Source organism: Nonomuraea monospora, from assembly GCF_039531895.1.
In the GTDB taxonomy this organism is placed as follows: domain Bacteria; phylum Actinomycetota; class Actinomycetes; order Streptosporangiales; family Streptosporangiaceae; genus Nonomuraea; species Nonomuraea monospora.
Genome location: NZ_BAAAQX010000031.1, coordinates 56084 through 113754 on the forward strand (window position 1 = coordinate 56084; position 57671 = coordinate 113754).

Consider the following 57671-nt stretch of genomic DNA (forward strand, 5'->3'; position numbering starts at 1 on the left):
GGCGCCGTCGCGGGCGAGGACGGTTTCGCGCGTGTCGCAGGAGCGGCCCTGCGACGACCAGTGGGGGAAGCGGGCGCGGCTGTAGCCGGTCATGGCGCGGGGGTCCGCGACGGTGAGCCGCTGGAGCTGGGCGTGGGCGGCGGGGGCGGAGAGGGTGGGCGGGAGTTCGGTGGGAGAGGCTGCGCCCGAGGGGGACGCCGGGGCCAGGACCAGGAGGGTCATGGTCGTGGCGGCCGCCGCGCGGGCAGGCCATGATCGCAAAGTGAACATGGCCCACGTCTACAGCGGCGATTACGTTAAGCAATCAAAGACCCGCAGCGCTTGTCACTTAGAGTGACAATCTTGGGGTTGGCTTGGGGTTGTCAGGTGGTTCCGGACAGGCGTTCGACGCCGCGCAGCAGCGCCGAGTGGTCGAGGTCGCCGTCGCCGACCGCGTTCGCCGACGCGACGAGCTGGGCCACCAGCGCGCCGAGCGGCAGCACGACCCCGGCCTCGCGGGCGGCCGTGGTGACGATGCCCAGGTCCTTGTGGTGCAGGGCGAGGCGGAAGCCCGGCTCGAAGGAGTGTCCGACCAGGTTGGCGCGCTTCTGCGCGAGCACGGCCGAGCCCGCTAGGCCGCCGCCGAGCACGTCCAGCGCCGCCTCCAGATCCACCCCGTACGCCCGCAGGAACACCACCGCCTCCGCCAGCGCCTCGATGTTGGCCGCCACGATGAGCTGGTTGGCGGCCTTGACCGTCTGGCCGGAGCCGCTCGGGCCGACGTGCACGACGGTCCTGCCGACCGCCTCGAAGACCGGCCCCGCCGCCTCGAACGCGTCGGCCTCGCCGCCGACCATGATCGACAGGGTCGCGTTCTTCGCGCCCGCCTCACCGCCCGAGACGGGCGCGTCCAGGTAGCGCAGGCCGCGGCGGGCCGCCTCCTCGGCCAGGTCGCGCGTGACGTCCGGGCGGATCGAGGAGAAGTCGATGATCAGGGTGCCGGGGGCGGCATGCTCGAAGACACCGTCCCGGCCGGTCAGCACGTCCTGGACGTCGGGCGAGTCGGGCACCATCAGCGCGACCACCTCCGCGCCCGTCACGGCGTCGGCGATCGACTCCGCCACCCGGCCGCCCGCCTCCGCCAGCGGCCGGGCCTTCTCTGGGGTGCGGTTGTAGCCGGACACGGCGTGTCCCGCCTTGACCAGGTGGACGGCCATGGGGCTGCCCATGATGCCGAGGCCGATGAAGGCGATGGCGGTCACGTCGAGGTTCCTTCCAGGTGGTGATGGTCGAGGGTCGATGGCCGGGGCCGGTTGGCGGGGGTCATGCGGGCGTGCGGTGTTCTCTGGGGAGCCAGGCGAACGCGTCCTCGCCCTTCGCCTGGTACTCCAGGCCTACGTGGCCGTCGTACCCGGCGGCGTGCAGGTCGTCGAGCCACTGCCGCAGCGGCAGGTCGCCGCTCCCCGGCGCGCCTCTGCCTGGCGCGTCAGCTATCTGTACGTGTGCGATGCGGGAGCCGTACCGTTCGATGACATTCGGCACGTCGTCCCCGTTGACGGACAGGTGGTAGAGGTCGGCGAGCAGCCCCGCGCCGGGCACCCGATCGAGCACCGCCACCGCGTCGGCGGCCGTCAGCAGCGGGTAGCGGGGCGCGCCGCTGACCGGTTCGAGCAGGACGGTGCCCTGCACTCCCGCCACGCAGGCCGCCAGCATCTCGACGGCCAGCTCGTCCTGCTCCCGGGCGTCGGAGTCCGGGACGCGGTTGCCGTACAGGGCGTTGAAGGCGCGGCAGCCCAGGCGCTCGCCGATCGCCGCCACCACGGGGATGTTGTCGAGCAGCTCGCGCGAGCGGCCCGGCCACGACACCACGCCGCGGTCGCCGCCGGGCATGTCGCCGGCGAAGAAGTTGAGGCCGGTGAGGCGGACGCCCGCGTCCTCCACTGCCTGGACGAACGTGTCCACCTCGCGGTCACCCGGCACCGCCACCGGCCACGGCCACCAGAACTCCACGGCCGCGAACCCGTCGGCCGCCGCCGCGGCGGGGCGTTCGAGGAGGGGGAGGTCCGTATAGAGGATGGAGCAGTTGACGGTCCACTTGGTCACGCGCGGGCACCTTCCGATGGTTGGCGAGGTCGGGGCCGATCAGGGTCCGGGCCGATCATGGTCCGGCGGGGTCACGGACCAGCCCTTCACGATCCGATCCCTTGCGGTCCGGCCGGTCGCGGCGGAGTCCGTGCGTCCGACCGGCACGGCGAGCTCGACGCTATCGCGCGCCCGCTCCAGACCACCGCCACCGACGCCTCGGATGAGGCGCGAAATATTGTCATACACGCCTACAAGGCCGACAAGAGGCGGGTGTGTCGCAAGGGCAACATGAAGCCGCAGCGGGTCTATGATGTTGGAAAGTAAAGCGGCGGGAGGTCGGGCATGCGGATGTCCCAGTGGGCCCAGGACACGTTCGGGCAGCGCGTTCCCCTGATCAGACAGGGCGTGGCCGAGGCGCTGTCGGTGGCGCTGGAGAACGCGCTCGACGCGCAGAAGGTGGCGCAGACCGATCACCTGCACCCGTTCGGGTTCACGCTCATGTCGCGCAAGTTCGAGGCGCTGGCCGAGGCCTTCGAGGACCTGGGCGACGTGCACGTCGTCAAGCCCGGCGGCTCCCAGCACGAGCTGGTGGTGCTCGACGGCAAGCTGCTGTTCCCGTTCCGCTACGCCAAAGACCGTTCGATCAACGTGATGAGCGCTCGCATCGGCGACGGGCGGCCGTCCGCGCTGGTGCAGGCGCTGTTCAACCGGTTCGGGCCCGAGCCGCGGATGCGGCAGCTCGCGCTGCAGGACGTCGCGCCGCACGCCGTCCCGGTCGCCGAGGCGCTGGGCGACCTGCCGGAGGACACCCGGCTGGTGCTCATCGCGTACGCCTGCAACGCGCACGCCGGGCTGCTCGACGCCTGGTGGGGCGAGGCTGAGCTGCTCGACCGGACCGGCAGCCTGCGCTGGCACCACTGCGAGGAGATCCCGCTGGTCCAGGAGAGCGCGGCGCCGGTCCGGCGTGTGGGCGAGGCGGCGGCGTTCGACCAGGGCGTGCCGCCCGCGCCCGCGCTCAACCCGCGCACGGGCGCCGGCCGGCTCGCGGTGCCGGTCAGCGAGCAGCTCCCGTTCGGGCCAGAAGCCGCCAGCGGTGCGTGACTCCGGCACGGGCCACCAGCCGCCAACAGCTCACGACCACGGCACCGGCCCGCAGCCGCCGACGGTGCACGACTCCAGCACGGGCCATGAGCCACCAGCAGGTTCCAGCACCAGCGCCGGCACTGGCACCGGCATCGGCCCGCAGTCGCCGACGGTGCACGACGTCGGCACGGGTCAGAAGCCGCCGGCGAGCCCCAGCACCGGCATGGAGCAGCAGCCGGCGGCGGGGCGGGGGTCCGGCGTGGGGGTGCGGTCGTCGCGGGAGGCGAGCGGGATGGGTGCGAGGGCGGGTGGGCCGAGCCCGCAGGCGGTCGCCGACGCGTTCGACGCCACCCGCCTCACCCAGGCACGCCACTTGGCCGCGCTCACCAAGAAGGAGGTCGCCGAGCACCTCGGCGTCTCCCCCGCCGCCGTCGGCCAGTACGAGTCCGGCGTCACCCGGCCGCGCCCCGACCTGATCCCCAGGCTGGCCGAGGTGCTGGCGGTGCCGATGGCGTTCTTCCTGCCGGGGCGGCCCCACGGCAAGCTCGACGGGTCCATGGCGCACTTCCGCAGCCTCCGCTCCACGCGTGCCTACCAGCGGGCCAAGGCCGTGGCGTTCGTGGAGCAGGTGTGGGAGCTCACGTACGCGCTGGAGAAGCGCGTCCAGCTGCCCCTCGTCGACCTGCCGGGGTTCGCGGGCGGCGAGATGCACTCCGACCTGCCGCGCGACCCGGCGGGCGCGGCCCGGGCGCTACGCGCCCACTGGGGGCTGGGCACCGGCCCGATCGGGCACCTCGTACGGCGCATGGAGTCGCACGGCATCGTCGTGGCCTTCCCGCGCCACGACCCCGACGCGGTCACCGTCGACGCCTTCTCCACCTCCAGCCTGCCGCGGCCGATCGTGGTGCTGACGCCCAACCGGTTCGACGACATCTACCGGCACCGCTTCACCGCCGCCCACGAGCTGGGACATCTGGTGCTGCACGGCGACACGGCGGCGGGTGACACGCAGCAGGAGCGGGAGGCGGACGCGTTCGCGGCCGAGTTCCTGACGCCGCGCGACAGCATCCTGCCTCAGCTTCCGCTTCGGGCGGATCTGCGGCGGTTGGCGGAGTTGCGGCTGACGTGGGGGGTTTCGGTGGACTCGCTGCTTTATCGGTGCAGGGAGACGGGGCTGCTGTCCGACTCCGCCGCCGGGCGGGCCTATCAGCGGCTGGCTGCGTTGCGGGAGCAGCCTGGGTTCACGAATGAGCCGGTGTCCGGGTATCCGGGGGAGCAGCCTGTGTTGCTGGCTCAGGCGTTTGAGCTGGCTGGGCGGGAGAGTGGGTTGAGCGCCGCGATGTTGGCGCAGGAGTTGGCTTGGCCCATCGCGCGGGTACGTGAGTTGATCGGGCTGCCGGATCGACGGCCTTCGCTCAAGCTCGTTCCCTGACCCGGGGGCACGCCTGGGACGGCGGGAACGCGACGAAGGGCGGGGTGGCGGGGGTCAGTGCGGTTGAGGGCGTGGGCTGGCGGTCAGGGTGAGGCTGCCTGGTAGGGCGGCGACGGCCTCGCGGAAGCGGGCGGCGAGATCCGGTAGGGACGGTGGATCCCCCGCCTCGGCCGCCCATCCGCCGGCCGCGACCCGCCAGGCCGCCACCAGCATGTCCCCCGCCAGCCGCGTACGCGGGTCGTCGGGCAGATCAAGCCGCCGGTGCAGCACCTCCACCACGGTCCCCAGGGTGCTCTCGCAGAAGTGCAGGTTGTGCGCGTCCATCGAGGACGTCTCCTGCGACAGCCGGTAGCTCAGCACCGCCCGGCCCGTCCAAGCCTCGTCGGCGACCCGGTCCAGCGCGGCCAGCAGCGTCGCCTCCATGAGCTGCACCAGCGGACGCCCATCCGCCGGGACCGTCTCCAGCTCCTCCAGGAAGGCCCGCCACATGTCGTGCAGCGGCGCCATCGCCACGTCCTCCTTGCCGGCGAAGTACCGGAAGAACGTGCGTTTGGAGACCTCCACCTCCTCGCAGAGCTCGTCCAGCGTGACCCCGTTGAAGCCGCGGCTGGTGAACAGGGCGAGGGCGGTGTCGATCAGGGCCTGCCTGGTGCGGAGCTTCTTGCGTTCCCGGAGCGGGGGTGGGGCGGTGGTCATGAGGAGCAGTGTATTCGAGGAGCGAAGGCCACTTGCGCGCTTTTGCCACTGAGTGGCATAAAGGAGGGGTTGCTGCTGTTCCGGGAGAAAGGCGCCTTCTTGTGCGTGCTTTGCTGATCGACCATTCGACCGCCTCCGGCCTGCTCCTCGGCGAGGCGCCCGACCCGGTGCCTGAGCCGCACCAGGCGCTGGTCCGGGTGCATGCCACCTCGCTCAACTTCGGCGAGGTCAAGCACGGCATCGGCGGCTCCGCGGAAGGTGCCGTGCTCGGCTGGGACGCCGCCGGGGTGGTCGAGCGTGCCGCCGCCGACGGGTCAGGACCGGCCGAGGGCACTCCCGTGATCACCGTTGGGCTCGACGGGGCGTGGGCGGAGTTGCGGGCCGTGGACACCTCGACGCTCGGCGTCGTACCCGAGGGGGCCGATCTCGGGGCGATCAGCACCGTCCCGGTGGCGGGGGCCAGCGCCGTGCGGGCGCTGCGCAGGATCGGGCCGCTGCTGGGCAGGCGGGTGCTGGTCACGGGGGCGACAGGCGGTGTCGGACGGTACGCCGTGCAGCTCGCCCGCCGCGCCGGCGCCCACGTCATCGCCTCGACCGGAGACCCGGCGCGGCACGGCGACGGGTTGCGCGCTCTGGGTGCTCACGAGGTGGTGGCGCACCCCGGGGAGGCCGGTGGTCCGGTGGACGGGGTGGTGGACAACGTGGGCGGGCCTCAGCTCGTGGCCGCGTTCGACAAGCTGGCGCCGCACGGGACGCTCGTCGCCGTCGGTCATGGGACGGGTGAGGCGGAGACGTTCCCGTTCGGGGCGCTGTTCGGGAACGAGGGGCGGCACGATCGGTCTCTCGTCACGTTCTACCTGCTGGACGGCGGGGATCTGGTGCCCGATCTGACCTGGCTGGCCGGGCGGGTGGCCGACGGTGACCTCGATCCCGGCATCTCGTGGCGGGGTGGGTGGGAGCGGGCGGACGAGGCCGTCGCCGCCCTGGTGGAGGGCCGGTTGCACGGTAAGGCGGTGCTCGACGTCCGATGACGCGGTAAGGCGGTGCTCGACGTCCGATGACGCGGCGGGGCGGTCGCGCGGGCAAGGGGGCGCTCGATGTCGGATGACGCGGCGGGCCGAGCGGCGCGTGAGCCTTGGCGGGGCGGTCGTGGGGCGAGGTAGTGGACGACGGCTTGACCTGAAGCAAAGTTGAGGTTGCAGGCTCGTAGGCAAGCACCGCGACCTACGAGGAGAACATCATGCGCGCCGTCGTCCTGCACACCTTCGGCCCCGCCGAGAACCTGTCCTATGAGACCGTCCCCGACCCCGAGCCCGGCCCCGGCCAGGTGCGCATCGCCGTCAAGGCGGCCGGGGTGCACTTCGTGGAGGCCCTCCTGCGTTCCGGCCGGGCCAGCGACTCGCTGCCGCCTCGGCCCGAGCTGCCGACGATCTTCGGCGGCGAGGTGTCCGGCCTGGTGGACGCGGTCGGCCCCGGGGTGGACGCCGCCTGGATCGGCCGTGAGGTGGTGACGGCGGGCGGCCGGCCCGGCGGGTACGCGGAGCTGGCCGTGGCCGACGTGGAGAGTGTGCACCGGCTGCCCGCCGGCCTGAGCCACGAGGCCGCCGTATCGATGATCGTCACCGGTGTCACGACGCTCCAGTTCCTGGACGTGGCCGAGCTGACCGCGTCCGACGTCGTCCTGGTGACCTCGGCGGCGGGCGGGATCGGGCGGCTCATCATCCAGTACGCCCGCCGCCTCGGCGCCAAGGTGATCGGCGCGGCGGGCGGGCCCGCCAAGGTGGCGGCGGTCCGCGAGCTGGGCGCCGACTTCGCCGTGGACTATGACAAGCCGTCCTGGCAGGAGGAGGTCGCCTCGTGGCTGGGCGGCAGGAAGGTCACCGCCCTGCTGGACGGGGTGGGCGGCGACAAGGCGCGGGCGGCGTTCGAGCTGCTGGCGGACGGCGGCCGGTACGTCACCATCGGCAACGCCTCCCAGGGCGACTTCGCGCCGGACGCCGCAACGGTCGAGGAGCGCGGGCTGACCGTGACGAACGCCCTGCTGCTGCTGATCGGCCGGCCGGAGGAGCGTCCGGCGTACGAGGTCAAGGCGCTGGCGGCGGCGGCCGACGGCACGCTGGTGCCGGACGTGCAGGTGTTCCCGCTGTCGCAGGCCGCCGCGGCCCACGCGGCGCTGGAGGCCAGGCAGACGACGGGCAAGGTCGTCCTCGTGCCATGACCGAGAAGCCGTGACCGAGAAGCCGTGACCGAGAAGCCGTGACCGAGAAGCCCTGACTGAGAAGCCGTGACCCGCCCCAGGAAGCCGCGACCCGCCCCAGGAACGGGACTTCCCGCTCAATAGGGTGCGAGATATGGCGGATCGGACAATGCACCCGGGGACCCCTGACTGCCGCAGCGCCGGACGCTACCTGTGGTGGCTCGTCACCCAGCAGCGCGGCCGGGTCATCGCGGGCGCCACCCTGGGCACGGCGTGGATGGTCACCCTGACGCTGCCGCCGTACTTCCTGTCCCGCGCCATCGACGACGGCCTGGCCACCGGACGCTACCCCGTCCTGGCCGGCTGGGTCGCCGCCGTGTTCGGCATCGGCGTGCTGAACGCCTGGCTGGCCATCATGCGGCACCGGACGATGACCCGGGTGCGCATGGACGCCGCCTTCCGTTCCGTCCAGGTGGTGGCGTTGCAGGCGACGCGCCTGGGCGCGGCGCTGCCGCGCAAGGTGACGGCCGGAGAGGTGGTCACGATCGGGTTCGGCGACGCCGCCATGATGAGCGGCACCCTCACCGTCACCGGGCCCGGCGTCGGCGCGGTGCTCGCCTACGCCGTCGTGGCAGGACTCCTGCTGACCGTCTCCCCGCTGCTGGCCGCCGTGGTGCTGCTCGGCGTGCCACTGCTCGTCGTACTGCTCGGCCCCCTCTTGGGACGGCTGCGCGGCGCGGAGACCGCCTACCGGATCCGACAGGGCGACCTCGCCGCACGCTTCGCCGACATCGCGGGCGGGCTGCGCGTGCTGAACGGCATCGGCGGCAAGGACGTGTACGCCGCCCGCTACCGTCAGGGCTCCCAGGAGCTGCGGGAGCAGGGGTACCGCGTGGGAGCGGTGACGAGCTGGATCCACGCCCTCGGGGTCGGGCTGCCCACCCTGTTCCTGGGCGCGGTGACGTGGCTGGCCGCCCGGATGGCCGTGCAGGGGGACATCACCGTCGGCGAGCTGGTCGCCGTGTACGGGTACGCCGCCGTGCTCGTGGTTCCCGTCGCGTTCTTCGTCGAGGGCGGCTACGACATCGGGCGCGGCCTCGTCGCCGCCCGCAGGGTCGTGCACTTCCTGACCCTCAAGCCCGGCCGTCCGGACGGCCGCCTCGACGCCCCCGCCTCGCCCGCCCCCTTGCGCGACCCGGAGTCCGGCGTCGAGATCCCGCCCGGCGCGCTTACCGCGCTGGTCAGTGCGCGTCCGGCGGAGACGGTGGCGGTGCTGGACCGGCTGGGCGGGTTCGCGGCGTCCGAGGTGACGTGGGGCGGGGTGCGGCTCGGCGACATCGACCCTGCCCAGGTGCGGGAACGGATCCTGGTCGCCGACAACGAGGCCGACCTGTTCGCGGGCACCTTGCGCACAGTCATCGCGGGCCGCAGAACCCCATCGGCGGACGCCACCGTCACGCGGGCCGGACACACGGCCATGGCGGACGAAGCCATCACACGGGCTGAGCACACGGCCATGGCCGACGAAGCCATCGCGCAGGCCGGACACACGGCCGTGGCGGACGAGGCCGTCATGCGGGCCCGACACACGGCCATGGCGGACGAAGCCGTCATGCGGGCGGTGCATGCGGCCATGGCGGACGACGTCGTCCAGGCACTCCCCCACGGGCTGGACGCGCCCATCGCCGCCCAGGGCCGTAACCTGTCGGGCGGGCAGCGGCAGCGGCTGCGGCTGGCCCGCGCGCTGCTGGCCGACCCGGAGATCCTGCTGGCCGCCGAGCCCACCTCCGCCCTGGACGCCCACACGGAGGCGACGGTGGCGGCCCGGTTGCGGGCGGCCCGTGCCGGGCGGACGACGGCGGTGGCCACCACCTCGCCGCTCGTCCTGGATCGGGCGGACCTCGTGCACTACCTGGTGGACGGCGTGGTGGCGGCCTCGGGCACCCACCACGACCTGCTGCGGGACCAGCCCGGTTACCACGCACTGGTCTCACGCGGCACGGATGACGACGACGACAACGGCACAGAAGCCGACGACTCCGGCCGTGACCGCGCTGGCGGCCGTGGCAGTGGCGGCGATGGCGATGGCCGTGGCGGTGGCGGCGATGGCCGTGGCGGTGGCGGCGATGGCCGTGGCAGTGGCCGTGGCGGCGATGGCCGTGGTGGTGGCGGTGGCGAAGGCGAAGGCAGTGGCGGCGACGGAAGTGGTGGCGTCGCGACCGAGGAGCGGGTCGGATGAGCGCCGCCAGCCCACAACCAACCGCCGCCAGCCCGCACCCAACCGCCGCCCCCCGAGGCGGCCTGCCCATCGCCGAGCCCAAGCGGACCCGCCGCGCCGCCCTCCGCCTGATCCGCCTCGACGCCCGCACCTTCACCGCCATGCTCACCCTCAACGCCCTCGCCGCCATCGCCGGCCTGGCAGCACCCTGGCTACTGGGCCGCATCATCGACGAGGTCAAGGCGGGCGCCACCCTGACCACGGTGGACCGCCTGGCCCTGGCCATCCTGGTCTGCGCCGTGGCCCAGCTCATCCTGTCCAGGTACGCGAGCTACGTCGGCCACCGCTTCGGCGAACGCACCCTGGCCCGCATCAGGGAACAGTTCACGGACCGGGCCCTGGCCCTGCCGTCCTCGTCGGTCGAGCGGGCCGGCACGGGCGACCTGACCACGCGGGGCACCACCGACGTGGCCTCCGTCGGGGCGACGCTGCGTGACGCGGGGCCTGATGTGGCGATCTCGGCGGTGCGGGCGGTGTTCGTGCTGGTGGCGGTCTTCGTGCTGGATCCGCGGCTGGGCGCGTGCGGGCTGCTGAGCCTGGTGGGCATCTGGTTCGCGTCCCGGTGGTACCTGAGGCGGGCGGTGACGGCGTACCTGGATGAGGGTTCGGCGAACTCGGCGCTGGCCGAGGAGTTGGCCTCGACCACGGGGGGCGCCCGCACGATGGAGGCGCTGCGCCTGGAGGAGCGCCGCATCGACGCCTGCCAGGACGCGATCGAGGAGTGCCGGCGGACCCGGTTGAAGACGCTGGGGCTGCGCAGTGTGCTGTTCCCGGTGGTGGACGTCTCGCACGTGCTGCCGGTCACGGCCGTCCTGCTGCTGGGCGGGGCGCTGCTGATGCGGGAGCCGAGCGCCGTGACGCTGGGCACGGTGGTGGCCGCGGCGCTCTATCTGACGCAGCTCGCCGCGCCGCTCAACACGATCCTGGAGCAGCTCGAAAGCCTGCAGAGCAGCACCGCCTCGTTCGCCCGCGTGGAGGGCCTGGCCGTGACCGCCAAGCCGGCTGAGGACTCCCCCGTGCCGGCCGACGACCGCATCGAGGTGTCGGGGGTGCGTTTCGCCTACGAGGGCGGCCCGGACGTCCTGCACGGGGTGGATCTGCGGGTGCGTCCGGGTGAGCGGCTGGCGATCGTCGGCCCGTCGGGCGCGGGCAAGACGACGCTCGGCCGGCTGCTGGCGGGCATGGACGCGCCGAGGACGGGCTCCGTCACGGTGGGCGGCGTCCCGGTGGCCGACCTGGGCCCGGCCCAGCTCCGCGAGCGCGTCATCCTGGTCACGCAGGAGCACCACGTGTTCCTCGGCACCGTGCGCGACAACCTGCGGATGGCCGCCCCCTCCGCCACGGACGCGGAGCTGCGCGCGGCCCTGGCTGCGGTGGGCGCGGACTGGATCGACGACCTGCCCGACGGCCTGGACACCGGCCTCGGCCACGGCGCCCACCACCCGGACGGCGCGCAGGCGCAGCAACTGGCACTGGCCCGCGTGGTGCTGGCCGACCCGCACACGCTGATCCTCGACGAGGCGACCGCACTGCTGGACCCGCGTACGGCCCGGCACACGGAGCGCGCGCTGGCGGCGGTGCTGCGGGGCCGCACGGTCATCGCCATCGCGCACCGGCTGCAGACCGCGCACGACGCGGACCGGGTGGCGGTGATGCAGGACGGGCGGCTCACGGAGCTGGGGACGCACGACGAGCTGGTGGCGGCCGAGGGGACGTACGCGGCTCTGTGGCACTCGTGGCATGGACGTTAAGGGCTGAAAAATATCTTCGCAAAGATCTCGCCCGCGAAGGAAAACGTTGAGACGCTGATCGCACGTACGCACCCCCCAGTCCCGAGGAGTGGTCCATGCGCAGACTACTGGCGATCTCCCTGGTCGCCGTGCTCCCGTTAAGCAACATCAGCGCAGCTCACGCCCAGGAGCCCGCCGACCGGCAACAGGCGTTCGCGGCCGCCGCCGCGGAGTTCCAGGTGCCGCAGAGCGTGCTGCTCGGCGTCTCCTACCTGGAGTCCCGCTGGGACGCCCACGCCGGGCAGCCCTCCAGCGACGCCGGGTTCGGCCCCATGCACCTGACCGACGCCGCCGCGTTCACCGGCGGCAACCACCACCACGAGGGCGAGGAGGATGCCCGCGGTGACGACGGCCGCCCGCTGCCCGCTCCCCCAGAATCCCCCGCAGAACAGCCCGACGTCCCCGCCTCCCTGCGCACGATGGAGCGGGCCGCGGCGCTGACCGGTGAGAGCCACGAGAAGCTGCGCACCGACGACGCCGCCAACATCCGCGGCGGCGCGGCGCTGCTGGCCGACTACCAGAAGGCGCTCGGCGCGCCGCTCAGCGACGACCCGGGCGAGTGGTACGGCGCGGTCGCCCGCTACTCGGGCGCCGAGGAGGCGGGAGCGGCCAAGTACTTCGCCGACGAGGTCTTCTCGGTCATCGAGCAGGGCGTCACCAGGACCACCGACGACGGCGAGCGGGTCGCGCTCCCGGCCGTGCCCGGCCTGGACAAGATCGAGAAGTGGCTGGAGAAGCTGGGCCTGCGCCCGCCGCGCACCGACGGCGTGGAGTGCCCCGCCTCGATCTCCTGCGAGTGGATCCCGGCCGCCTACCAGGAGCTGCCGGACAACGACTACGGCCACTACGACCTGGCGAACCGCCCGTTCAGCCAGAAGGTCGACTACATCATCATCCACGACATGGAGGGATATTTCCTCCCGTCCATCCGCCTCAACCAGGACCCGAACTACGGCGCGAGCTGGCACTACTCGCTGCGCTCAGCCGACGGCCACATCGCCCAGCACATCAAGACCAAGGACGTCGGCTGGCAGGCCGGCAACTGGTACATCAACGCCAAGTCCATCGGTCTCGAACACGAGGGCTTCCTGGCCGAGGGCGGCACCTGGTACACCGAGGCGATGTACCGGTCGAGCGCCCGCCTGGTCCGCTACCTGGCGCTCAAGCACGGCGTGCCGATGGACCGCGCCCATATCCTGGGCCACGACAACGTGCCCGGCACCCTGCCGACGACCGTGCGCGGCATGCACGAGGACCCGGGGCCGTTCTGGGACTGGGCGCACTACTTCCAGCTCATGGGCGCCCCGCTGCACGCCTTCGGCAGCCCCGGATCGGGCTCCGTCATGATCAAGCCGGACTTCGCCACGAACAAGCCGTACTTCTACGGCTGCGACCGCAAGAACCCGTCGGCCGCCTGCCCGCCGCTGCCCGCGAGCACCGTGTGGCTGCGCACGGAGCCCCGCGCGGACGCGCCGCTGGTCAAGGACATCGGCAAGCACCCGACCGGCGACTCCCTCTACAGCGTCTACGACCACAGCGCCCGCGCCACCACCGGACAGCGCTACGCCGTGGCCGAGCGCCAGGGCGACTGGACGGCCATCTGGTACCTGGGGCAGAAGGCCTGGTTCCACAACCCGGCTGACGCGCCGACGGCGGTGCCGTCCATGGGGCTGGTGGTCACGCCGAAGCCGGGCAAGGCGACCGTCCCGGTGTACGGCAGGGCGTACCCGGAGCAGGAGGCTTACCCGGAGGGCATCCCGTACCAGGCGGTGACGCCGCTGCAGTACACGTTCTCGGCGGGCGAGAAGTACACGCTCGCGGGACCCGCCGCCACCGAGTACTACCGCGCGGTCACCTTCAACCTGGAGGACCACAAAGTGGTCCGCGGCAAGACGAAGTACCTGGAGATCCAGTTCGGGCACCGCGTGATGTTCGTCAAGGCTGACGACGTGCAGGTGACGTTCTCCGGGTGAACTCCTTGACGGCGCGCCTGGTGCTCGCCAGCGCCTCCTGAGAGGAGTCGAAGGTGCGCTGGGCGACGCCGACGAACACGCAGTCGACCACGAGGAGCTGGCTGATCCGGCTGGCCAGGGCGCCGGGACGGAACTCCGTCTCGCGCCCGGCCGAGATCAGCACGTGCTCGGCCAGCTCCGCGATGGTCGAACGAGGGTTGTTGGTGATCGCCACCGTGGTGGCCCCGGCCTCCTTGGCCCGGCTCAGCGGCTCGATCACGTCGGGGGTCTCGCCGGAGGTGCTGATGCCGATGGCGACGTCGCCCTCGCGCAGCAGCACCGCGCTGGTCAGCGCCAGGTGCGCGTCCTGGAAGGCGTGGCTGGACAGGCCGATGCGCAGCAGCTTCTGGGCGACGTCCTCGGCGACGAGGCCGGAGGCGCCGACCCCGAAGGCGTCGATCCGCCGGGCGCCGACGATGGCGTCCACGACCAGGCCGAGCCGCTCGGAGGTGAGCTGGGCGACGGTGTCGTTGATCGCCTCGGACTCGGCTCTGGCCACCTTCTGGATGACCTCCGACAGGGGGTCGTCGGGGGCCAGGTCGCCGGGCACCAGCCGGTCGGGCTGCGCGGCGGCGGCGGCAAGGGCCAGCCGGAGCTGGGGGTATCCGGCGAAGCCGAGCAGCCTCGCGGTGCGCACGATCGTGGCCTCGCTGGTGCCGGAGGCGGCCGAGAGCTCCGTGATGGTGCTCCTGGCGACGGTCGCCGGATCCTCCAGGATGAGCCGGGCGACGGTCTGGGCGGCAGGCGTCAGGGACGGCAGCACACCGCGGACCGTGGCCACCAGAGTGTCGGCCCGCAGGCCGCTGTCGTCCACCATGCCGATTATGCCGCCTTTTTCCACCAACGCTCCGCACCACTTCAAGATCATGAGCTCCGGCGGGCGCCGCCAGGTGTGAGCGTCCTCTTACGATTAGAAGCCTCTGGGAACCCCCACGGGCGGGCCGCCGTCATGCGTGTCGGAGACCCGCCGCGCTCGCCGTAGCTCACGCAGCGGTTCCCGCCGTCCGGTCGTGGCCCTAGCGCAGGGTTCCGTTCGTCATGCCCGCCGGCTCCTCCGGCACGGCGATCAGGCCGAGCTCGGACGGGGTGGCGAGCAGCGAGTGGCACGGCACCACGCGCACCGTGTAACCGAAGGCGCCCGTGCGGTCGAGCGGCACCACGCCCGTGTAGTGGGCGCGCCCGTCGTCGTCCACCGACCGGACGGTCAGCTTCGCGTACGACGGGTGCACCAGCTCGTCGTGCGGCCCGACCTTCCCGTACGCGGCCTCCACCATCACGTCGTCGGGCTCCAGGTCGCCGAGCGCGATCGTGGCGTGCAGCTCGATGGCGGCGCCCACCTCAGGCGTGTCGCCCACCCCGGCGGCCTCCACGTGCTCGACCCGCACCCCGGGCCACGCCCTGGTCACCCGCACCCGCCAGGCGGCGAACGCCTTCGCGGGGGCGTAGCCGTCGGCGCTGAGCGCGCGGGCGGAGGCGGCGGCCGGGTTGTACAGGCTCACGACGTAGTCGCGGAGCATGCGCCCGGCCAGGACCTTCGGCCCGAGCGAGGTGAGCGTGTGCTTGACCATCTCCATCCAGCGCCGCGGCAGGCCGTCGAGCGCCCGGTCGTAGAACCGGTCGGACACCTCATGCTCGATCAGGTCGTACAGGGCGGCGGCCTCCAGCTCGTCACGCCGGTCGGCGTCGCTGACGCCGTCGGCGGTGGGAATGGCCCAGCCGTTGGTGCCGTCGTACCACTCGTCCCACCAGCCGTCGCGGATCGACAGGTTGAGCCCGCCGTTGAGCGCGGACTTCATGCCCGAGGTGCCGGACGCCTCCAGCGGGCGCAGCGGGTTGTTCAGCCACACGTCGCAGCCCTGCACCATGAGCTGCCCGAGCGACATGTCGTAGTCGGGCAGGAACACGATCCGGTGCCGCACGTCGGCGCGGTCGGCGAACTTGACGATCTGCTGGATCAGCTTCTTGCCGCCCTCGTCGGCCGGGTGGGCCTTACCCGCGATGACGATCTGCACCGGCTTGTCGGGGTCGAGCAGCAGCTCGGTCAGGCGGGCGGGGTCGCGCAGCATGAGCGTGAGCCGCTTGTACGACGGCACCCGCCGGGCGAACCCGATGGTCAGCACGCCGGGGTCGAGCGCGTCGTCGATCCAGCCCAGCTCGGCGTCGGAGGCGCCGCGCTCGCGCCACGACCTGCGCAGCCGCTCCCTGGCCCCCTCGACGAGCCGCCTGCGCAGCACGCCGCGGATCTCCCAGATGTCGGCGTCGGAGATCTTCTGGATCGCCTCCCAGCCGCGGGCCCGCTCCAGCAGCGACGGCACCTCCCGGCCGGCCAGCTCCATCAGCTCCCTGCCGACCCAGGTGGGCGCGTGCACGCCGTTGGTGATCGAGCCGATCGGCACCTCGTCGAGGTCGAAGCCGGGCCAAAGATTTTTGAACATCTCCCGGCTGACCTCGCCGTGCAGCACGGACACCCCGTTGACCCGCTGGGCCAGCCGCATGCCCATGACGGCCATGTTGAACCGCCCAGGGTCGGCCTCCGCGCCCAGCGCCAGGATGCGCTCCACCGGCACCGTCGGCCAGGCGCTGGCGCCGCCGAAGTGCCGCGCGATCATGTCGATGGGGAAGCGGTCGATGCCGGCGGGGACGGGCGTGTGCGTGGTGAACACGGTGCCCGCGCGCACGGCCTCCAGCGCCTCGTCGAACGACATGCGGGCCTCGGTCAGCTCGCGGATGCGCTCCAGGCCGAGGAAGCCGGCGTGCCCCTCGTTGGTGTGGAACACCTCGGGCTCGGCATGACCGGTGATCTTGCAGTAGGCCCTGATCGCGCGCACGCCGCCGACGCCGAGCAGCAGCTCCTGCATGAGGCGGTGGTCGGTGCCGCCGCCGTAGAGGCGGTCGGTGATGTCGCGCGCGGCCGTGTCGTTGTCGGCCACGTCGGAGTCGAGCAGCAGCAGCGGGACCCGCCCGACCTGAGCCACCCACACCTGCGCGTGCAGCACGCGGTCGTCGGGCAGGGCCAGGCGGATCTTGACGGGCGTGCCCTCGGTGTCCTTGAGCAGGCTCAGCGGCAGGCCGCCCGCGTCGAGCGACGGGTAGTGCTCCAGTTGCCAGCCCTCTGGCGACAACGACTGGGTGAAGTAGCCGTGGCGGTACAGCAGGCCGACCGCCAGGATCGGCACGCCGAGGTCGCTGGCGGCCTTCAGGTGGTCTCCGGCCAGGATGCCGAGGCCGCCGGAGTACTGCGGCAGCGCGGCGGCGATGCCGTACTCGGGAGAGAAGTAGGCGATGGCCCGCGCGGCCTCGGGCAACGTCTGATACCACCGCGGCGAGGTCATGTATTCGCGCAGGTCGTCGGCCGCGTCGGCGAGGCGGCGCAGGAAGCGGCGGTCGGCCGCCAGCTCGCTCAGCCTGGCCGGTGACACGGCGCCGAGCAGCGCGACGGGATCATGGCCGACCTGTTCCCACAGAGCGGCGTCGACCTCCGCGAAGAGGTCCATCGTCTCCGGGTGCCAGGACCATCGGAGATTGTGGACGAGCTCGCCGAGGGCGGCCAGCTCCGCGGGCAGGACGGTGCGGACGGTAAACCGACGGATAGCTCTCACGTTTCTGCACCCTACGGGCTAGGAGGGACCTCTGAGTCCTTCACCCTCATGAAGGCCGTTCAAACCCCTTCCGGGAACAAGCATGAAGAGGGACTATTGGGGCAACTTTCCAGGTTGTTGGGCTCTCCCGTACACACCGACGGGAGGTCTATCCGCTGCTGTCCACAATTTACATGCAAGGATCGTTCCTGCCAGGGAAGCCTCCGGCGGCACCGGGAGTGCCGCCGCAAACTCTCGAATGCGATGATCGGACGAATTCCCATCACGGACATCTCCCCCGTCGTCGACTGCGGGCAGTGGCCCGCCAAAGCGGTCGCCGGCGAGACCTTCCAGGTCTCGGCGACCGTCTTCAGAGAGGGCCATGACGCCGTGGCCTCGGGTGTGGTGCTGACCTCGCCCGACGGCCAGCGAGGCCGTCTGAAACCCATGCGCGAACTCGCCCCGGGCACCGACCGGTGGGGCGTGGACGTGTGCCTGCCCGCCGAGGGCGACTGGCTGTTCCGCGTGGAGGCGTGGAGCGACCCGATCAGCACCTGGCTGCATGACGCCGAGATCAAGATCCCGCGCGGCATGGACGTCGACCTGATGTGCGAGGAGGGCGCCCGGCTGTTCGAGCGTGCCGCCAAGGCCGTGCGCGCCGCCGACTGTCCCAACGGCACTTCTCAGCAGAGTGGTACTGCCAAGCAGAAGAGTGGCACCGCCAAGCAGACCGGCAACGGCGACACCGCCTGCGGGCACCGCGCGGCCCTGCTGTCGATCTCGGCCACGCTGCGCGACGAGGACCTCGACCCGCGGGCCAGGCTCTCGATCGCCCAGCTTCCCGAGACGGCCGCGCTGCTGGAGGCCCACCCGCTCCGCGAGCTGGTGACCAGGTCGAAGTTCCACAAGATCAGGGTGGACCGGCGCCGGGCGCTCTACGGCTCCTGGTACGAGTTCTTCCCCAGGTCGGAAGGCGCGGTGGTGAACGAGCTCGGCATCTCGAAGTCGGGCACGTTCCAGACGGCCGCCAAGCGGCTGCCCGCCATCGCCAAGATGGGCTTCGACGTCGTCTACCTGCCGCCCATCCACCCGATCGGCACCACGTTCCGCAAGGGACGCAACAACACGCTCAGCCCCGAGCCCGACGAGCCGGGCTCGCCGTGGGCGATCGGCTCGGAGGACGGCGGCCACGACGCCATCCATCCCGACCTGGGCACCATCGAGGACTTCGACGAGTTCGTCGGCCGGGCCAGGGAGCTCGGCATGGAGGTCGCGCTCGACTTCGCCCTGCAGTGCTCCCCCGACCACCCGTGGGTCAAGGAGCACCCCGAGTGGTTCACGGTCAGGGCCGACGGGTCGATCGCGTACGCGGAGAACCCGCCGAAGAAGTACCAGGACATCTACCCGGTCAACTTCGACAAGGACCCCGAGGGCATCTACACCGAGGTCAAGCGGGTGCTGCGGCACTGGATGGACCACGGGGTGCGCATCTTCCGGGTGGACAACCCGCACACCAAGCCGGTGGCCTTCTGGGAGCGGCTACTGGCCGACGTGCACCGCACCGACCCTGACGTGATCTTCCTGGCGGAGGCGTTCACCCGGCCGGCGATGATGCGCACGCTGGCCAAAATCGGCTATCACCAGTCATATACGTATTACACCTGGAAAAACTCCAAATTTGATGTGGAGACATATCTGACGGAGCTCGCCCACGAGACCTCCTGCTATCTGCGGCCCAATCTGTTCGTCAACACGCCGGACATCCTGCACGAGTTCCTGCAGCACGGCGGCGTGCCCGCGTTCAAGATCAGGGCCGTTCTGGCGGCGCTCGCCTCACCCACCTGGGGCGTCTACTCGGGGTATGAACTCTCAGAGAACGTCCCGGTTCGCCCGGGAAGCGAGGAATACCTCGATAGCGAGAAATATCAATACAAACCGCGCGACTGGGCTGCGGCTGAACGTGAAGGGCGGAGCCTGGCTCCCTTCATCACGCATCTGAATTTGTTCCGAAGAGCGCATCCGGCGCTTCAGGAATTGCGTAATCTACGGTTCCACAGGGTCGACCAGGCGGACATCGTCTGCTTCTCCAAACGACTCCCGGGCGCCTATGACACGGCCACACGAAGGCACGGGCTGGGCGACGTCGTTCTGGCGGTCATCAACCTTGATCCGCACCACACCCACGAGGCAACGGTCGATCTTGACCTGCCCGCCCTCGGTCTCGACTGGAACGCCGAGTTCGTCGTGGACGACGAACTGTCAGGCGAGTCGTACCGCTGGCGGCAGAGCAACTATGTGCGCCTCGACCCCCACATCCAGCCTGCCCACATTCTCACCGTACGAGCCGCGCCACGGTAGAACTGAATTCAGCGGGGAGTCTTCAACGTGTGTGATAGCGCCTCCCTCATGAGCCACCTGCGGGGCGGCTCATGAGCTCCACACCCATTCCCAACACCTTTGACGAGGAAAAGCCGCGCGATCCTTACTGGTACAAGCGAGCGGTTTTCTACGAGGTCCTGATCCGCGGATTCGCCGATTCCAACGGCGACGGGACAGGCGACGTCAGAGGGCTCATCAGCAAGCTCGACTACCTGCAATGGCTGGGCGTCGACTGTCTCTGGCTGCTTCCGCTGTACGAGTCGCCGCTGCGTGACGGCGGCTACGACATCGCGGACTTCATGAAGATCCTCCCCGAGTTCGGCGACCTCGGGGACTTCGTGAAACTGGTCGACGAGGCACACAAACGCGGCATGCGCGTCATCGCCGACCTCGTCATGAACCACACCAGCGACGCCCACCCGTGGTTCCAGGCGTCCCGCCACGACCCCGAGGGCCCGTTCGGCGACTTCTATGTCTGGTCGTCCACCGATGAGAAGTACCAGGACGCCCGGATCATCTTCATCGACACCGAGACGTCCAACTGGACCTACGACCCGGTGCGGGGCCAGTACTACTGGCACCGCTTCTTCCACCACCAGCCGGACCTCAACTACGAGAACCCGGCCGTGCAGGAGGCGATGCTGGAGGTCCTGCGGTTCTGGCTGGACCTCGGCATCGACGGGTTCCGGCTGGACGCGGTGCCGTACCTCTTCGAGGAGGAGGGCACCAACTGCGAGAACCTGCCGAGGACGCACGAGTACCTCAAGCGGATCAGGGCCGACGTCGACCGGCTCTACCCCGACCGGGTGCTGCTGGCCGAGGCGAACCAGTGGCCCTCCGACGTCGTGGAGTACTTCGGCGACCCGGTCGGCGGCGGGGACGAGTGCCACATGGCCTTCCACTTCCCGCTGATGCCGCGCATCTTCATGGCCGTGCGCAGGGAGTCGCGCTACCCCATCTCCGAGATCCTCGCCCAGACGCCGAAGATCCCCGAGCACTGCCAGTGGGGCATCTTCCTGCGCAACCACGACGAGCTGACGCTCGAGATGGTCACGGACGAGGAACGCGACTACATGTACACCGAGTACGCCAAGGACCCCCGCATGCGGGCCAACGTCGGCATCCGCCGCCGCCTGGCGCCGCTGCTGGAGAACGACCGCAACCAGATCGAGCTGTTCACCGCCCTGCTCCTGTCGCTGCCCGGCTCCCCGGTGCTCTACTACGGCGACGAGATCGGCATGGGCGACAACATCTGGCTCGGCGACCGCGACGGCGTCCGCACCCCCATGCAGTGGGACCCCGACCGCAACGCGGGCTTCTCCGACTGCGACCCCGGCCGGCTCTACCTGCCGGTGATCATGGACCCCATCTACGGCTATCAGGCGATCAACGTCGAGGCGCAGCAGAAGAACGCCGGCTCGCTGCTGCACTGGACGCGCCGCATGATCGAGATCCGCAAGCGGCACCCGGTCTTCGGGCTGGGCGGTTACGCGGAGCTGAACTCCTCCAACCCGAGCGTGCTCGCCTTCGTCAGGGAGCTGGGCGACGACCGGATGCTGTGCGTGAACAACCTGTCACGCTTCCCGCAACCGGTCGAGCTCGACCTGCGCAGGTTCGTCGGAGTCTCCCCCGTGGAAACCATGGGAGGCGTACCATTCCCGGCAATTGGCGAACTTCCGTATCTTTTGACGCTTCCCGGGCATGGGTTCTATTGGTTCACACTCCCGCCGGCCATCACCCAGGAGGAGTAAGCCGTGCTTGACGAGCTCCTTGCCGCATGGATCAACCGCCAACGATGGTTCGGCGGCAAGGGGCGCCCGATCGACGACCTGTCGATCGACTCGGACGTCGAACTGACGCCCGGGCTACGGCACCTGATCGTCGCCGTCTGGCAGGAGGGCTCGCGGGACCGCTACCAGATCCTGCTGGGCGAGCGGGACGAGCTTCCCGACCGGCTCACCCACGCCCTCATCGGCACCGTCGGCGACAGTTACCTCTACGACGCCGTGCACGACAGCGAACGCACGAGCTGGCTGCTCGACGGCATGGCCCACGACGAGACCCGCAGCGGCCTGCGCATGCGGCACGTGGACGGCGTCACCATCGACACCACCCCGCGCAGCCTCGTGCTCGGGGCCGAGCAGTCCAACACCTCGCTGGTGTTCGGCGACTCCTACATCTGCAAGCTGTTCCGCCGGCTCATCCCCGGCGTGAACCCGGAACTGGAGATCGTCACCGCCCTGGCCGCCAGGGACGCGCCGCACATCGCGCAGCCGTACGGGTGGATCGAGGCCGACCTCGACGGCGTCAACACCACCCTCGCGATCACGCAGGAGTTCCTCAGCCCCGCCAACGACGGCTGGGACCTCGCCCTGGCCAGCGTCCGCGACCTGTACGCCTCCATGCCCGAGCTGCCCGCGGGCGACGCGGGCGGCGACTTCGCCGCCGAGGCGCTGCGGCTCGGCAGCGCCACCGCCCGCGTGCACCACGAGCTGGCCGCGGCCTTCCCCACGGGCGTCGTGGAGATCCACGAGATCAAGCGCATGGCCGAGGGCTTCAGGCGGCGGCTGGGCCGGGCCGTGTCCGAGGTGCCCGAGCTGCGTGAGCATGTGAGCGCCATCGAGGAGGCCTACCACCAGGTGGAGCTGCTCACCAACGAGGTGCCTGTGCAACGCGTTCACGGCGACTACCACCTCGGCCAGGTGATGCGGACCCCGACCGACTGGATCATCCTCGACTTCGAGGGCGAGCCAGGGCAGCCGCTCGCCGAGCGGCGGGCGCTGTACTCGCCGCTGCGGGACGTGGCGGGGATGCTGCGCTCGTTCGACTACGCGGCCAGGCACCTGCTGGCCGGCCATCCGCAGGCCGACGAGCTGGAGACCAGGGCGCAGGAGTGGGCCGACCGCAACCGGGCCGCCTTCCTCGACGGCTACACGCAGGGCGGCGGCGTCATCACTCCGGCGGACGCGGCGTTGCTGCGGGCGTTCGAGTTGTCCAAGGCGGTTTACGAGGTCGTGTACGAGGCCCGCAACCGGCCCTCCTGGATTCCGATCCCCCTCGCCGCCTTCCGCCCCCGCGCCGCTTAGCACTCCTGGCTCTCAGAGCTCTTCGACCAGGCCTGACAGGCCCTCGTGTCCCAGCCCGCGGGCGGTGCGCTGGTCGATGAGGGCCTTCAACGGCAGCAGCAGATCCGGCTTGACCCCCTGCTCGCGGAAGGCCCGCACCAGGTTCTCCACGCCCGCCCGGTTGATCTCCAGGTTGGACACCTGGGTGCTGTGATCGCCCGACGCCATCTTCTCCGCCCACACAGGCTGCTGCGCGGCCATCGCGTTCAGCCACGGCACGAGCAGCGACGACACGAAGTCCGTGAGCGGGTACCCGGCCGACCTGACCAGCGCGGCGGCCTCCAGCAGCCCGGCGATCTGGCCGTACATGCCGGTCAGCATGGCCAGGTCCAGCAGCGGCGCCATGCCGGGGTCCTCGCCGGTGTAGCGGGCCTCGGCCATGGCGGCCAGCGCCCCCTCGTGCCGGTCGAAGGCCTGCTTGGAGCCGCTGTAGAGGATGAGCGCGCCCGGCTGGGCGATCATCTGGGGGACGGCCATGATGCCGCCGTCCACGTACTCGCCGCCGCGCTCCGCCACCCACTCCGCCAGCTCGCGGGCCTCGGACGGGCGGCCGGTGGTGAGATTGGCGACGACCCGGCCCTCCAGCGGCGCGCTCTCAAGCGTGGGGATCACGGACGGGTAGTCGAGCAGGCAGACGATCACCAGCGGGCTCGCGGCGACGGCCTCCTCGGGGGTGGCCGCCTGCTTGGCGCCCTTGGCGAGCAGGGGTTCGGCCTTGGCGGGCGTCCGGTTCCAGACCGTGACCTGGTGCCCGGCGTTCAGGAGGCTCTCGGCGAGGGCGGTGCCCATGAGTCCGAGGCCCAGCACGGAGATATTTTCCGACATTTCGGTGTTCCTTACTGGATGAGGAGGTTTGTGCGCTTCCACGGTGCTGGTGGGCGGTTATGGTCGGGTTCTGGATTCGTTATGGGGGGCGGATGCGGTACGGGGTGCTGGGGCCGCTCGCGGTGTGGGCACCGGACGGGCAGCCGGTCCAGGTGCCCGAGGTCAAGGTCAGGGCGCTGCTGGCGGGGCTGCTGATCCAGGCTGGGCGGACGGTGTCCGCCGACCGGCTGATCGAGGACCTGTGGGGCGACCGGCCACCCGCCGACGCCCCGGCGGCGCTGCGGGTGAAGGTGTCGCAGCTCCGCCGGGTGCTCGGTGATCGGGAGCTGGTGGCGTACCGGGCTCCCGGGTACGTGCTGCGGGCCGAGCCCGAGTCCGTGGACGCGGGGCTCTTCGAGTCGCTGCTCCTGCGCGCCCGGCGCGCCGGAGACCTGGAGACGCGGGCGTCGCTGCTGCGCGAGGCGCTCGGGCTGTGGCGGGGCAGCGCCTACGCCGAGTTCGCCGACGAGCCGTTCGCCAGGGCCGCGGTGGCCCGGCTGGACGAGCAGCGGCTGGTGGCGCTGGAGGAGCTGGCCGAGACGCGGCTCGGGCTCGGCGAACACGCGCCGCTCGCCGCCGAGCTGGCCGACCTGGTGGCCGAACATCCCCTCCGCGAACGGCTCCGCGCCGTGCACCTGCGAGCCCTCTACCGGGCCGGACGCCAAGGGGAGGCGCTGGCCGGCTACGGCGACCTGCGGCGGCGGCTGGCCGTTGAACTCGGGCTGGATCCTGGGCCCGAGCTGGTGGCCCTCCACCAGGCGATCCTGGAGCAGGACCCGGCCCTGGATGCGCCCGCCGCGCGGCCCCGTACGAACCTGCCCGCGCCCCTCACACCGCTGGTCGGGCGGGACGAGGCGGTGGCCGAGGTGCGGGCGCTGCTGCGCGCCAACCGGCTCGTCACGCTCACGGGGCCGGGCGGCGTCGGCAAAACCCGCCTCGCCCTCGCCGCCGCCGCTGTGCCGACCGAGGGGGCGGTGTGGGTGGTGGAGTTGGCGTCGGTAGGGGCCGGGGCGCAGGTGGTCGAGGTGGCCGAGGCGGTCGCCGCCGTGCTGGGGCTGCGGGACGACGGGCCGGCGTGCGTGACGGAGCGCCTGCCCGGCGTGCTGGCGGCCGAGCCCACGCTGCTCGTCCTGGACAACTGCGAGCACGTGATCGAGCAGGTCGCCACGCTGGCGGCCCAGCTCCTGCGCGCCGCCCCCGGCCTGCGCATCCTGGCCACCAGCCAGGAGTCGCTGCGGATCGAGGGCGAGGCCCTGTGGAGCGTGCCGCCGCTGACGAGGGAGGCGGCGGTGGAGCTGTTCACCGCGCGGGCCGGGATCGAGCCGGACGCCGACGTCGCCGAGATCTGCGCGCGGCTGGACGGCATCCCCCTGGCCCTGGAGCTGGCCGCCACACGCATGCGCACGCTGACCCCGAGGCAGCTCGCCGACCGCCTGGACGACCGGTTCCGGCTGCTCAGCGCCGGGATGCGGGACGCCCCCGCCAGGCAGCGCACGTTGCGGGCGATGATCGACTGGAGCTGGGAGCTGCTGACGGACGCCGAGCGGCTGGTGTTGCGGCGCCTGGCCGTGCACGCCGACGGCTGCACGCTGGAGGCGGCCGAGGACGTCTGCGCCGAGCCCGGCCTGGACGTGCTCGACACGCTGGCCCGCCTGGTGGACCGCTCCCTGGTGGTGCGGACGGCCGGGGCTCCGCGGTTCCGGCTGCTGGAGTCGGTGGCCGCGTACTGTCAGGAGCGGCTGCGGGAGGCGGGTGAGCTGGAGGAGGTGCGGCTGCGGCACGTACGCCACTACGCCGCTCTGGCCGCCCGGCTGGAACCGGCCCTGCGTGGACCCGGGCAGAGTCGCGCGCTCGCGCGGCTCGACGCCGAGGCCGCGAACTTCAGGGCGGCCCTGGACACGGCGGTCCGCGCGAAGGCGGCGGGCGAGGCGCTGGCTCTGGTGAACGACCTGTCCTGGTACTGGGTGCTGCGCGGCAGGCTGGGCGAGGCACGCCGCGCCCTGGAGTCAGCGCTGTCCGTAGCGGTGCCGGGTGGGTCGGCGATGGCGCAGGCGCGAGTGTGGCTGGCCGGGTTCGAGCTGCTGGCGGGTCACCTCGTACCGCTGGACGGCACGCTGTTCGAGGCCGTCGAGGGCCCGCTCGCGCAGGCGCGGGCGCGGTGGTTCGCCGGGTTCGCCCTGTTCGGGTATGAGGATCTGGCGGCGAGCGGGGAGCTGCTGGAGACGGCGCTGGCGCAGTTCCGCCGGCTCGGCGACCGCTGGGGCACGGCCGCCGCGCTCACCCTGCTGGGCAGGCACGCCGCCATGCGCGGCGACCTGGCGGCGCTGCGGGACAGCGCCGGGCAGGGGCTGGCCCTGTTCAGGGAGGTCGGCGACCGGTGGGGCGAGCTGCGCGCGGCGGAGAACCTGGGCACCTGGGCCGAGATCACCGGCGACTACGAACGGGCCACGGAGCTGCGCCTGGAGGTGCTGGCGATGGCCGAGGAGCTGGGGCTGTGGAGTTCGGTGTCCGACGCGCTGTCCCGGCTGGGCCGGATCGCGCTGCTGACGGGCGACCACGTACGGGCGGACGACTATCACGAGCGGGCCAGGCGGCTGGCGGCGGCGCAGTCGAACCGGCCGGCCGAGGAGTTCGCCGAGCTGGGCCTGGCGTTGAGCGCGCGCAGGCAGGGCAGGCTGGAGGAGGCGGAGCGGCGGTTGCGGGCCTGGCTGGGCTGGGTCGAGGACGTGGCGGGCGACCCGGGCGCGGCGCTGATCCTGGCCGAGCTGGGCTTCGTGGCCGAGCAGCGCGGCGACGCGGCGCAGGCGCTGGACCTGCAGCGGCAGGGGCTCGTGGTGGCGCGCAAGGTGGGCGACCCGCGGGCGACCGCGCTGGCGCTGGAGGGGCTGGCGGGGGCGCTGGCCCTGCGCGGGAGGCCTGAGGAGGCGGCGCGGCTGCTGGGCAGGGCCGCCGCGCTGAGGGAGTCGGTGGGCGCGCCGCTGCCGCGCGGCGAGCGGGGCGACGTGGATCGGATCACGGCGGCTCTGCGCACGGCGCTGGGCCCGGACGCGCTCGCGACGGCTCTGGCGGCCGGTGCAGGCCTGACGCTGGAGGACCAGGCGCTCGAAGACCTGACGCTGGAGGACCAGGCGCGGGAAGACCGGGCGCGGGAGGGCCGTCCCAGAGTGGGGTCCTCGCCCGATGACGGCACCGTCATGGGAGTCGCCCGAGCCGTCCCCTAAACCCAAGAACACCACTGATTTTCGCACTTCCCGTGATTGTCCCGGTGAAAGCGGGCAGTGCCTGTGATGGACGGGTCATCATGAGGCACTGTTGGGAGCATGCCGATGAGGACAGAGCTCGACCGCCTGGCGGGCGGCGCGCACCACGATCCCCACTCCGTACTCGGAGCACACCCCGTGAGCGGCGGGGTGGTGTTCCGCGCGCTGCGGCCGCTCGCCGAGCGCGTGCGGGTGGTGCTGGAGGACGGCTCTTCCCACGACATGAGACATCAGGCTCATGGGGTGTTCGAGGTGACGGTGCCGGGGCTGGACAAGGTGCCGACGTACACGTTGAGCGTCAAGTACGCGGGCTCGGAGCCGCAGGAGGTGCGCGACCCGTACCGGCACTGGCCCACGCTCGGTGAGGTGGACCTGCACCTGATCGGCGAGGGGCGGCACGAGCGGCTGTGGGAGGTGCTCGGGGCGCGCGTGCTGGAGCACGAGGACGTCCAGGGCACAGCGTTCGCCGTCTGGGCGCCGAACGCGCGCGGCATCAGGGTGGTCGGCGACTTCAACCACTGGGACGGCGTCGCCCATCCGATGCGGTCGCTGGGCCGGTCGGGCGTGTGGGAGCTGTTCGTGCCGGACCTGGGCGCGGGGCAGCGGTACAAGTATCAGATCCTGGGCGCCGACGGGGTGTGGCGCGACAAGGCCGACCCGATGGCCAGGCGCACCGAGGTGCCGCCGATGACGGCGTCGGTGATCGACAAGTCCGACTACAGCTGGCAGGACGACGCCTGGATGGTCGAGCGCCGCGAGCGGCAGGCGCAGACCGGGCCGATGAGCATCTACGAGGTGCACCTGGGCTCGTGGCGGCCGGGCCTGTCGTACGTGGAGCTGGCCGACCAGCTCTCCGAGTACGTCGCCGACCTGGGCTTCACGCACGTGGAGTTGCTGCCGGTGGCCGAGCACCCGTTCGGCGGGTCGTGGGGCTACCAGGTGACCTCCTACTACGCGCCGACGGCGCGGTTCGGCACGCCCGACGAGTTCCGTCACTTCGTGGACCGCATGCATCAGCACGGCATCGGCGTGCTGCTCGACTGGGTGCCCGCGCACTTCCCGATGGACGACTGGGCGCTGGCCCGCTTCGACGGCACGCCGCTGTACGAGCACGCCGACCCGGGCAGGGGCGAGCACCCCGACTGGGGCACGTACGTGTTCGACTTCGGCCGCAGGGAGGTGCGCAACTTCCTGGTGGCGAACGCGGTGTTCTGGCTGAAGGAGTTCCACATCGACGGCCTGCGGGTGGACGCGGTGGCCTCGATGCTCTACCTCGACTACTCGCGGCGCGAGGGCGAGTGGACGCCGAACGTGTACGGCGGCAGGGAGAACCTCGACGCGGTCGAGTTCCTCAAGGAGATGAACTCCGTCGCCTACCGTGAGGCGCCCGGCATCTCGACCGTGGCCGAGGAGTCGACGGCCTGGCCGGGGGTCTCGCGCCCGGTGCATCTGGGCGGCCTGGGCTTCGGCTTCAAGTGGAACATGGGCTGGATGCACGACACGCTCAAGTACCTGAGCCGCGAGCCGATCTTCCGCCAGTACCACCACCACGAGATGACGTTCTCGCTGCTGTACGCCTACTCGGAGAACTACGTGCTGCCGCTGTCGCACGACGAGGTCGTGCACGGCAAGGGCTCGCTGCTGGGCAAGATGCCGGGCGACGAGTGGCAGCGGTTCGCGCAGCTCCGGGCGTTGCTGGCGTTCATGTGGGCGCATCCGGGCAAGCAGTTGCTGTTCATGGGCGGCGAGTTCGGCCAGGGCTCGGAGTGGTCGGAGAGCCGCGGGCTCGACTGGTGGGTGCTGGAGTTCGACGGGCACCAGGGCGTGCAGCGGCTGGTGCGCGACCTGAACCGGCTCTACCGCGAGACGCCGGCGCTGTGGGAGCAGGATTCGCGGCCGGAGGGCTTCCGGTGGATCGACGCCGACGACGCCTCGGGTAACACGCTGTCGTTCGTCCGGTTCGCGGCCGACGGGTCCGCGGTGGCGTGCGTGGTGAACTTCAGCGGCGGGCCGTACGAGAACTACCGGCTGGGGCTCCCGTACGGGGGCCGCTGGACGGAGGCGGTCAACACCGACGCCTACGACTACTGGGGCAGCGGCGTGGGCAACCTCGGGGCGGTCGAGGCCGAGGGCGAGCCGTGGCACGGGCTGCCGTACTCCACGACGTTGCGGGTGCCGCCGCTGGGCGCGGTGTGGCTCACGCACGCGGGAAGCAGGCTGAACGGTTGAGGTGCACCCGCTGAAAGTTCGGTGAGAAACCCCCCGGGGGCCTGTGCCTCTGGGGCAAATCGCCCTAAACTCCGAGATCATCCCCCTCGGAGGACGCGTGCGATTCCGCCCACTGATCGTCAGCACGATCGCCCTGGCCCTGCTGCCGCTTTCGGGCCCCGCTTACGCGGAGGATCCGACGCCGACGCCGACCTCTGTGCAACAGCCGCCGGCGGAGGATCCCGCCGACCCGGGCAGCAAGGTCGAGGACGGCTTAGGCGTGGACGGCGGCACCGAGCGGGCCATCGTCGAGCTGACCGACCCGGCCGAGACCGCCCCCGTGGCCTCCCAGGCCGCGGCCGAGAGCGTGGACGTGGTGCTGCAGCCGCAGAGCCAGAGTTTCATGGTCGTGGAGGGCACCGCGGAGGAGCTGGCCAAGCTCGCCGAGGACCCGCGGGTCTCCTCCATCCACCGTGACCGCACGTACACGCCGGCGGAGGTGGCCCCCAGCCTTTCCCTGATCGGCGCCGACAAGGTGCACGCCGCCGGGAACGCGGGCGCGGGCCAGGCCGTGGCCGTCCTCGACACCGGCATCGACGTGGACCACCCGTGGTTCGCCGGCCGGATCGTCGCCCAGGCGTGCTTCTCCGCCACGGAGGACAGCGGGGTCGTCTCGCTCTGCCCGAACGGCCAGAACCAGCAGACGGACGGCAACGCGGCGGACGCGATGACCCCCAACTGCCTGCTCGACGGCGTGAACCTGTGCGACCACGGCTCCCACGTCGCGGGCATCGCGGCCGGCACCGGAGGCGTGGCGCCGGGCGCGGGCATCGTGGCGGTGCAGGTGTTCAGCCGGCTCAACGACGAGGACAGTTGCGGCGAGCCCTCTTGCCTGGTGGCGTACGAGTCGTCGCTGCGCCAGGCCCTCGACTACGTGGCGGGCCTGAGCCAGCCCGTCGCGGCGGTGAACATGAGCCTCGGCGGCATGCTGTACGACGCGAGCTGCGACGCCACCGAGGAAGGCGCGATCTTCAAGGAGAAGTTCGACGCGCTGCTGACCAAGGACATCGCGACGGTGGTGGCCGCGGGCAACGAGTACTACGAAGGCACGGCCCACCCGGCCTGCGTCTCCACGGCGGTCGCCGTCGGCGCCAACGACAACTCCGACGTCATCGCCGACTGGTCGAACCGCGGCCCGCTGCTCGACCTGTTCGCGCCGGGCGTGGACATCGAGTCGTCGGTGCCCGACAACACCACGGTCGCCTACAGCGGCACCTCGATGGCGACCCCGCACGTGGCCGGCGCGCTGGCGCTGATGAGGGCGGCCTCGCCGGACAAGCCGATGACCGAGCTGATCGAGACGCTGAAGACCACCGGCAGGCCGTACGTCTACGACGTGGCCGGCACCCAGGTCACCACCCCGCGCCTGGACCTGGCGGCGGCCCTGACCGGCGGGGCCGTGCAGCCGCCCGTCACGCAGAGCCCGTCCCCTGTGACGGACGACACCACCCCCGAGCCCGACCCGAGCGACAGCAGCGGCCCCACCCCGGAGCCCGAGGACCCGGCGGAGCCCGAGCCCACGCCGTCGTCGTCCTCCACCCCGGTGCCGCTGCCGACCGTGACGGTCACGGTGACCGTGACGGAGACGGCCAAGCCGCCGGCCACGGTGTGCACGCGGGGCACCTCCGCCGAGAAGCTGACGGCCAAGAAGTGGGCCGTGGAGCTGCACCGTTCGACCGGCACGATCTCGGACGAGACGCTCACCTGCTACCTGAAGCTGGTCGGCAAGTCGAGCAAGGTGTTCCCCGAGCTGACGAAGGCCTCGTCGCTGGGCAAGGCGTACCGCGTGCTGAAGAGCCCCAAGACCCGCAAGGCCAAGCTGGACGCCGCGCTGCTGACGGCCTGGCTGAACTGGGCGAACGGCACGAACGGCACGACGGCTCTGGCCTCGGCCGAGAAGGTCAGGCTCAGCAGCAAGCCGTCCGCGGCGGCGCTGAAGAAGGCCACCACTAACATCCTCAAAACCGTCAAATAACTCGATTTCCTGAAAAGGCCGGTCACTTCAGACCGGCCTTTTCTCTTGTGTCCCTACTAAGCAAAAACGCCTCCAACGTTTAATCGGGTTACATACGTCACTGACATCACAGTTGTCGCAGGTGGGGATGTAAGCGGCTGTACGCAGCCGGGAGCCGCAAAAGCTTCACGGCTTCCAGCCTCCGGGAGGAAAAGTGAGGCTACGGTCTCTACTGGTCGGCGCGACAACGCTGGCCATGACGTCCGGCGCCCTCTGCGCCGGGCCGGCTCTGCAAGCCGACACCACCGACACTGGTGACCCGATCATCAGCCCCGCGCTCGTTTCGGAGATCGCCGAGAAGAGCGCGGTCCGCTCCATCATCCAGCTCAAGCCAGGCCAGAGCGTCGAGGCCGTGGCCGCCGATCTCGAACAGGCCTCGGAGGGCAGCCGCGTCCTGGAGGCGGCGGAGTCGCCCAACTTCTTCGTCGCCGAACTCGACGGCGCGACGCTGGAGAAGCTCAAGCAGGACGCGCGCGTCCAGTCGGTCTACAAGGACGAGCTGAGCGCGCCCTTGCTCGACTCCAGCACCGCCAGGATCCGCTCCGTCCAGGCGAACGCGGCCGGCTGGAACGGCACGGGCACCACCGTCGCCGTGCTCGACACCGGCATCGACAGCGACCACCCGTTCTTCACCGGCCGGATCGCGGACGAGGCGTGCTTCTCCTCATCCTCCGGCCGGGACGGCGCCGTCTCGCTCTGCCCGAACAATCAGCCCAGCCAGACCGGCCCAGGCGCCGCCAACGTCGAGATCCCGCAGTGCACGGTCAACGGCCAGAACGCCTGCTCGCACGGCTCGCACGTGGCCGGGATCGCCGCGGGCAAGATGGTGACGGGCGCGCCCGCCAACGGCGTCGCGCCCGAGGCGCGCGTGCTACCGATCCAGGTGTTCAGCCGCATCGACAACCCGCTGACCTGCGCGATCGGCGGCTCGACCGCGCCGTGCTTCCTCAGCTACACCTCCGACCAGAAGCTGGCGCTGGAGTACGTGACGCGGGTGGTGCGGACGTTCAACGTGGCGTCGGTGAACATGAGCCTGGGCGGCGCCCGCGGCTACACCGAGGCCTGCGACACGGACGCGACCGCCGCGGCGGTCAAGCCGGAGTTCGACGCACTGGTGGGGCTGGGAGTGGCCCCGGTGGTCGCGGCGGGCAATTCCGGCCTGCCGAACGCCGTCTCCTCGCCCGCCTGCATCTCCACGGCCGTGGCGACGGGGGCGACGGACGACGCCGACGCGCTGGCCCCGTTCACCAACCGCGGCAACCTGCTCGACCTGTTCGCGCCGGGCGTGGCCGTCAACTCGGCGGTGCCGGACGACGCGTACGGGGAGAAGGCCGGCACCTCGATGTCCGCGCCGCACGTGGCGGGGGCGTTCGCGCTGATGCGGCAGGCGTTCCCGGAGTTCACGGTGGCGCAGAGCCTGCAGCGGCTGCAGGACACCGGCACGCCCATCTCGTTCGACTCGTCGGGCACGGCGGTGATCAAGTCGCGGATCGACATGGAACGCGCCACGACCACCACCCGCGCCCCCGTCAACCCCGGCGTCTGACCTTTGAGGGGCCGGGGGCTGTTCCCCGGCCCCCTTTGACGGCTATAACTCTGACATCAGTTGTTGAATCACCACACTCCCGTAGAAATCACCCCCCGGAGGAGCAGTTGAGACTGTCGTCTCTGCTGGCCGGCGCCATCGCGTTAGCCGCCACCTCGGCGGCCCTGGTCGCCACACCCGCCCTCGCCGACCCGGAAACCAAGATCGACCCCGCGATCACCGCCGCCGGCGAACACCGCACGATCGTCCACGTGCGCCGCCCCGCCCAGGTCGCGACCGCGCAGTCCAGCGCCGAAGCGGTCAAGCAGGACAGAAGGAACGTCGAGCCGGCCCCGCCCCTCGACCTCGGCTTCTTCGTCTACCGCGGCACCCGCGCCGAGTTGGAACAGATCGCCCAGCAGTCGGACGTGGTCTCCATCCGCAAGGACAAGCTCAACGAGCCCACCCTCGTGGAGAGCATCCCCCTGATCGGCGCCGACAAGGCACACCGCGTCGGCTACACCGGCAAGGGCACCGCCGTCGCCATCCTCGACTCCGGCATCGACAACGACCACCCCGCCTTCGGCGACCGCATCGTCGCCCAGGCCTGCTTCTCCGCCACCGACCCTGTAGACGGCTCCACCCCGCTGTGCCCCAACGGCAGCCAGTTCCAGATCGGCGACGGAGCAGCCGACGCCGACACGCCCGCGTGCACCACCGGCGCCCCGCAACCCCAGTACGGCCTCTGCTACCACGGCACCCACGTGGCGGGCATCGCAGCCGGCCAGCGCACCCCCGAATTCCCGGCCCCCGGCGTCGCCCCCAAAGCCAAGATCGTCGCCGTCCAGGTCTTCAGCCGCTTCGACAACTCCCCCTACTGCCCGGGCCGCCCCGTCTGCGTCCTGGCCTACGACTCCTCCATCCTGACCGGCATGGCCTACGCCGACCTGCTCGCCGACCAGCACAACATCGCCTCCGTCAACCTCAGCCTCGGCGGCGGCCAGTACGACGAGGCCTGCGACGCAGGCGACGGCGCCGACTTCAAGGCCGAGGTCGACAAACTCCTCGCCAAGGGCACCGCCACCGTCGTCGCCTCCGGCAACAACGGCTTCGAAGCGGCCGTCTCGTGGCCGGCCTGCGTCTCCAACACCGTCGCCGTCGGCGCCACCTCCAAGCAGGACACCGTCGCCACCTTCTCCAACCGCGGCCCCCTGCTCGACCTGTACGCCCCTGGAGTCGGCATCACGGCGGCCATCGCCGGCAACACCTACGCCAGCCTGAACGGCACGTCCATGGCGGCCCCGCACGTCACGGGGGCTCTTGCGCTGCTGCGGCAGCAGCGCAAGCATGCGACGGTGGAGCAACTGGTGGGGGCGTTGCAGCGGACGGGGAAGCCGATCGCTTACTTGAGCGGGGACACGGAGATCACCACGCCCCGCATCGACGTCTGGTCCGCCCTCCGCAAGGGGTGACCCTTTGCACGATGGGGTAGTTGCCCGCCCCGAAAGGGCTTCGCCGGAGGCGCTTCGCGCACACAGCTCAGGCGCTTTTATTCAGGCGCCTCCGGCGCACCCCAGGCGCCTCCGGCGCCTCTCGCCCACCCCAATCCCATTTACCGGGTTGGCCGTTGGGAGCCCACCCCGAAACAAGGGCTTCGCGAGAGGCGCTTCGCGCAGTCGAGCTCAGGCGCTTTGATCAGGCGCCTCCGGCGCAACCCCAGCGCCTCCGGCGCCACTCGGCCCGCGTCCTTGCCCGTCTCCCAATCCCCGCAAGGGCTCCCACCCAGGTTGTCCCACCCAGGTTGTCCCACCCAACATCACCCCAGCCCTCACCCCGTGGGCTGGGTCTGCTGCCAGACGTCACGTCCCCCACTCCACAATTCGGACGCGTGGTAAGCGAACCGATCGAACAACCCATCGTCCTGACACCGCCGCAGATGCAACATCGGCGAGTCGTGCCCGACGAGCTTGGCCAGGTGAGGCGTGACGAGCATCTCCGCGTCGAACCGGAACACGCTCATGGCGATGTGCTCGTCACCGTACCGGGCCTCGACTCCGGGGACGTCGCGTAGCCGCTCGATCTCCGACAAGGTGATCCGGATCCGCGTGGACACGGTCAGCGGGACGTTCTCCACTTCCTCGCGGCGCCGGGTGATGTCGCTCTCCGGGTCACCGACGAGGAATCGGATCTTGCAGCCCTGCTGTGCCTTCCGCTTGAGGGCCTTGGCCAGGTTCGGGTGTTCCAGCCAGAGGAAGTAGTTCGTGTAACCGGCGAACACGATCTCATTGCGCGCTGTGTTGATGAGATTGCGCCAGATCGATTTCGGACATGCGGACCTATACGGATAAACCGTCAATACTTCCTTGTCCGGCCCTGTTTTCACTGTATTGCGGATTGCGTCCGGCCAAAGCACGACTGTCTCAACTCCTAGCGCCTCTGCAGCGGCCCATTGGTGTCGAAGGTGCGGAATTCGACTTTCGTCCTGCAGCCAGCGTTCCACCGTCTTGACGTCCACGCCACATCGATCCGCCAAGGTCCGGTTGGTGACCTGGGCGTTCAGCATGGCGCTACGCAGGGAGACGTTGGCCACAGTCACCTCTCAGCGGAGGACGTCAGGGACGTTTTCGAGCGTAATACCAGAACGTCCTGGACGTCTTGATAACGCGGTGTGTTTGTCACGCCCGGGTAAGCACGCTGGCCTCATGCCTACACCGGTCATTCTCGAAGACCTCCAGGACGCCTTTCCCGGTTGGTGTATATGGCGTAGTTCTGCCGGGCGCCTTTGGGCCACCAGAAACGGCAGGCGGCTATCCCGGGCGGAGGTGAATCATGGCCTGTGCCAGACGCTCGACGCCGACGACGTCGCCTCGCTCGCTGAGCAGTTGAGGCGGCAGGAAGCAGTGGAGCAGGCACTATGAGTTTCTCCTCGCCACGCATGGGCTGTCGTGCCGAGATCGTGGGCATGCTGCACAGCCCGGCACGCACTCGCGCCTTCGCCGCGTTGCTGCTCGGCCGGCACGGCACCGTCGTGGGGTGCTCCGTAACGAGACCTTGGCCCTGCTCGAACTCGACGGGCAGTGGGACGATCTCCTGATCTGCGGCAACGCGACGGATCTGGGAAGACATACGGCCCGTGGCTACCGACTCGGTCTTTCCGACGAGAAGAGGAACGCCGTACAACATGCCGTACCAGTCAACCGTAAGGTCAGCTTGTGCGGTGAGGTGGTGCGCCCGCTTCCGACTCTCGGCTGGTGCCTGCCGTTCCTGCCCACGGCTACGCGAGCCTGTCCGGCATGCATTCGCCTGTCCGCACAACCTTGAGAAGCGGTGCGACGCATAAATCTGCAGCCCAGGTCCCCCCATGGCCATCACCACCCCACCGTCCGAGTCCGCCAGCGCGCTCAGATGCCCGCCGCGACCTTGAGGAGGACGACGCCCGCGATGATCGCGGCGAACGAGCCGAGCTTGGCACGGGTGATCTTCTCCTTGTAGATGAGGGCGCCGAGCACGACGGTGCCGATGGAGCCGACGCCCGTCCAGATGGTGTAGCCGACGCCGACGTCGAGGGTCTTGAGTGCCAGGCTGAGCGTGAAGATGCCGCCGGCGGCCGAGAGCAGGGTGAAGACGGACGGCCAGAGCCGGGTGAAGCCCTTGGTGGCGTTGGTGCCGAGCGCGAAGCCGATCTCGAAGACGATCGCGACGGACAGGTAGATCCAGGCCATGGTGACGCTCCTACGGTTCAGACAGTGGGCGAGGGACGGGTCAGACGGTGGGTGAGCGGCGGGTCAGACGGTGGGTGAGCGGCGGGTCATACAGTGGGCGAGGGGCGGGTGGAGGACAGGCGGTCGGCGAGTTTGAGGCCGAGCACGCCGCCGATGATGAGGACGAAGGCCAGCGCCTTCCACACGGTCATCTCCTCACCGAAGATCACAGAGCCGAGCACGACGGTGCCGACGGAGCCGATGCCGGTCCAGACGGTGTAGCCGACGCCGACGTCCAGGGTTTTCAGTGCCAGGCTCAGGAAGAAGATCCCGCCGGCCGCGGCGCCCGCGGTGAGCAGGGACGGGCCGAGCCGGGTGAATCCTTCGGTGGCGTTGGTGGCCAGTGCGAAGACGACTTCGAACACTGCCGCGATGAGCAGGTAGATCCAGGGCATCGAGGGCTCTCCTCAGGAATTTGCATGTATATGCAAGTAGTTAAGGTCAGCAAGAGGATGTATGTACATGTATCTTGTTGTCAAGCGGGCACCTCGTTCACTGCGGGAGCGCCCCAGCACCGGGAGGCACCATGACCGCCGCACCGCCCGTCTCCGACGTGGCCTCGATGTGGAACCACGTCCTGCTCCTGCACGCCCGCGTGGAGAGCAAGCTGGGCACGGCGCTCCAGCGGCGGCACGGGATCGGGCTGTCGGAGTACCGCGCGCTCGGCCACCTGGCGGCCGCTCCCCGCAGTGAGCTGCGCATGCAGGAGCTCGCCGACAGGCTCGGGCTGAACCAGAGCTCGGTGACGCGGCTGGTGGCGCGGCTGAACGCGGCCGAGTTCACGTATCGGGATCTGTGCCCGGATGACAAGCGTGGCGTCTACACGGTGATCACCGAGGCCGGGCGCGATCGGTACGGTGAGGCCACCCGGACGTACGAGGACACGTTGCGGGCGGCGCTGGAGGAGGCGGGACAGGCGGACCCGACGCTCGCCGCAGCGGTGACGGCCCTGGGCGCCAGCTTGGCAAGCCCAGGCGCAACCGGCTGAGGCCCACCGAGCCCAGGCGCGTCCGCCTGAGGCCCACCGAGCCCAGGCGCGTTCGGCTCAGGCCCACTGAACTCAGGCACCACCGCCTGATGGCAGGCTCTCGTACCATGATTGCGTGCAGGGCCTTCTCCGCTCGTTGTGGGACGAGCCCCGTCCGCCCCAGGCGCCGCGCCGGGTGTGGCGCGACTGGGCGCTCGTGGCACTGCTCGCCGTCGCCACCCTGCTGGAGGGCACGCTGCGGACCGACCTCCAGTGGCGCCCCATCTCGGTGATCTTCCCGCTGGTGATGGTGCCCACCCTGTTATGGCGCCGTACGCACCCGCTGCCCGCCCTGGCGATCCCCGTGGTCGGCTCGGCGCTGGTCCAGCTCGTCACGGGCGCCGATCCGGCCGAGCTGGCCTCCTCCGCCTACATCCTGATCCTCCTGTACGCGTTGTCCCGCTGGGGTTCGGGCCGGGAGATAGCCGCCGGGCTGCTGCTGATCACCGTCGCGGTGCTGGCCGCCGTGGTGACCGGGCACATCAGGGGGCCGGACACCGCCGGCGCGTACGCGGTGGTGTTCGCGGGGATCGCGCTGGGCGGCACCTTCCGCTACCGGGCCAGGGCCAGGATGCGCGAGCTGGACCAGGTCAAGCTGCTCGAACGCGAGCAACTGGCCCGCGACCTGCACGACACCGTGGCCCATCACGTCTCGGCGATGGCGATCAGGGCCCAGGCGGGCATCGCGACCGCCGCCTCCGACCCGGACGCCGCCGTGGACGCGTTACGGGTGATCGAGGCGGAGGCGTCCCGTACCCTCGCCGAGATGCGGACCATGGTGCGGGTGCTGCGCCGCGACCACGGGGCGGCGATGCCGGACCTGGCGCCCAACCCGCACCTCGCCGACCTGCATCGGCTCGCCGGACGGGGGCGCGTCGGGCCGGTCGTGGACGTGCGGATCGACGGTGACCTCGACGGCGTGCCCGCGTCCGTCGGAGCCGCCGTCTACCGGATCGCCCAGGAGTCGGTCACCAACGCGCGGCGGCACGCCAGGCACGCCACCCGGATCGAGGTCAGCGTGGCCGCCGACGACTCCGCCGTGCGCCTGCGGGTGAGCGACGACGGCGACAGCACGGCGGGGCGGTCCGTCACCTCGCCCGGGTACGGGCTGCTCGGCATGATCGAACGTGCCGGGCTGCTCGGCGGCACCTGTGAAGCCGGTCCCAACCCCGGTCGCGGCTGGACCGTGACCGCCGTACTGCCTCGAACGGGAGCCTCCAGATGACCACAGCACCGACGGGGCACCCGGGCCAGGGCGAGGCCATCCGGGTGATCGTCGCCGACGACCAGGAGATCGCCCGCACCGGCCTGCGGATGATCCTCGACGCCCAGCCCGGCATCGAGGTCATCGCCGAGGCGGCCGACGGTCACCGCGCCGTCGAGCTGGCCAGGCGGCTGCGTCCGGACGTGTGCCTGTTCGACATCCGCATGCCCCGCTGCGACGGCATCGAGGCCACCCGCTCCCTGGCGGGCCCGGACGTGGCCGACCCGATGGCCGTGGTCGTCATCACCACGTTCGACCTGGACGAGTACGTCTACGCCGCGCTGCGGGCGGGCGCCCGCGGTTTCCTGCTCAAGGACGCGGGCCCGCAGCTCCTGTCCCAGGCGGTCCGGGCGGCGGCGGGCGGGGACGCGCTCATCGCCCCCAGCATCACCGCCCGCCTGCTGTCCGCGTTCGCGGGCACGGACCCGGCCCAGCCGCGCGTGCAGCCGATCGAGCCGCTGACGGAGCGGGAGGAGGAGATCCTGCTGACCGTGGCGCGGGGGCGGACCAACAGCGAGATCGCGGACGAGCTGCACATCTCGCTGTCCACGGTGAAGAGCCATGTCGCGAGCCTGATGACCAAGCTCGGCGTCCGCAACAGGGTCGAGATCGCCATGTGGGCGTACGAGACGAACCGCGTCAAACCCCGCTGACGGGACCCGGGCGCGACCAGCTCAGGCGGCGCTGACCCGCCACCCCCGCCGCCGGATGATCACCTCGGCCACGACGGCGTTGACGGCCCAGCCCGCCCCCAGCAGCATCGCCCGGGTGAAGTGATCAGGCTCTCCCACGGCCCCGATCCACACCGCCTGTGTGAAGGCCTGCGTGCCCGCCCCGAGCCCCATCGCGTACGCGCGCATCATCCAGGCCCGATGCCGCCGCACGTCGCGCCGGCGAATGGCGGCGAGGCCGAGCACCAGGGAGCCGAGCATGACCGTCCCCGCCACCCACCGGAACACCCCCACCAGCCCTTCGTCACCGGGCGGCAGCTCGGCGAAGGCGGTCATCCACAGCCCGGACCCCGCCGCCACCAGCCCGAACCCGACCAGCGCCCGCCCCGCCGCCCGGTGCCACGCGCGCCGGCGCCGCCGGAACCGGGGCGCGAACTGGAACGCGCCCACCACGCTGTAGACGGTCACGGCCACGATGTGCGCGACGATCGGCCCCGGCGAGGCGAAGAACCGGCTGTTGGCGGCCGTGATCTCGGCTCCCCCGGCCAGCTCGGTGAGGCGGACGCCGCCCGCCAGCACGGGCACGAAAGCGAGCAGGATCAGCCCGGCGGGTACGAGCCAGCTCGTCCTGGGGGCCGCGAGGTCGTTGGACATGCCCCGATGGTGACCGCCGGGGCCGCCCCCGCTCATCGCCCTGACGGCCCGTCCTGGATGAGCCGTTCGGCCAGTCCGGAGATCGTACTTTCGACCGTTGAGCCTTCCCGCGGGCCGCTCGCACACTGAGGCCCATCGACCCCGGAAGGAGACCCCGATGAAGGCCTACGTTCTCAGCTCGTACGGCTCCCCCGACGCTCTGGAGCTCAAGGACCTCGACCAGCCCGTCCCCGGCCCCGGCGAGGTGCTGGTGCGGGTGCGCGCCGCCTCCGTCCAGCCCGCGGACTGGCACCTGATGCGCGGCGAGCCGTTCATCTCCCGGCTCATGCCCGGCCCCCTGGGGCTGCGCCACCCGAAGATCACCGTCCTGGGCGCGGACGTGGCCGGGGAGGTCGAGGCGGTCGGGCCCGGCGTGACGGGGTTCCAGCCCGGCGACGAGGTGTTCGCGATGGTGGCCGGAGGCGGCGGGTTCGCCGAGTACGTGTGCGTCCCGGAGACGGAGCTCGCCCCCAAGCCCGCCACGCTGTCGTTCGAGGAGGCGGCGGCCGTGCCGCTGGCCGCCTGCACCGCCCTGCTGGCCCTGCGCGACCAGGGCGCGGTGCGGCCGGGCCGGCGGGTGCTGGTCAACGGGGCGTCGGGCGGCGTGGGCACGTTCGCGGTGCAGATCGCCAAGGCGTACGGGGCGCACGTCACGGGCGTGTGCAGCACCCGCAACCTGGACCTGGTGCGCTCGCTCGGCGCGGACGAGGTCTTCGACCGCACCAAGGAGGACTTCACCCGCAGCGGCCAGGTCTACGACGTGCTCCTCTACATCGCGGGCAACCGCTCGTTCGCGCAGTGCCGCAGGGTGATGACGCGCAAGGGCGTCTGCGTCCTGATCGGCGGCGCGGCCAGCCGCTGGCTGCAGCCCGCCGGCCACGTCTTCGCGACGCTCGCCGCGTCGGCGTTCGTCCCCCAGAAGGCGGTCCTCACGGACGTGCTCAGCGCCAGGGGCAACCGGCGGAACCTGGAGGAGCTGTCCGCGCTCGTCGAGGACGGCAGGCTGACTCCGGTGATGGACCGGGTCTACGACTTCGCGGAGCTGCGGGCGGCGGTCAGGTACCAGGAGGAGGGCCACGCCCCCGGCAAGGTCGTCGTCCGGGTGTGAGCCTAGGCGTACAGGTCCTCGATGGTGACCAGCCGGGCGTCTTTGGGAAGGTCCCCTTGGAAGCCCGCGCCGGTGTAGCAGGTGAGGATCGTGCCGCTGGTGTCGTACCCCTTCACGGACAGCAGATCCCTGGCCCGGCGGAGCCGTTCGACATGACCGGCGTTCATGACCTTGTCCCACTTCACCTCGCCCAGCGACAACACCCGGCGTGGCCGGCCGTGCTCCTCCCTGGCGAGTACGGCCACATCCACCTCGATCTGCGTACGGTTGTGGGGGTCGGCCACCGTGCCGGCGGCCACCTCGCTGGGCAGCTCACCGAACACGTCCGCGTCCACCGTCCACACCCACTCCCGGCACAGGGCCTCGAAGTGCGGCCCGACCACCTGGGACAGGAAGGTCGCACGGGAGTCGCGCCAGGCGGCTTCCTGCTGGCCGCGTTCGAGCCGCGTCCACTCGCGGCGCATCACGGCCTCGTAGAAGACGATCAGCGGCTCGCTGATGCGGAAGAGCGACCTTCCCTTTCTGAACGCGTCCGCCTCACGGGTGATCAGCTGCGAGTCCTCCAGCACGGTCAGCGGATGGCCGATGTCCGGAGACTTGCGTCCGATGTGATTGGCTATCCCGCCACGCGTGGCGTTGCCGGAGGCGATGGCGTCGAGCACGGCGTGATAGATGGCCGTCTCACGGATGTCCGCCTCCTCCGCCAGGAGGTACCGGGCCTCGCGGAAGATCGGGATCTGTGGGTTGAGCACGGTACGCACCACCCAGTCGTCGAAGTCGTCCACGGACTGCGGCGCGTCATGACCCACGAACTCCCGCCGGTAGGCAGGTGTGCCGCCGACGATCGCGTGGACGAGCACCGCGAGCCGGGGGTCATCGATGCCCCAGAACCTGGCCGCGGCCCGGTAGTCCAGCGGCTTCACCACCAGTTCCAGGCTGGCCCGCCCCCGCAGGGGCGCGTTCCCCGCCAGGAGCCGGCCCATCACCCTCATGGCCGATCCGCACAACAGCAGCCGTGACTTCGCACCTCTCGCGTAGCCGCGTGGATCCAGGGCGAGCTGGAACACCGATGCCAGTGATGGAGACGCCTTGGTCAGGTAGGGGAACTCATCGATCACGATGAGCCCTTGCGGCACGTCGATGTAGAGCCGTTCCAGCGCCTCGTGCCAATCGGCGAACGCGTATCGGCCGCCTCCGGTCTGCGCGGCCAGAGCCCGTCCGAACCGGGCCAACGCCTGGTGCTCCGTCTCGTCCGTCGCGGCGAAGAAGAACCCGCCGACCATCTTGACCAGCTCGTTCAGGAGGAGCGTCTTGCCCTGTCTGCGCCTGCCGCTCACGATGGCGAGCCGCACGTCCGGCCATGGAGAGGTCGCGAATCGCACCAGACCCGCCCATTCACGATCACGCTCGAAGACATGCGCGGGTTTGGCCATGCATCTCATGCAGGAGGTCTACACCTCCTGCCCGAACGGTCTCAGGCGCATTTCCATTTGTGTCGCTTAGGGTGGCTTCTATGGACGCAGGCAAGGCGATCATCGAAACCGTCGAAAAGCTCCGCCAGCGGCGCACCGCCCCGCTGATCCTGGAGCTCGATCTCACCGAGGGCCTCACCGAGGGCCCGCCGGCGGATCCGCTCGCCGCGGTGCTGTCCATGCGCAAGACGCGCCTGGCCGACGTCCTGTCCGGGCTGAAGCGGGCCAGGCAGGACCCCAGGGTCAAGGCGCTGGTCGTGAAGATCGGCGGGCAGCCGCTGGGGCTGGCGATGGTGCAGGAGCTGCGCCAGGCCGTGATCCACTTCAGGGCTTCGGGCAAGCTGACCGTCGCGTTCTCGGAGACGTTCGGGGAGTTCGGCGGCGGGACGGTGCCGTACTATCTGGCGACCGCCTTCGAGCGGCTCTACCTGCAGCCCAGCGGCGACGTCGGGCTGACAGGGGTGGCGCTGGAGCAGCGTTTCGTCAAGGGGGCGCTGAGCAAACTGGGCGTCGGGTTCGAGGCCGGGCAGCGGCACGAGTACAAGACGGCGCCCAACATGTTCACGCAGGACCACATGACGGAGCCGCACCGGGAGTCCATGGCGCGCATCGTCGAGTCGGTCACCGAGGGTCTGGTGGCGGGCATCGCCGACGGGCGGCGGCTGGATCCGGGCAAGGTGCGGGAGCTGATCGACCGCGGCCCGTTCACGGCGTCGGAGGCGCAGGAGGCGGGGCTGGTCGACGGGCTGGCCTACCGGGACGAGGTGTACGACGAGCTGAAGCGGTCGGCGGGTGAGGACGCGCATCTGCTGTACGTCTCCCGCTACGCCAGGGGCGCGGCGGTGCGCAAGCTGCCGCATCCGATGGCCGACGGGGTCGCGCTGGTCCACGCCACCGGCATGATCAGGACCGGCCGCAGCGGCCGCAGCCCGCTGGGCGGGGGCGGCGCGATGGGGTCCGACACGATCAGCGCGGCGCTGCGCGCGGCCAGGCGCGACGACCACGTCAAGGCGGTCGTGTTCCGGGTGGACAGCCCCGGCGGCTCGTACGTGGCCAGCGACACCGTCTGGCGCGAGGTGACGCTGACGCGCAAGGTCAAGCCGGTGATCGTGTCCATGGGCGACCTGGCGGCCTCCGGCGGCTACTTCATCTCGATGGCGGCCGACGTGATCGTGGCGCAGCCCGGCACGCTGACCGGCTCGATCGGCGTGTACGGCGGCAAGCCCGTCTTCTCGGAGCTGCTGGAGAAGGCCGGGGTCACCTCGGAGCTGGTGGCCGAGGGCGCCAACGCCGGCATGTTCTCCACCTCGCGCGCCTTCTCACCTGAGCAGTGGGAGCGCATCAACGCCTGGCTGGACCGCATCTACGACGACTTCGTGGGCAAGGTGGCGCAGAGCCGCGACCTGTCGCGCGAGCGCACGCACGAGCTGGCCCGCGGCCGGGTCTGGACGGGCGCCGACGCGCGGGCGAGCGGCCTGGTGGACGAGCTGGGCGGCCTGGAGGACGCGCTGGCGATGGCCAGGAAGCGGGCGGGGCTGGCGGACGACGCCCCGGTGCGCACCTATCCGCGGCTCAACCCGCTGGAGCGGCTGCGCGGGCCCGATTCGAGCGAGGACAAGTCGGCGGCGCTGGCCAGGATCCGGATGGACGCCTGGGGGCCGCTCGCCCGGCTGTCGGCCGAGCTGGGGCTGCCCGCGGTGGGGCCGCTGATCCTGCCCGGCTGGTACACCATCCGCTGACGGCGAGGCAGTCAACCGACGAGCCGGACAACACTCCAGGCCAGATACCTCTTTTACGGATTTGTCGGACGAAGCTGATCTTGGGCCGGTAATCTTCCTGCGTCGTTCGCCGGGCTCGCCCCCGCGAGCCGGGCGGCGTCTTCAGACTCGACGTAGATGAAGATGAGGAAGGCTCGTGATCCGACCCTCCAGGGCTCTCTTAGCCGCAGCGGCCGTCCTGCTGGCGGCCGGCACGGTGGCACAACCCGCCGCCGCGACCCCCGGCTCCGCCGTCGTCCGGCAGGTCTCGGGTGTCAGCCCGCTGCCCGCCGACTGCGGCCCTCCCCCGGCCGACGGCTACACCCTGAACCCGAACACCGAGGTCCTGCCCATGCTGGCGCGGGACCCGTATCGTGCGGAGCGCCTGGTCACGGTGTTCCAGCAGGACCGCTGGAACCGTTACGGCAGCAACGGCACGGGCGTCGCCGTGTCGGACGACGGCGGCCTGACCTGGCAGCCGTCCAAGAACCGGCCCGCCTTCTCCCTGTGCGACGGCGGCGACTACGAGGTCGCGACGGACCACTGGGTCACGGTCACCCCGTCCGGCACGGCGGTGGCCGCGTCGCTGGCGATGTCCCGCGCGGGCGACGTCACCGCCATCCTGGTGTCCCGCTCCGGCGACGGCGGCGGGACCTGGGAGGCGCCGGTCACCCTGCAGCGCGACGACAACGTGCGCTTCTTCAACGACCGCCCGTCGGTGACCGCCGACCCGTACCGGCCCGGCACGGTCTACGCGGTGTGGGACCGCATCGACGACCAGTCGACCAGCACGGACCCGAACTGGGTGCAGCCGGTCTACCTCGCCAAGTCCACCGACGACGGCCGCACCTGGACCACCAGCAAGGTCTACGACGTGCCGGTGAACAGCGGCGTCATCGGCACCCAGCTCGTGCCGCTCCCTGACGGGACGCTGCTGATCGCCATGCACCACGAGACGATCACCGAGGGCTCGACGCAGGTCATCCGCTCGACCGACGGCGGCAGGACGTGGTCGGCGCCGACGCTGAACGTCCCGGCCCCGCTCGCGGTGGGCCCCCGCATCCCCGACCCCGACGACTCGGGCGACCCGATCCGCAACGCCGCGCTGCCGCTGCTGGCCGCCCAGCCCGGCACCCGCGTGGTCAACGCGGTCTGGCAGAGCCAGGACGCCGACGGCACCTTCCACGTGGCCTACTCGCGCTCGGCCGACGGCGGGAAGAGCTGGTCCAGCCCGGTCCGGGTGGACAAGACGCCGACGGGCTCGGCCGCCGTGCCGGTCGTGGCGGCGTCCAGGACGGGCACCGTGGCGATCACCTACTACGACTTCCGCAACAACACGCCCGACCCCGCCACCCTGCCCACCGACCTGTGGGCGATCACCTGCGAGAGCGGCTGCACCAAGCCGTCGGCGTGGCGCGAGCAGCACGTCGAGGGGCCGTTCGACACCAGGAAGGTGCCGCTGACCAGCGTCGGGCGCCTGCTGAACGACTACACGGGCCTGGTCTCCACGGGCAGCGGCTTCACCGCCGTGTACGGCGTCGCGACCGGCGACGCCGCCAACCCGGTGGACCTGCACAGCGCGACCTTCTGAGCACTCAGGTCATGAGCGGTAGCGCCCGCGCAGGCGCACCAGCGGCGTCAGGGCCGTCTCCACGTAGTCGACGGCCAGCACGGCGGCGATGAAGATCGTGTGGTCTCCGGCCGGGACCACCTTGGTGGTCTCGGCCTCGATCGCGGCCACCCCGCCCTCGATCACGAGCGCCTCGGTGTGCTCTCCCCGGTGGTGCGGGGTGCCCGCCACCAGCAGCCGGGCGCTGGGGCGTCCGGCGGTGGCGAAGCGGCTGGCGACGGCGGCCTGCCCCGACGACAGCAGGGAGGCCGCCCAGTGGTCCTGCCGGAGCAGGACCTCGGTGAGGTAGCCGCGGCTGGCCAGGCTGACCAGCACCAGCGGCGGCTCCAGGGAGACGGACATCAGCGCCGACACCGTGGTGCCGAGGTCGTCGCGGCCGTCGCGGGCGGTCACGACCGCCACCCCGGCCGCGAGCTGCGCCATCGCCTCCGTGAACAGCTCGCTCACCGCGCGGGCCCCCGGGTTGCGGGGGCCCGTGTGGCGCAGGTCATCCGAGGCCGTTGGTGGTCAGCCATTCCTTGGCCACGGTCGCGGGCTCGTCCTTGTTGACGGAGATCTTCTGCATCATCTGCAGCAGCGACTCGGTCGTCAGCTTGGCGGAGATGCCGTTCAGGGTGGTCCTGATCGTGTCGCTGGCCGAGGCCTTGTGCAGCAGGGGCGTCACGTTCTGGGCGGGGAAGATGTTCTTGGGGTCCTGCAGCGCGACGAGGTTGTTCGCGACCATCTTCGGGTCGGTGGTGAAGACGTTGCCGACCTGGATGGAGCCGTCCTTGATGGCGTCGGAGGTGGTCGGCCCGGTGGGCTTCCACTCCTTGAACTCCAGGCCGTAGACCTCCTTGAAGCGCGCCTCCCACCGCTTCTTGAACTCGGGCGGCCCGCCGACGACCATGTCCTTGGAGACCTTGGCGAGGTCCTCGATGGTGTTCAGCGACTGCTTGGTCTGGGTGTCCTTGGAGATGGACAGGCTGTCCTTGTCCTCGGCGGGCGAGGAGTCGAGCGCCTCCAGCTCCGCGGGCAGCTTCTCCTTCAGGGCCGTGTTGACCTCGTCGGTGCTGGCGGCCGTGGCCTTCGGGTCGATGAAGGCGAGCAGGTTGCCGTTGTACTCGGGGACGATCGTCAGCCCGCCGCTCTTGACCTGGTCGTAGACGACCTCGCGGCTGCCGATGCGCGGCTTCTCCTCCACCTGCACGCCCTTGGCCTCCAGCGCCTGGGCGTAAATGGAGGCGAGCAGCACGCTCTCGTCGAAGTCGAAGGAGCCGACGACGGCCTTACCCCCCGTGTCTCCTGCGCCCGAAGCCGACCCGGTGGGGGCGGCGCTCGTGGTGTCGAGCGGGTTGCCCCCTGTGCTGCCGCCGCCTCCGCACGCGGCGAGTGCGAGCATCGCCGTGACGAACACGCCGGCGATGCCGTACTTGCGTCTCATCTTGCTTTTCCCTTCTAAGCCGGGAGGTAATACAGGAGATTATCGGACCTTGAGTCGCTGGCTCACCCCCGGAGAGACCGTCACCCTCTGGACGAGCGCGAACAAGACCTGCACCACGAGCGCGAACAGCACAATCAGTACTGAACCGCCGACCACGCTCGCGTAATCCTTCGTCGCGAAACCATCGATCACGTAACGCCCGAGCCCGCCGAGCCCGGTGTAGGCGGCGACCGTGGTGGTGGCCACCACCTGGATGGCCGAGAGCCGGCAGCCGAGCAGGATCAGCGGCAGCGCCACCGGCACCAGCACCCGGCCGAGCACCTGCCCGCCGCGCAGCCCCATCCCGTACGCCGCGTCACGCAGCTCGGGATCGACCCCCTTGATCCCCTCGAACGTGTTGACCAGGATCGGCGGCACCGACAGCAGCACCAGCGGGATGATCACCGGCCAGATCGACGCCGTGCCCAGCAGCAGCACGAACATCACCAGCAGGCCCAGCGTGGGCAGCGCCCTGGCCAGGTTCGCCGACACCACGACGAGCAGCTCGCCCCGCCCGCTGTGCCCGATCGCCAGGCCCAGCGGCACGGCGATCAACACCGCCAGCACCAGGGCCAGCGCGGAGAACTCCAGATGCTCCAGCAGGCGGGCAGGGATGCCGCCGGACCCGGACCAGTTCTCGGGGTTGCCGAAGAACTCGCCGAGCCAGCTCAGGAAAGAGGTCAGCCAGCTCACGACGTCTGCCCCCTCCGCGCCCGCACCCAGGGGGTGAGCAATCGTTGCGCCAGGACCAGCAGCCCGTCGGCGATCAGCGCCAGCAGCACGATCAGCACGATGCCGACGATCACCGGCGGCATGAACGGGTTCTGGTAGGCCCGGGTGAACAGCCCGCCGAGCCCGCCCTGCCCGATCAGCGCACCGACGCTGACCAGGCTGATGCTGGAGACCGCGACCACCCGCATCCCCGCCAGCACCACCGGCACCGCGATCGGCAGCTCGACCTGCACCAGGCGGCGCAGCGGCGTGAAGCCCATCGCGACGGCCGACTGGCGCACGTGGTCGGGCACCGAGTTGAGCCCGTCCACCACGGCCGGGATCAGCACCGCCATGCCGTAGAACGTCAGCGGGATGATCACCGTGGTCTGCGACAGCCCGGTCACCGAGATGAGCAGCATGAAGACCGGCAGCGACGGCAGCGCGTACACCACGTTCATCAGCCCCGTGGTGGGCTGGTAGAGCCAGCGCCAGCGCACCGAGGCCAGCCCGAGCGGGAGCGCGAACAGCAGCGCGAGCACGATCGGCACCAGCGACATGGTGAGGTGGTCGGTCAGCAGGTTCCTGATGCTGTCGGCCCGGCCGGTGTCCCAGTTGCGCGCGATCCACTCCCAGATGGAAGGAGGCCCGTCACCCATCCGCCGCCTCCGTCAGCGCCTCGTCCAGCGCCTGCCGGGTGGCCACGCCGACGACCTTGCCGCGCTCGTCCACGGCCACCGCGCACCCGGACGGCGACAGCAGCGCCGCGTCGAGGGCCGAGCGCATGTTGTCGCTGCCGTGCACGAAGGTCCCGTACGGCTCCAGCTCGCCCGGCCGGTCACCGGAGCGCCAGCCGAGCGGCCGGCCGTCGTCGTCCACCACCAGCAGCCACTGCTCCGCGGAGCTGCCCTCGAAACCTTCCGGCACCGTCAGGTCGGTACGCAGCCGCAGCCCCGCCGTGGAGACGAAGCGCAGCCGCCTGATCCCCCTGTCCTGCCCGAGGAACTCGCGCACGAAGTCGTCGGCCGGCTCCGACAGCAGCGTCTTCGGGTCGGCGAGCTGCGCCAGCTTCCCGCCGACGCGCAGCACCGCCACCCGGTCGCCGAGCTTGATGGCCTCGTCGATGTCGTGGGTGACGAACACGATCGTCTTGTTCAGCTCGCTCTGCAGCCGCAGCAGCTCGTCCTGGAGGTTGGTGCGCACGATGGGGTCGACAGCGCTGAACGGCTCGTCCATGAGCAGCACGGGCGGGTCGGCGGCCAGCGCCCTGGCCACGCCGACGCGCTGCTGCTGGCCGCCGGAGAGCTGGAACGGGTAGCGGTTTGCCAGCGCGGGGTCGAGGCCGACGCGCTCCAGCAGCTCCATGGCCGTGGCGCGGGCCTTCTTCTTGTCCCAGCCCAGCAGGTAGGGGACGGTGGCGACGTTGTCGACGATCTTCCGGTGCGGGAAGAGCCCGGCCTGCTGGATGACGTACCCGATGCCGCGCCGCAGCGCCGGCGGGTCGATGCCCTGCACCGGCTCACCGTCGAGGAGGATGCGGCCCTCCGTGGCGTCGATCATCCGGTTGATCATCCGCAGGGAGGTCGTCTTCCCGCAGCCCGACGGGCCGACGAACACCGTGATCTCCCCGGTGGGCGCCTCCAGGCTGAGGTCGTCCACGGCGACCGTTCCGTCCGGATAACGTTTGGTGACAGACTCGAATGTGATCACGCGCGAACTCTCGCTTAGGGGCCTCCGGCGGCAGCGCCGCAGCCCCCGTGCCACGACCGCCGCATGATCTGCTGGACCCACAGACTACGGCGACGCCCGCCGCCCTGTCCCCTCGGGTTTTCCTGAAGCGTTTCACCTGAGCTGGGAGATTCCGATGAAATCTCGATCTGGTAGTGCGCCGGACCACGGTGAGTTGGCATGATAACCCTCACAATTCTTGACGCATCAGCTCACAATCTCCTGACGCGCCCCTCACCCCCCAGCGTCCGCATCCAGCAAGAGGAACCGGCCCCGTGTCTCAGTCGCTCACCGATCAGCGCCAGCGCGCCGAACTGATCGCAGAGCTCTACGACCTCCATGCCGCCGGGCTGTTCGCGTACTGCGCCGACCAGCTCGGCGACCTCGGCTCGGCCTCCGACGTCCTGGTGGCCGTGCTCAGCAGCGTCCCCGCCACCGCGCCGCCCCGCGCGGCGCTCTACGCGTTCGCCCGCCGAGAGATCCACCGGCGGGACGTCGTCTACGCCCCGCCCACCGTCGACCCGCTCATCGACCCGGCCACCGCGCTCGTCGAGCGCTCCCTGCGCGAGCTGCGCCCGCACCAGCGCGAGGTGCTCATGCTGTGCGCGGTGTGCGGGCTGAGCAAGCAGGAACTGGCCTGGGTGCTCGACGTCGCCCCCGACACCGCCGAGGAGCTGGCGGTGGGGGCAGGGCACCGGTTCAGGCAGTCGCTGGGAACGGCGCTGGCCTCGACCGGGGTCCGCGTGCCCAAGCCCGTGGCCGACGTCTACGGCGCGCTCGGGGTCGCCCCCCTGCGTGACGTGCTCGGCCGCCTGCCGTGGCCGCAGCCTCCAGGAGCGCTGCGCATCCACTTCGCCGGCTCCCGTACGGCGGCGCCCGCGCCGCTGTTCGTCAAGCCGCGCTGGCCCAGCCCGCCCGTCTGGCCGCAGCCACTGGCGGAGGGCGACCCGGCGACCAGCACGGTGATCTTCCCCACAGAGTTGCTGTCGCCGCCGTCGCCGTCGCGCACCACCGTGCACGAGGCGACCACGGCGCCGATGCCCAAGCTCCGCGACCCGTTCTCGCCGCCGCGCGACGTGCTCGACCCCGGCCCGCCGCTGCGGGACCCGCTGGGCGAGTTCCGTCCGCACGCCGGGCCGCCCTCCGGCTCCGTGCCGTACGCCGGGGACCGGTGGGTCGCCGGGCCGTCCTCCGGGGCGGCTGCCAAGGAGCGGCCGTTCTTCATGGCCGCTCCCGATCCCGGGTCCGCCGAGCCGTTCGCGACGGGTGACGTGATCCTGCCCAAGGACGCGCCGGACCCGTACATGACCGGCGACGTGCTCCTGCACGACGAGGGGCACTCCCGGCCGCTGCCCCCGCCCCGCAGGCCGGGCGCGGAACGCCGCCAGCCACCGCTGGAGCCCCAGCCGACGCCGGAGGAGTTCCGGCGCCCGCCGTCCGCTCCTGAGGAGTTCCGGCGCCCGCCGTCTGCTCCTGAGGGGTTCCGGCCGCCCACAGCGCCCGTCCGGCCGCCCTCAGCGCCCACCCTGCCGCCCTCCGTGCCCGCCCGGCCGCCCGCGGCGTCCGCTCTGCGGCGGCAGCCGTCCCGGGCGGACGAGGCTCCGGTACGCGGCCCCGCGGCCCCGCTGTTCAAGCCCCGCACCAAGCCCAAGCCCGCACCGAAGTCCGCACCGAAGTCCGCTCCCAAGCCCGCGACCGAACCGGTCTACCGGCTGCCCGGCCCGCGCCAGGACGGGCCGCGCCTGGACGGGCCGGCCCAGGCGGAGTCGCTCGGCAGGCCCCTGGAGAAGCCTCTCGAAAAGCCGCTGGACAAGCCCCTCGACAGGCCCCGGCGCCCCGGGGAGCCGCCCAGGAAGGACACCTCCGTCCTGGCGCCCCGCCCCGTCCGTGCCAGGCCCGTCCCCAAGCGGCGCCCCGACACCGCCCGCCCCAAGAAGGTGCGCCGCCGCAAGGACCGGCACTACGACTGGGTCTGGGAGGCCGTCGGGTTCCTGCTCTGCGTGGCGATCGCGATGATCGTCTTCTTCTCCATGCCGGTCTTCAATCACTGACCAGAGCGCCGGGCGGCGGGCCGGGAACCCCGGACCGCCGCCCGGCCGGTGATCAGGCCCGGCCGGTGAGCGCGGCCACGTCGAGGCCGGTCAGTCGCGCCGGGTCGCCGAGGATCTCCATGGTCACGATCTTGCCGTCCGCGACGGTGAAGGACCCCACCGCGGTCGTCCGGCCGTCCAGCACCACGATCGCCCCCGCGACGCCGTTCACCAGCACGGGGCGCGAGAACGGCGCCATCCGCCGGAACATGAGCGCCTGCTGCCCGACCGTGAGCGCCCCGCGCAGCTCGTTCCAGCCCCTGGCCGCCGAGGGCCCCACGTCGGTGCGCAGCACGACGTCGGGGTGCAGAAGCGACACGAGCGTGTCGAAGTCGCCGTCGCGGGCCGCCGTCATGAAGGCGTCCACCACCTCCCGCTGCCGCGACACGTCAGGGTCGGGCGCGGGCGCGGCGCCGCGTACCCGGCGGCGGGCGCGGCTGGCGAGCTGCCTGGTGGCGGCGGACGTGCGGTCGATGATCGGGGCGATCTCGTCGAACGGCACGGCGAACAGGTCGTGCAGCACGAACGCCAGCCGTTCCGTCGGCTCAAGCTGCTGCAGCACCACGAGCAGCGCCAGGCCCACCGAGTCGGCCAGCAGCGCCTCCTGCTCCGGGTCGGCGCCGTCCGCCGAGCTGACCACCGGCTCGGGCATGCGCTCCTCCAGCGGGTCCTCGCGGCGGTGCTCGCGGGAGCGCAGCATGTTGAGGCAGATGCGGGACACCACCGTGGTCAGCCATCCGCCCATGTTCCGCACCTCGCCGGTGTCGGCCCTGTTGAGCCGCAGCCACGCCTCCTGGACGGCGTCGTCGGCCTCGCTCACCGACCCCAGCATCCGGTAGGCGACAGCTCTCAACTGGCCGCGCCGCGCCTCGAACAAGCTGGTCAGGAACTCGTCGTCCATCCACAATCCTTCCGCGTCATTGCTGTGACCCATGAAAGCGGTTGGATGTGACGTCGCTCGCGGCGGCCCCCGCGACCGCGTCGAAGGGGCCGCGCGGGCCTAACCGGCCGACAGGATGAGGCCGCTGGTCGGCACGCCGGTGCCGGCCGTGACGAGGACGTTGGTGACGTTCTGGAGCTGGTTGACCGCGGTGCCGCGGATCTGGCGGACGGCCTCCGCGATGCCGTTCATGCCGTGGATGTAGGCCTCGCCGAGCTGGCCGCCGTGCGGGTTGACCGGGAGGCGGCCGTCCAGCTCGATGCCTCCGTCGGCGAGGAAGCCGGGCGCCTCGCCGCGCCCGCAGAAGCCCAGCTCTTCGAGCTGGGTCAGGACGAACGGGGTGAAGTGGTCGTACAGGATGGCCGTCTGGATGTCGGCGGGCGTCAGGCCGGAGATCTCCCAGAGGCGGCGGCCGACGACGGACATCTCCGGCAGGCCCGTCATGTCATCGCGGTAGTAGCTGGTCATCATGAGCTGGTCGGCGCCCGCCCCCTGGGCCGCGGCGGCGATGACGGCGGGCGAGCGCCGCAGGTCGCGGGCGCGTTCTGTGGAGGTCACGACCAGCGCCACCGCGCCGTCGCTCTCCTGGCAGCAGTCGAGCAGGTGCAGCGGCTCCACGATCCACCGGGACGCCTGGTGCTCCTCCAGCGTGATCGGCCGCCCGTGGAACCAGGCTGCCGGGTTGGTGGCCGCGTGCCTGCGCATGGCCACCGCGACCCGGCCGAAGTCCTCGGAGGAGGCGTCGTAGACGTGCATGTAGCGGCGCGCGAACATGGCCACCCACGCCGCCGGCGTCATCAGCCCGTACGGCACGTGCCAGCTCATCTCCAGCCCCTGCGAGCTGGGCTGCCCGGTGAGCCCCGCGTTCGGGCGGCCGAAGCGGCGGCCAGAGCGCTCGTTGAACGCCCGGTAGCAGACCACCACGCGCGCCGCGCCGGTGGCCACCGCCATGGCGGCGTGGGCGACGGTGCCGCAGGCCGCGCCGCCGCCGTACTCGACGCGGGAGAAGAAGGTCAGCTCGCCGATGCCCGTCTCCCTGGCGACGGCGATCTCCTGGTTGGCGTCCTGGCTGTAGGTGACCAGGCCGTCCACGTCGCCGGGTGAAAGGCCGGCGTCGTCCAGCGCCGCCAGCACGGCCTCGGCGGCGAGCCGCAGCTCCGAACGTCCCGACTGCTTGCTGAAGTCGGTGGCGCCGATGCCCGCGATGGCCGTGCTCACGGGCCCTCCAGCGTGACGGTGCCGGTGGCGTGCTCGCCCAGGCTCACCCGGCCGCGCACCTCGACGGTCAGCCGGTCGCCCGCACCCGCCACGACCGTGCCGCTGAAGGTCAGGCGGTCGCCGGCGTACGCGGGGACGCCGAGCTTGACGTCGATGCTCCTGATGACGGCCGCCGGGCCCGCCCAGTCGGTGACGTAGCGCTCGACCAGGCCCATGGTGGTCAGGATGTTGAGGAAGATGTCCTTGGAGCCCTGGGCGCGGGCCAGCGCCGTGTCGTGGTGCACCGGCGTGTAGTCCATGGTGGCCAGGGCCGTGGAGACCACCATGGTGGGCGTCAGCTCGATCGACAGCTCCGGCAGCGCGGTCCCGATCATGCCGGCGCCCACATGGGCAGCACCAGCCGGTCGTCCATCCGCCGGTACGTCACGCGCAGCGGCATGCCTATCCTCACTTCCTCGACGGGGCAGTCCACGACGTTGCCCACGATCCGTACGCCTTCCGGCAGCTCCACCACGCCCACCACGAACGGCGCCGCCCTGCCCGGCACGGGCGGATAGTGGTGCACGACGTAGCTGAACAGGGTGCCCGTGCCCGCGGCGAGCCGGTACGCGCGCTCGGTGGAGCGGCAGCGCGGGCACAGCGGGCCCGGCGGGTGGCGCAGCTCGCCGCAGTCGGCGCACGACTGGACGCGCAGCTCACCCTTGTTCACGCCCTCCCAGAAGAACGCGGTGTCCTGGTTGACGGCCGGCTGGAGGGGATACGGCTCGGTGGCCTTCCTCTCCGGCGGGCGAAATTTCAGTACCCGGAACATCATGTCGGCGACCGGCTCGTCGTCCTCCGTGTACCAGGTGATGTTCCAGGTGGCGAAGTAGCCGACGCCCAGAGCCGTCCGCTTCGGGCCCGCCAGGCCCGAGAACCTGGTGGCGGGCGTGAGCAGCTCGCCGACCCTGACGTAGCGGTGGTAGGTCTGCTCGCAGTTGGTCGCCACCACGCCCGTGTAGCCGCTGCCGTCGAGCGCGGCCATCATGTCGTCCACCGGGGAGCGCTCCTTCGGGCCTCTGCGCAGGCCGGGCATGGTCCATACCTGGGCCATCGCGGGCGGGGCCAGGCTCTGCTCCAGGTAGCGCGGGTTGTCGTCGCCCATGGCGGTCAGCCAGTGCCTGATCATGGGGACGTTCACGGGGTCGGCGGCCGGGGCGCCGCGTACCTCGCCGAGCGCCACCTGCTTGCCCGCCAGCTCGTGCAACTCCTCGTCCGTCATTGGACGTGAGGTGTTCCCCGTCATCGCGGCGGCCTCGGCAGGTTCAGGCCGAGCATCGCGATCAGCTCCCGCTGCACCTCGTTCACGCCGCCGCCGAACGTCAGCACCACCGCCCCCTTCACGCCGTGATCCAGGCGTTCGAGCAGCTCGGCCGTCTCCGGGTCGGACGGGTCGCCATGCCTGGCCAGGACGTCCCCGACGATCCTGCCGATCTCCTGCATCCGCTCGGAGCCGTAGATCTTGGTGGCCGACGCGTCGGGCGCGCCCAGCCAGCCGAGGTCCATGTTCGCCGCGACCTGCCAGTTGAGCAGCTCGTTCGTACGGAAGGCCGCCCACACCCGGGCCAGCGCCCGCCGCACGTCGGGCTCGGCGTCCAGGCCGGTGCGGCGGGCCCAGGCGCGGAAGCGGTCGTAGGTCTGGCCGAGGTTCCCGGCGGGGCCGAGCGTGACGCGCTCGTGGTTGAGCTGGTTCACGATCAGGTCCCAGCCCTTGTCCACCTCGCCGACCACCATGTCCACCGGTACGCGGACGTCGGAGTAGTAGGTGGCGTTGGTGTGGTGGCGGCCGTCCATGGTCACGATCGGGGTCCACGAGAAGCCGGGGTCGGCCGTGGAGGCGATCATCATGGTGATGCCCTTGTGCTTCTTCGCCGTGGGGTTCGTGCGGGCGGCGAGCCAGATGTACTGGGCGTAGTGCGCGCCGCTGGTGAAGATCTTCTGGCCGTTGACGACGTAGTGGTCGCCGTCGAGCACCGCCGTCGTGCGCAGCGAGGCCAGGTCGGTGCCCGCCTCCGGCTCGCTGTAGCCGATCGCGAAGTGGCACTCGCCCGCCAGGATGCGCGGCAGGAAGTGCTCCTTCTGCTTGTCCGTCCCGTACTGCATGATCGTCGGCCCGACCGTCTGCACCGTGATGATCGGGTACGGCACCCCGGCGCGGGCGATCTCGTTCGCGAAGATCTGCTGCTCCAGGGGGCCGTAGCCGCTGCCGCCGTACTCCTTGGGCCAGCCCAGGCCGAGCTTGCCGTCGCGGCCGAGCCGGCGGCAGTGCTCCATGTACGCCTCGCCGAACGGATCCTGGGTGATCTTGGCGCGGTCCTCCGCGGTGAGGCAGCCCTGGAAGTACTCGCGCAGCTCGTCACGGAGGTTGCGCTGCTCGGGCGTGAGGTCGATGAGCATCAGACGAGCGCTCCGATCAGGTCGAGCTGGGCGTCGGCACCGCCGAGCGCCTGGGACAGGTGCCTGGCCTGGGCGAAGTAGCGGTGCAGCGGGTAGGTGACGTCGAGGCCGAGGCCGCCGTGCAGGTGCTGGCAGGTGAACAGCGCCCGGTACGCCTCACTGACGTGGTACGCGGCCAGCGCCAGATCCTCCTCCGCCGGCAGCCCCCCGCCCAGCCGCCATACGCCCGACCACATGGCCACGTCCAGCGCCCTGGCGGCGATGTAGACGTCGGCGATCTGCATCGTCACGGCCTGGAACTCGGCCAGCGCCCGCCCGAACTGCCTGCGCTGCTTGATGTAGGCGGTCGTCAGCTCCAGCGCCCCGGCCAGGACGCCACTGGCCTGCGCGGCGACGGCCGCCGTGAAGACCCGCCGCGCGTCCGCGACCGCCTCTGGGCCCGCCACCCGCTCCGCCGGGGTGCCGTCGAGCACGATCGTGGCCGCGGGCTCGCCGGTCGAGGTGAACTCGGCCGCCGCCCCTGGCTCCGTCACCAGGAACAGGCCCTCGTCGGCGGTCACCAGCACCGCGCCTCCCGGATACGGCACCGACACCTTCCTACCGCTCACCCTCCACCCCAGCTCTCCTGCCGTGCCTTGTGCGTTCGGAGTGGCGGTGGTGGTGGGTGGGTCGGTGAGGGCGCGGCCTGGCTCGCGGACGGCGAGCGTGAGGCGGCCCGCATGCCGGTCCGCGTGGCGGCGCTGCTGGTCCGGGGTGCCGTGACGGGCCAGGAGCAGCGTGGCGGCCAAAGTCGGCAACGCGGGCACCATGGCCGCCCGCGCCCCCACCTCACGCAGCACCACGGCCATCTCCACCGGCCCGAGCCCGGCCCCGCCCGCCTCCTCCGGCACGCACACGCCCATCAGCCCGGCCTGCCACAGCCGCTCCTCGTCCCCTTCCCTGGCGAGGACCTCGGCGGCCAGCTTCTTCAGATCCTGCTGGGTTTCGTCCAGGTTGAAATCCACTACGTCTCCAAGAGGTGTTGCCTGCCGTGCCGTACGAACTCCTCCTCGATCCCCTTCACGTCCGCCTCCGTCAGCCGCCGGAACCCGTCGGGACCGCGCACCCACACCGGGTCGGCGGTGCGCCAGGCGTCCCT

General features: G+C 71.2%; 46 protein-coding genes (2 of these 46 running past the window's edge). 22 read left to right on the plus strand and 24 right to left on the minus strand.

Annotated features, from left to right (window positions below; all coding sequences use genetic code 11):
* From ABD331_RS42835 to ABD331_RS42845, 3 genes are all read right to left on the minus strand, one after another.
* Positions 1-270: the 5' portion of an HNH endonuclease family protein gene (locus ABD331_RS42835; RefSeq protein ID WP_344488378.1), read on the minus strand. Its footprint begins 393 nt before the window's first position; the window shows 270 of its 663 coding nt (coding positions 1-270); the start codon lies at positions 268-270; its stop codon lies off the left edge, out of view.
* Between the two features lie 92 nt (positions 271-362).
* On the minus strand, positions 363-1241 hold the full coding sequence (locus ABD331_RS42840; RefSeq protein ID WP_344488380.1) for a 2-hydroxy-3-oxopropionate reductase: 879 nt from the start codon (positions 1239-1241) through the stop codon (positions 363-365).
* A gap of 61 nt (positions 1242-1302) precedes the next feature.
* Positions 1303-2082, minus strand: a complete 780-nt coding sequence (locus tag ABD331_RS42845; RefSeq protein ID WP_344488382.1) for a hydroxypyruvate isomerase family protein — start codon at positions 2080-2082, stop codon at positions 1303-1305.
* Positions 2083-2406: 324 nt separating this feature from the next.
* On the opposite strand from ABD331_RS42845, the gene ABD331_RS42850 reads away from it, so the two are divergent.
* Positions 2407-3165, plus strand: coding sequence for a hypothetical protein (locus ABD331_RS42850; RefSeq protein WP_344488384.1), 759 nt, complete (start codon positions 2407-2409; stop codon positions 3163-3165).
* Positions 3158-4579, plus strand: a complete 1422-nt coding sequence (locus ABD331_RS42855; protein ID WP_344488386.1) for a helix-turn-helix domain-containing protein — start codon at positions 3158-3160, stop codon at positions 4577-4579. The genes ABD331_RS42850 and ABD331_RS42855 overlap by 8 nt, the downstream gene beginning before the upstream one ends.
* 54 nt (positions 4580-4633) lie before the next feature.
* On the opposite strand, the gene ABD331_RS42860 is transcribed toward ABD331_RS42855, so the two are convergent.
* A complete protein-coding gene (locus tag ABD331_RS42860; RefSeq protein ID WP_344488388.1) occupies positions 4634-5275 on the minus strand; it encodes a TetR/AcrR family transcriptional regulator in 642 nt (213 codons plus the stop codon).
* A 101-nt stretch (positions 5276-5376) separates the two neighbouring features.
* Between ABD331_RS42860 and ABD331_RS42865 the strand changes: the two genes are divergently transcribed.
* The 5 genes from ABD331_RS42865 (at position 5377) to ABD331_RS42885 (ending at position 13513) form a co-directional block, all read left to right on the plus strand.
* A complete protein-coding gene (locus ABD331_RS42865) occupies positions 5377-6306 on the plus strand; it encodes a zinc-binding dehydrogenase (RefSeq protein WP_344488390.1) in 930 nt (309 codons plus the stop codon).
* 209 nt (positions 6307-6515) lie between these two features.
* A complete protein-coding gene (locus ABD331_RS42870; protein WP_344488392.1) occupies positions 6516-7493 on the plus strand; it encodes a zinc-binding dehydrogenase in 978 nt (325 codons plus the stop codon).
* A 133-nt stretch (positions 7494-7626) separates the two neighbouring features.
* Positions 7627-9711 carry an ABC transporter transmembrane domain-containing protein gene (locus ABD331_RS42875; protein ID WP_344488394.1) on the plus strand — a complete coding sequence of 695 codons (2085 nt, stop codon included), beginning with the start codon at positions 7627-7629 and terminating at the stop codon, positions 9709-9711.
* The gene (locus ABD331_RS42880; protein ID WP_344488396.1) at positions 9708-11501 is read left to right on the plus strand and encodes an ABC transporter ATP-binding protein; all 1794 of its coding nucleotides are present in this window, start codon (positions 9708-9710) and stop codon (positions 11499-11501) included. Before ABD331_RS42875 ends, ABD331_RS42880 begins: the two co-directional genes overlap by 4 nt.
* Positions 11502-11596: 95 nt before the next feature.
* On the plus strand, positions 11597-13513 hold the full coding sequence (locus ABD331_RS42885) for an N-acetylmuramoyl-L-alanine amidase (protein ID WP_344488398.1): 1917 nt from the start codon (positions 11597-11599) through the stop codon (positions 13511-13513).
* Here ABD331_RS42885 and ABD331_RS42890 read toward each other — a convergent pair.
* Both ABD331_RS42890 and glgP read right to left on the minus strand, forming a co-directional pair.
* On the minus strand, positions 13476-14369 hold the full coding sequence (locus ABD331_RS42890; protein ID WP_187414544.1) for a MurR/RpiR family transcriptional regulator: 894 nt from the start codon (positions 14367-14369) through the stop codon (positions 13476-13478). The two genes, ABD331_RS42885 and ABD331_RS42890, sit on opposite strands and share 38 nt — an antisense overlap.
* Before the next feature lie 199 nt (positions 14370-14568).
* Positions 14569-17151 carry an alpha-glucan family phosphorylase gene (glgP, locus tag ABD331_RS42895; protein ID WP_344488402.1) on the minus strand — a complete coding sequence of 861 codons (2583 nt, stop codon included), beginning with the start codon at positions 17149-17151 and terminating at the stop codon, positions 14569-14571.
* 243 nt (positions 17152-17394) lie between these two features.
* Here glgP and ABD331_RS42900 point away from each other — a divergent pair, with 243 nt between their 5' ends.
* From ABD331_RS42900 to ABD331_RS42910, 3 genes are all read left to right on the plus strand, one after another.
* On the plus strand, positions 17395-19488 hold the full coding sequence (locus ABD331_RS42900; RefSeq protein WP_344488404.1) for an alpha-1,4-glucan--maltose-1-phosphate maltosyltransferase: 2094 nt from the start codon (positions 17395-17397) through the stop codon (positions 19486-19488).
* A 71-nt stretch (positions 19489-19559) separates the two neighbouring features.
* Positions 19560-21260 carry a maltose alpha-D-glucosyltransferase gene (treS, locus tag ABD331_RS42905; protein WP_344488406.1) on the plus strand — a complete coding sequence of 567 codons (1701 nt, stop codon included), beginning with the start codon at positions 19560-19562 and terminating at the stop codon, positions 21258-21260.
* A gap of 3 nt (positions 21261-21263) precedes the next feature.
* Entirely contained in the window at positions 21264-22595 is a 1332-nt protein-coding gene (locus ABD331_RS42910) for a maltokinase N-terminal cap-like domain-containing protein (RefSeq protein WP_344488408.1), read from the plus strand.
* Between the two features lie 12 nt (positions 22596-22607).
* On the opposite strand, the gene ABD331_RS42915 is transcribed toward ABD331_RS42910, so the two are convergent.
* Positions 22608-23459, minus strand: coding sequence for an NAD(P)-dependent oxidoreductase (locus tag ABD331_RS42915; protein ID WP_344488410.1), 852 nt, complete (start codon positions 23457-23459; stop codon positions 22608-22610).
* 92 nt (positions 23460-23551) lie between these two features.
* On the opposite strand from ABD331_RS42915, the gene ABD331_RS42920 reads away from it, so the two are divergent.
* From ABD331_RS42920 to ABD331_RS42940, 5 genes are all read left to right on the plus strand, one after another.
* Positions 23552-26719: an AfsR/SARP family transcriptional regulator gene (locus ABD331_RS42920; RefSeq protein WP_344488412.1), complete on the plus strand. Its 3168-nt coding sequence runs from the start codon at positions 23552-23554 to the stop codon at positions 26717-26719.
* 105 nt (positions 26720-26824) lie between these two features.
* Positions 26825-28987 (plus strand): 1,4-alpha-glucan branching protein GlgB, encoded by a 2163-nt coding sequence (glgB, locus tag ABD331_RS42925; protein ID WP_344488414.1) that lies wholly within the window; start codon positions 26825-26827, stop codon positions 28985-28987.
* Positions 28988-29084: 97 nt separating this feature from the next.
* A complete protein-coding gene (locus ABD331_RS42930; RefSeq protein WP_344488416.1) occupies positions 29085-31001 on the plus strand; it encodes a S8 family peptidase in 1917 nt (638 codons plus the stop codon).
* Between the two features lie 193 nt (positions 31002-31194).
* A complete protein-coding gene (locus ABD331_RS42935; RefSeq protein WP_344488418.1) occupies positions 31195-32586 on the plus strand; it encodes a S8 family peptidase in 1392 nt (463 codons plus the stop codon).
* Between the two features lie 107 nt (positions 32587-32693).
* Positions 32694-34037, plus strand: a complete 1344-nt coding sequence (locus ABD331_RS42940; protein ID WP_344488420.1) for a S8 family peptidase — start codon at positions 32694-32696, stop codon at positions 34035-34037.
* Between the two features lie 356 nt (positions 34038-34393).
* Here ABD331_RS42940 and ABD331_RS42945 read toward each other — a convergent pair whose 3' ends face one another.
* From ABD331_RS42945 to ABD331_RS42955, 3 genes are all read right to left on the minus strand, one after another.
* Positions 34394-35155, minus strand: coding sequence for a hypothetical protein (locus ABD331_RS42945; protein ID WP_344488423.1), 762 nt, complete (start codon positions 35153-35155; stop codon positions 34394-34396).
* An 811-nt stretch (positions 35156-35966) separates the two neighbouring features.
* Positions 35967-36287 carry a DMT family transporter gene (locus tag ABD331_RS42950; protein WP_344488425.1) on the minus strand — a complete coding sequence of 107 codons (321 nt, stop codon included), beginning with the start codon at positions 36285-36287 and terminating at the stop codon, positions 35967-35969.
* An 86-nt stretch (positions 36288-36373) separates the two neighbouring features.
* Complete coding sequence (locus tag ABD331_RS42955; protein ID WP_344488427.1) at positions 36374-36721, minus strand: DMT family transporter; 348 nt, start codon at positions 36719-36721, stop codon at positions 36374-36376.
* Positions 36722-36852: 131 nt separating this feature from the next.
* On the opposite strand from ABD331_RS42955, the gene ABD331_RS42960 reads away from it, so the two are divergent.
* From ABD331_RS42960 to ABD331_RS42970, 3 genes are all read left to right on the plus strand, one after another.
* A complete protein-coding gene (locus tag ABD331_RS42960) occupies positions 36853-37314 on the plus strand; it encodes a MarR family winged helix-turn-helix transcriptional regulator (protein ID WP_344488429.1) in 462 nt (153 codons plus the stop codon).
* Between the two features lie 115 nt (positions 37315-37429).
* Complete coding sequence (locus tag ABD331_RS42965) at positions 37430-38578, plus strand: sensor histidine kinase (RefSeq protein ID WP_344488431.1); 1149 nt, start codon at positions 37430-37432, stop codon at positions 38576-38578.
* Positions 38575-39270 carry a response regulator gene (locus ABD331_RS42970; protein WP_344488433.1) on the plus strand — a complete coding sequence of 232 codons (696 nt, stop codon included), beginning with the start codon at positions 38575-38577 and terminating at the stop codon, positions 39268-39270. Before ABD331_RS42965 ends, ABD331_RS42970 begins: the two co-directional genes overlap by 4 nt.
* A 21-nt stretch (positions 39271-39291) precedes the next feature.
* Here ABD331_RS42970 and ABD331_RS42975 read toward each other — a convergent pair whose 3' ends face one another.
* Positions 39292-39942: a DUF2306 domain-containing protein gene (locus ABD331_RS42975; protein ID WP_344488435.1), complete on the minus strand. Its 651-nt coding sequence runs from the start codon at positions 39940-39942 to the stop codon at positions 39292-39294.
* A 157-nt stretch (positions 39943-40099) separates the two neighbouring features.
* Between ABD331_RS42975 and ABD331_RS42980 the strand changes: the two genes are divergently transcribed.
* Complete coding sequence (locus ABD331_RS42980; RefSeq protein WP_344488436.1) at positions 40100-41089, plus strand: NAD(P)-dependent alcohol dehydrogenase; 990 nt, start codon at positions 40100-40102, stop codon at positions 41087-41089.
* A 2-nt stretch (positions 41090-41091) separates the two neighbouring features.
* Here the strand turns inward: ABD331_RS42980 and ABD331_RS42985 are convergent, their stop codons facing one another.
* A complete protein-coding gene (locus tag ABD331_RS42985) occupies positions 41092-42471 on the minus strand; it encodes an ATP-binding protein (protein ID WP_344488438.1) in 1380 nt (459 codons plus the stop codon).
* 131 nt (positions 42472-42602) lie between these two features.
* Between ABD331_RS42985 and sppA the strand changes: the two genes are divergently transcribed.
* Entirely contained in the window at positions 42603-44300 is a 1698-nt protein-coding gene (sppA, locus tag ABD331_RS42990) for a signal peptide peptidase SppA (protein WP_344488440.1), read from the plus strand.
* Positions 44301-44475: 175 nt separating this feature from the next.
* Positions 44476-45909, plus strand: a complete 1434-nt coding sequence (locus ABD331_RS42995) for a sialidase family protein (protein WP_344488441.1) — start codon at positions 44476-44478, stop codon at positions 45907-45909.
* A gap of 9 nt (positions 45910-45918) precedes the next feature.
* Here the strand turns inward: ABD331_RS42995 and ABD331_RS43000 are convergent, their stop codons facing one another.
* Genes ABD331_RS43000 through ABD331_RS43020 form a run of 5 tightly spaced genes read right to left on the minus strand, consistent with a single transcriptional unit; the run spans position 45919 to position 49831 of the window.
* Positions 45919-46395 (minus strand): flavin reductase family protein, encoded by a 477-nt coding sequence (locus ABD331_RS43000; RefSeq protein ID WP_344488443.1) that lies wholly within the window; start codon positions 46393-46395, stop codon positions 45919-45921.
* A gap of 40 nt (positions 46396-46435) precedes the next feature.
* Complete coding sequence (locus ABD331_RS43005; protein ID WP_344488445.1) at positions 46436-47371, minus strand: ABC transporter substrate-binding protein; 936 nt, start codon at positions 47369-47371, stop codon at positions 46436-46438.
* A 39-nt stretch (positions 47372-47410) separates the two neighbouring features.
* Complete coding sequence (locus ABD331_RS43010) at positions 47411-48103, minus strand: ABC transporter permease (protein WP_344488447.1); 693 nt, start codon at positions 48101-48103, stop codon at positions 47411-47413.
* Positions 48100-48780, minus strand: coding sequence for an ABC transporter permease (locus tag ABD331_RS43015; RefSeq protein ID WP_344488449.1), 681 nt, complete (start codon positions 48778-48780; stop codon positions 48100-48102). The genes ABD331_RS43010 and ABD331_RS43015 overlap by 4 nt, the downstream gene beginning before the upstream one ends.
* The gene (locus ABD331_RS43020) at positions 48773-49831 is read right to left on the minus strand and encodes an ABC transporter ATP-binding protein (protein ID WP_344488451.1); all 1059 of its coding nucleotides are present in this window, start codon (positions 49829-49831) and stop codon (positions 48773-48775) included. Before ABD331_RS43020 ends, ABD331_RS43015 begins: the two co-directional genes overlap by 8 nt.
* 293 nt (positions 49832-50124) lie before the next feature.
* Between ABD331_RS43020 and ABD331_RS43025 the strand changes: the two genes are divergently transcribed.
* Positions 50125-51900, plus strand: a complete 1776-nt coding sequence (locus ABD331_RS43025; protein ID WP_344488453.1) for an RNA polymerase sigma factor — start codon at positions 50125-50127, stop codon at positions 51898-51900.
* Positions 51901-51952: 52 nt separating this feature from the next.
* Here ABD331_RS43025 and sigJ read toward each other — a convergent pair whose 3' ends face one another.
* The 7 genes from sigJ to ABD331_RS43060 form a co-directional block, all read right to left on the minus strand.
* Positions 51953-52840, minus strand: coding sequence for an RNA polymerase sigma factor SigJ (sigJ, locus tag ABD331_RS43030; protein WP_344488455.1), 888 nt, complete (start codon positions 52838-52840; stop codon positions 51953-51955).
* A 99-nt stretch (positions 52841-52939) separates the two neighbouring features.
* The gene (locus tag ABD331_RS43035; protein WP_344488457.1) at positions 52940-54097 is read right to left on the minus strand and encodes a lipid-transfer protein; all 1158 of its coding nucleotides are present in this window, start codon (positions 54095-54097) and stop codon (positions 52940-52942) included.
* Entirely contained in the window at positions 54094-54471 is a 378-nt protein-coding gene (locus tag ABD331_RS43040; RefSeq protein ID WP_344488458.1) for a MaoC family dehydratase, read from the minus strand. The genes ABD331_RS43035 and ABD331_RS43040 overlap by 4 nt, the downstream gene beginning before the upstream one ends.
* Positions 54468-55358 (minus strand): bifunctional MaoC family dehydratase N-terminal/OB-fold nucleic acid binding domain-containing protein, encoded by an 891-nt coding sequence (locus ABD331_RS43045; RefSeq protein WP_344488460.1) that lies wholly within the window; start codon positions 55356-55358, stop codon positions 54468-54470. Before ABD331_RS43045 ends, ABD331_RS43040 begins: the two co-directional genes overlap by 4 nt.
* A gap of 20 nt (positions 55359-55378) precedes the next feature.
* Positions 55379-56533 (minus strand): acyl-CoA dehydrogenase family protein, encoded by a 1155-nt coding sequence (locus tag ABD331_RS43050; protein WP_344488462.1) that lies wholly within the window; start codon positions 56531-56533, stop codon positions 55379-55381.
* The gene (locus tag ABD331_RS43055) at positions 56533-57537 is read right to left on the minus strand and encodes an acyl-CoA dehydrogenase family protein (protein ID WP_344488464.1); all 1005 of its coding nucleotides are present in this window, start codon (positions 57535-57537) and stop codon (positions 56533-56535) included. Before ABD331_RS43055 ends, ABD331_RS43050 begins: the two co-directional genes overlap by 1 nt.
* Positions 57537-57671 carry the 3' end of an AMP-binding protein gene (locus ABD331_RS43060; protein WP_344488466.1) on the minus strand. The gene runs 1995 nt beyond the window's last position, so only the last 135 of its 2130 coding nucleotides appear in the window; its start codon lies beyond the right edge, outside the window; the stop codon is at positions 57537-57539. Before ABD331_RS43060 ends, ABD331_RS43055 begins: the two co-directional genes overlap by 1 nt.

What these genes read in the sequence shown, in the direction of transcription:
- ABD331_RS42850 (WP_344488384.1), top strand. Translation starts at nt 2,407, where the DNA reads ATGCGGATGTCCCAGTGGGCCCAGGACACGTTCGGGCAGCGCGTTCCC.
- ABD331_RS42955 (WP_344488427.1), bottom strand. Translation starts at nt 36,721, where the DNA reads ATGCCCTGGATCTACCTGCTCATCGCGGCAGTGTTCGAAGTCGTCTTC.
- ABD331_RS42950 (WP_344488425.1), bottom strand. Translation starts at nt 36,287, where the DNA reads ATGGCCTGGATCTACCTGTCCGTCGCGATCGTCTTCGAGATCGGCTTC.
- sppA (WP_344488440.1), top strand. Translation starts at nt 42,603, where the DNA reads ATGGACGCAGGCAAGGCGATCATCGAAACCGTCGAAAAGCTCCGCCAG.
- ABD331_RS43005 (WP_344488445.1), bottom strand. Translation starts at nt 47,371, where the DNA reads ATGAGACGCAAGTACGGCATCGCCGGCGTGTTCGTCACGGCGATGCTC.
- ABD331_RS42860 (WP_344488388.1), bottom strand. Translation starts at nt 5,275, where the DNA reads ATGACCACCGCCCCACCCCCGCTCCGGGAACGCAAGAAGCTCCGCACC.
- ABD331_RS42970 (WP_344488433.1), top strand. Translation starts at nt 38,575, where the DNA reads ATGACCACAGCACCGACGGGGCACCCGGGCCAGGGCGAGGCCATCCGG.
- ABD331_RS42900 (WP_344488404.1), top strand. Translation starts at nt 17,395, where the DNA reads ATGATCGGACGAATTCCCATCACGGACATCTCCCCCGTCGTCGACTGC.
- ABD331_RS43045 (WP_344488460.1), bottom strand. Translation starts at nt 55,358, where the DNA reads ATGACGGACGAGGAGTTGCACGAGCTGGCGGGCAAGCAGGTGGCGCTC.
- ABD331_RS42915 (WP_344488410.1), bottom strand. Translation starts at nt 23,459, where the DNA reads ATGTCGGAAAATATCTCCGTGCTGGGCCTCGGACTCATGGGCACCGCC.
- sigJ (WP_344488455.1), bottom strand. Translation starts at nt 52,840, where the DNA reads ATGGACGACGAGTTCCTGACCAGCTTGTTCGAGGCGCGGCGCGGCCAG.
- ABD331_RS43015 (WP_344488449.1), bottom strand. Translation starts at nt 48,780, where the DNA reads ATGGGTGACGGGCCTCCTTCCATCTGGGAGTGGATCGCGCGCAACTGG.
- ABD331_RS43050 (WP_344488462.1), bottom strand. Translation starts at nt 56,533, where the DNA reads ATGCTCATCGACCTCACGCCCGAGCAGCGCAACCTCCGTGACGAGCTG.
- ABD331_RS42885 (WP_344488398.1), top strand. Translation starts at nt 11,597, where the DNA reads ATGCGCAGACTACTGGCGATCTCCCTGGTCGCCGTGCTCCCGTTAAGC.
- ABD331_RS42875 (WP_344488394.1), top strand. Translation starts at nt 7,627, where the DNA reads ATGGCGGATCGGACAATGCACCCGGGGACCCCTGACTGCCGCAGCGCC.
- ABD331_RS42870 (WP_344488392.1), top strand. Translation starts at nt 6,516, where the DNA reads ATGCGCGCCGTCGTCCTGCACACCTTCGGCCCCGCCGAGAACCTGTCC.
- ABD331_RS42960 (WP_344488429.1), top strand. Translation starts at nt 36,853, where the DNA reads ATGACCGCCGCACCGCCCGTCTCCGACGTGGCCTCGATGTGGAACCAC.
- ABD331_RS42890 (WP_187414544.1), bottom strand. Translation starts at nt 14,369, where the DNA reads ATGGTGGACGACAGCGGCCTGCGGGCCGACACTCTGGTGGCCACGGTC.
- ABD331_RS43040 (WP_344488458.1), bottom strand. Translation starts at nt 54,471, where the DNA reads ATGATCGGGACCGCGCTGCCGGAGCTGTCGATCGAGCTGACGCCCACC.
- treS (WP_344488406.1), top strand. Translation starts at nt 19,560, where the DNA reads ATGAGCTCCACACCCATTCCCAACACCTTTGACGAGGAAAAGCCGCGC.
- ABD331_RS42880 (WP_344488396.1), top strand. Translation starts at nt 9,708, where the DNA reads ATGAGCGCCGCCAGCCCACAACCAACCGCCGCCAGCCCGCACCCAACC.
- ABD331_RS42980 (WP_344488436.1), top strand. Translation starts at nt 40,100, where the DNA reads ATGAAGGCCTACGTTCTCAGCTCGTACGGCTCCCCCGACGCTCTGGAG.
- ABD331_RS42975 (WP_344488435.1), bottom strand. Translation starts at nt 39,942, where the DNA reads ATGTCCAACGACCTCGCGGCCCCCAGGACGAGCTGGCTCGTACCCGCC.
- glgB (WP_344488414.1), top strand. Translation starts at nt 26,825, where the DNA reads ATGAGGACAGAGCTCGACCGCCTGGCGGGCGGCGCGCACCACGATCCC.
- ABD331_RS42920 (WP_344488412.1), top strand. Translation starts at nt 23,552, where the DNA reads ATGCGGTACGGGGTGCTGGGGCCGCTCGCGGTGTGGGCACCGGACGGG.